Origin of the sequence: Epilithonimonas zeae, assembly GCF_900141765.1 — a bacterium.
In the GTDB taxonomy this organism is placed as follows: domain Bacteria; phylum Bacteroidota; class Bacteroidia; order Flavobacteriales; family Weeksellaceae; genus Epilithonimonas; species Epilithonimonas zeae.
Genome location: NZ_FSRK01000001.1, coordinates 57,672 through 115,342, shown reverse-complemented (window position 1 = coordinate 115,342; position 57,671 = coordinate 57,672). Strand labels below are relative to the sequence as shown.

61 protein-coding genes and 2 tRNA genes (2 of these 63 cut by a window edge) are annotated in these 57,671 nt (G+C 33.8%); 22 read left to right on the top strand and 41 right to left on the bottom strand.

Annotation, left to right across the window (positions count from 1 at the left end):
* A protein-coding gene (locus BUR19_RS00560) for a M13 family metallopeptidase (protein ID WP_074232993.1) crosses the window boundary here: on the bottom strand, positions 1-421 show its 5' end (the start). Its footprint begins 1,604 nt before the window's first position; 421 of the gene's 2,025 nt are visible here — the first part of the coding sequence; the start codon lies at positions 419-421; its stop codon lies beyond the left edge, outside the window.
* A 251-nt stretch (positions 422-672) separates the two neighbouring features.
* Between BUR19_RS00560 and BUR19_RS00555 the strand changes: the two genes are divergently transcribed.
* The gene (locus BUR19_RS00555; protein ID WP_074232992.1) at positions 673-2,280 is read left to right on the top strand and encodes a Na+/H+ antiporter; all 1,608 of its coding nucleotides are present in this window, start codon (positions 673-675) and stop codon (positions 2,278-2,280) included.
* Positions 2,281-2,323: 43 nt separating this feature from the next.
* Here BUR19_RS00555 and BUR19_RS00550 read toward each other — a convergent pair whose 3' ends face one another.
* The 3 genes from BUR19_RS00550 to BUR19_RS00540 form a co-directional block, all read right to left on the bottom strand.
* Positions 2,324-3,331 (bottom strand): bestrophin family protein, encoded by a 1,008-nt coding sequence (locus BUR19_RS00550; RefSeq protein WP_074232991.1) that lies wholly within the window; start codon positions 3,329-3,331, stop codon positions 2,324-2,326.
* A 149-nt stretch (positions 3,332-3,480) separates the two neighbouring features.
* Complete coding sequence (locus BUR19_RS00545; RefSeq protein ID WP_083600614.1) at positions 3,481-4,311, bottom strand: retropepsin-like aspartic protease; 831 nt, start codon at positions 4,309-4,311, stop codon at positions 3,481-3,483.
* A gap of 29 nt (positions 4,312-4,340) precedes the next feature.
* Complete coding sequence (locus tag BUR19_RS00540; RefSeq protein WP_074232989.1) at positions 4,341-4,982, bottom strand: GntR family transcriptional regulator; 642 nt, start codon at positions 4,980-4,982, stop codon at positions 4,341-4,343.
* Between the two features lie 200 nt (positions 4,983-5,182).
* Here BUR19_RS00540 and BUR19_RS00535 point away from each other — a divergent pair, with 200 nt between their 5' ends.
* The 5 genes from BUR19_RS00535 (at position 5,183) to BUR19_RS00515 (ending at position 9,175) form a co-directional block, all read left to right on the top strand.
* Positions 5,183-6,238: a serine hydrolase domain-containing protein gene (locus tag BUR19_RS00535; RefSeq protein ID WP_074232988.1), complete on the top strand. Its 1,056-nt coding sequence runs from the start codon at positions 5,183-5,185 to the stop codon at positions 6,236-6,238.
* A gap of 595 nt (positions 6,239-6,833) precedes the next feature.
* Complete coding sequence (locus BUR19_RS00530) at positions 6,834-7,625, top strand: SDR family oxidoreductase (protein ID WP_074232987.1); 792 nt, start codon at positions 6,834-6,836, stop codon at positions 7,623-7,625.
* A gap of 63 nt (positions 7,626-7,688) precedes the next feature.
* Positions 7,689-8,090: a GlcG/HbpS family heme-binding protein gene (locus BUR19_RS00525; protein ID WP_074232986.1), complete on the top strand. Its 402-nt coding sequence runs from the start codon at positions 7,689-7,691 to the stop codon at positions 8,088-8,090.
* A gap of 19 nt (positions 8,091-8,109) precedes the next feature.
* A complete protein-coding gene (locus tag BUR19_RS00520; protein WP_074232985.1) occupies positions 8,110-8,913 on the top strand; it encodes a helix-turn-helix domain-containing protein in 804 nt (267 codons plus the stop codon).
* A gap of 31 nt (positions 8,914-8,944) precedes the next feature.
* Positions 8,945-9,175, top strand: a complete 231-nt coding sequence (locus BUR19_RS00515; protein WP_074232984.1) for a hypothetical protein — start codon at positions 8,945-8,947, stop codon at positions 9,173-9,175.
* 67 nt (positions 9,176-9,242) lie between these two features.
* On the opposite strand, the gene BUR19_RS00510 is transcribed toward BUR19_RS00515, so the two are convergent.
* Both BUR19_RS00510 and BUR19_RS00505 read right to left on the bottom strand, forming a co-directional pair.
* Positions 9,243-10,253 carry an NAD-dependent epimerase/dehydratase family protein gene (locus tag BUR19_RS00510; protein WP_074232983.1) on the bottom strand — a complete coding sequence of 337 codons (1,011 nt, stop codon included), beginning with the start codon at positions 10,251-10,253 and terminating at the stop codon, positions 9,243-9,245.
* A gap of 64 nt (positions 10,254-10,317) precedes the next feature.
* Complete coding sequence (locus BUR19_RS00505) at positions 10,318-10,893, bottom strand: Crp/Fnr family transcriptional regulator (protein ID WP_074232982.1); 576 nt, start codon at positions 10,891-10,893, stop codon at positions 10,318-10,320.
* Positions 10,894-11,151: 258 nt separating this feature from the next.
* Here BUR19_RS00505 and BUR19_RS00500 point away from each other — a divergent pair, with 258 nt between their 5' ends.
* The gene (locus BUR19_RS00500; RefSeq protein WP_074232981.1) at positions 11,152-11,847 is read left to right on the top strand and encodes a VIT1/CCC1 transporter family protein; all 696 of its coding nucleotides are present in this window, start codon (positions 11,152-11,154) and stop codon (positions 11,845-11,847) included.
* 144 nt (positions 11,848-11,991) lie between these two features.
* Here BUR19_RS00500 and BUR19_RS00495 read toward each other — a convergent pair whose 3' ends face one another.
* From BUR19_RS00495 to BUR19_RS00400, 20 genes are all read right to left on the bottom strand, one after another.
* Positions 11,992-12,663: a WG repeat-containing protein gene (locus BUR19_RS00495; RefSeq protein WP_074232980.1), complete on the bottom strand. Its 672-nt coding sequence runs from the start codon at positions 12,661-12,663 to the stop codon at positions 11,992-11,994.
* Positions 12,664-13,532: 869 nt separating this feature from the next.
* Positions 13,533-13,606: transfer RNA gene (locus tag BUR19_RS00490), tRNA-Asp, on the bottom strand.
* Between the two features lie 32 nt (positions 13,607-13,638).
* Positions 13,639-13,712, bottom strand: a tRNA-Asp gene (locus BUR19_RS00485).
* Positions 13,713-13,848: 136 nt separating this feature from the next.
* Positions 13,849-14,166, bottom strand: a complete 318-nt coding sequence (trxA, locus tag BUR19_RS00480) for a thioredoxin (RefSeq protein ID WP_074232979.1) — start codon at positions 14,164-14,166, stop codon at positions 13,849-13,851.
* A 66-nt stretch (positions 14,167-14,232) separates the two neighbouring features.
* Positions 14,233-15,405 carry a cysteine desulfurase family protein gene (locus BUR19_RS00475; RefSeq protein ID WP_074232978.1) on the bottom strand — a complete coding sequence of 391 codons (1,173 nt, stop codon included), beginning with the start codon at positions 15,403-15,405 and terminating at the stop codon, positions 14,233-14,235.
* A 50-nt stretch (positions 15,406-15,455) separates the two neighbouring features.
* The gene (locus BUR19_RS00470) at positions 15,456-16,043 is read right to left on the bottom strand and encodes an HAD-IB family hydrolase (RefSeq protein WP_074232977.1); all 588 of its coding nucleotides are present in this window, start codon (positions 16,041-16,043) and stop codon (positions 15,456-15,458) included.
* Positions 16,044-16,116: 73 nt separating this feature from the next.
* The gene (locus BUR19_RS00465) at positions 16,117-16,842 is read right to left on the bottom strand and encodes an SDR family NAD(P)-dependent oxidoreductase (RefSeq protein WP_074232976.1); all 726 of its coding nucleotides are present in this window, start codon (positions 16,840-16,842) and stop codon (positions 16,117-16,119) included.
* 96 nt (positions 16,843-16,938) lie between these two features.
* On the bottom strand, positions 16,939-17,319 hold the full coding sequence (locus tag BUR19_RS00460; protein WP_074232975.1) for a GxxExxY protein: 381 nt from the start codon (positions 17,317-17,319) through the stop codon (positions 16,939-16,941).
* Between the two features lie 81 nt (positions 17,320-17,400).
* Positions 17,401-18,720, bottom strand: a complete 1,320-nt coding sequence (locus BUR19_RS00455) for an FAD-binding oxidoreductase (protein ID WP_074232974.1) — start codon at positions 18,718-18,720, stop codon at positions 17,401-17,403.
* Positions 18,721-18,780: 60 nt separating this feature from the next.
* Complete coding sequence (locus tag BUR19_RS00450; protein ID WP_074232973.1) at positions 18,781-19,668, bottom strand: decaprenyl-phosphate phosphoribosyltransferase; 888 nt, start codon at positions 19,666-19,668, stop codon at positions 18,781-18,783.
* An 84-nt stretch (positions 19,669-19,752) separates the two neighbouring features.
* Complete coding sequence (locus tag BUR19_RS00445; RefSeq protein ID WP_074232972.1) at positions 19,753-20,439, bottom strand: OmpA family protein; 687 nt, start codon at positions 20,437-20,439, stop codon at positions 19,753-19,755.
* Between the two features lie 15 nt (positions 20,440-20,454).
* A complete protein-coding gene (locus tag BUR19_RS00440) occupies positions 20,455-20,967 on the bottom strand; it encodes a lipocalin family protein (protein ID WP_074232971.1) in 513 nt (170 codons plus the stop codon).
* A 106-nt stretch (positions 20,968-21,073) separates the two neighbouring features.
* Complete coding sequence (locus tag BUR19_RS00435) at positions 21,074-22,762, bottom strand: S8 family serine peptidase (RefSeq protein ID WP_074232970.1); 1,689 nt, start codon at positions 22,760-22,762, stop codon at positions 21,074-21,076.
* Positions 22,763-22,880: 118 nt separating this feature from the next.
* A complete protein-coding gene (locus tag BUR19_RS00430; RefSeq protein ID WP_074232969.1) occupies positions 22,881-23,495 on the bottom strand; it encodes a WbqC family protein in 615 nt (204 codons plus the stop codon).
* Positions 23,496-23,798: 303 nt separating this feature from the next.
* Entirely contained in the window at positions 23,799-25,433 is a 1,635-nt protein-coding gene (gene lepB / locus BUR19_RS00425; protein ID WP_074232968.1) for a signal peptidase I, read from the bottom strand.
* An 89-nt stretch (positions 25,434-25,522) separates the two neighbouring features.
* A complete protein-coding gene (gene dapB / locus BUR19_RS00420) occupies positions 25,523-26,221 on the bottom strand; it encodes a 4-hydroxy-tetrahydrodipicolinate reductase (protein WP_074232967.1) in 699 nt (232 codons plus the stop codon).
* Between the two features lie 19 nt (positions 26,222-26,240).
* On the bottom strand, positions 26,241-26,870 hold the full coding sequence (locus BUR19_RS00415) for a DUF5683 domain-containing protein (protein ID WP_074232966.1): 630 nt from the start codon (positions 26,868-26,870) through the stop codon (positions 26,241-26,243).
* Positions 26,871-27,761 (bottom strand): ParB/RepB/Spo0J family partition protein, encoded by an 891-nt coding sequence (locus BUR19_RS00410; RefSeq protein ID WP_074232965.1) that lies wholly within the window; start codon positions 27,759-27,761, stop codon positions 26,871-26,873. It lies immediately after the preceding gene.
* A gap of 55 nt (positions 27,762-27,816) precedes the next feature.
* A complete protein-coding gene (locus BUR19_RS00405; RefSeq protein ID WP_074232964.1) occupies positions 27,817-28,590 on the bottom strand; it encodes a ParA family protein in 774 nt (257 codons plus the stop codon).
* Positions 28,591-28,778: 188 nt separating this feature from the next.
* A complete protein-coding gene (locus BUR19_RS00400) occupies positions 28,779-29,609 on the bottom strand; it encodes an energy transducer TonB (RefSeq protein ID WP_175565851.1) in 831 nt (276 codons plus the stop codon).
* Positions 29,610-29,790: 181 nt separating this feature from the next.
* Between BUR19_RS00400 and BUR19_RS00395 the strand changes: the two genes are divergently transcribed.
* Positions 29,791-31,122 (top strand): aspartyl protease family protein, encoded by a 1,332-nt coding sequence (locus tag BUR19_RS00395; protein ID WP_074232963.1) that lies wholly within the window; start codon positions 29,791-29,793, stop codon positions 31,120-31,122.
* Between the two features lie 33 nt (positions 31,123-31,155).
* Positions 31,156-31,677, top strand: coding sequence for a hypothetical protein (locus BUR19_RS00390; protein WP_074232962.1), 522 nt, complete (start codon positions 31,156-31,158; stop codon positions 31,675-31,677).
* On the opposite strand, the gene BUR19_RS00385 is transcribed toward BUR19_RS00390, so the two are convergent.
* From BUR19_RS00385 to BUR19_RS00375, 3 genes are read right to left on the bottom strand one after another with little or no spacing between them, the layout of a single operon-like run.
* On the bottom strand, positions 31,674-32,501 hold the full coding sequence (locus BUR19_RS00385; RefSeq protein WP_074232961.1) for a glycosyltransferase family 2 protein: 828 nt from the start codon (positions 32,499-32,501) through the stop codon (positions 31,674-31,676). The two genes, BUR19_RS00390 and BUR19_RS00385, sit on opposite strands and share 4 nt — an antisense overlap.
* Entirely contained in the window at positions 32,501-33,112 is a 612-nt protein-coding gene (gene recR / locus BUR19_RS00380) for a recombination mediator RecR (RefSeq protein ID WP_074232960.1), read from the bottom strand. Before recR ends, BUR19_RS00385 begins: the two co-directional genes overlap by 1 nt.
* 42 nt (positions 33,113-33,154) lie before the next feature.
* Positions 33,155-33,649, bottom strand: coding sequence for a dihydrofolate reductase (locus tag BUR19_RS00375; protein WP_074232959.1), 495 nt, complete (start codon positions 33,647-33,649; stop codon positions 33,155-33,157).
* A 173-nt stretch (positions 33,650-33,822) separates the two neighbouring features.
* Between BUR19_RS00375 and BUR19_RS00370 the strand changes: the two genes are divergently transcribed.
* The gene (locus BUR19_RS00370; protein ID WP_074232958.1) at positions 33,823-34,845 is read left to right on the top strand and encodes a glutaminyl-peptide cyclotransferase; all 1,023 of its coding nucleotides are present in this window, start codon (positions 33,823-33,825) and stop codon (positions 34,843-34,845) included.
* Between the two features lie 54 nt (positions 34,846-34,899).
* Here BUR19_RS00370 and BUR19_RS00365 read toward each other — a convergent pair whose 3' ends face one another.
* From BUR19_RS00365 to tsf, 5 genes are all read right to left on the bottom strand, one after another.
* Positions 34,900-35,373 carry a DUF6759 domain-containing protein gene (locus BUR19_RS00365; protein WP_074232957.1) on the bottom strand — a complete coding sequence of 158 codons (474 nt, stop codon included), beginning with the start codon at positions 35,371-35,373 and terminating at the stop codon, positions 34,900-34,902.
* Positions 35,366-36,046: a tRNA (guanosine(46)-N7)-methyltransferase TrmB gene (gene trmB, locus BUR19_RS00360; protein ID WP_074232956.1), complete on the bottom strand. Its 681-nt coding sequence runs from the start codon at positions 36,044-36,046 to the stop codon at positions 35,366-35,368. Before trmB ends, BUR19_RS00365 begins: the two co-directional genes overlap by 8 nt.
* Positions 36,047-36,149: 103 nt before the next feature.
* Positions 36,150-36,953: a hypothetical protein gene (locus tag BUR19_RS00355; RefSeq protein ID WP_074232955.1), complete on the bottom strand. Its 804-nt coding sequence runs from the start codon at positions 36,951-36,953 to the stop codon at positions 36,150-36,152.
* Positions 36,954-37,102: 149 nt separating this feature from the next.
* The gene (locus BUR19_RS00350) at positions 37,103-39,448 is read right to left on the bottom strand and encodes a choice-of-anchor L domain-containing protein (RefSeq protein WP_074232954.1); all 2,346 of its coding nucleotides are present in this window, start codon (positions 39,446-39,448) and stop codon (positions 37,103-37,105) included.
* Between the two features lie 161 nt (positions 39,449-39,609).
* On the bottom strand, positions 39,610-40,437 hold the full coding sequence (tsf, locus tag BUR19_RS00345; RefSeq protein ID WP_074232953.1) for a translation elongation factor Ts: 828 nt from the start codon (positions 40,435-40,437) through the stop codon (positions 39,610-39,612).
* 240 nt (positions 40,438-40,677) lie between these two features.
* Between tsf and BUR19_RS00340 the strand changes: the two genes are divergently transcribed.
* The 10 genes from BUR19_RS00340 to BUR19_RS00295 all read left to right on the top strand — a co-directional run bounded on the left by BUR19_RS00340 (position 40,678) and on the right by BUR19_RS00295 (position 48,274).
* Positions 40,678-41,235 (top strand): DUF6759 domain-containing protein, encoded by a 558-nt coding sequence (locus BUR19_RS00340; RefSeq protein ID WP_074232952.1) that lies wholly within the window; start codon positions 40,678-40,680, stop codon positions 41,233-41,235.
* Between the two features lie 16 nt (positions 41,236-41,251).
* Positions 41,252-42,016, top strand: a complete 765-nt coding sequence (locus tag BUR19_RS00335) for a hypothetical protein (RefSeq protein ID WP_074232951.1) — start codon at positions 41,252-41,254, stop codon at positions 42,014-42,016.
* An 83-nt stretch (positions 42,017-42,099) separates the two neighbouring features.
* Positions 42,100-42,714, top strand: coding sequence for a deoxynucleoside kinase (locus tag BUR19_RS00330; RefSeq protein WP_074232950.1), 615 nt, complete (start codon positions 42,100-42,102; stop codon positions 42,712-42,714).
* A 69-nt stretch (positions 42,715-42,783) separates the two neighbouring features.
* Complete coding sequence (locus BUR19_RS00325; RefSeq protein WP_074232949.1) at positions 42,784-43,134, top strand: arsenate reductase family protein; 351 nt, start codon at positions 42,784-42,786, stop codon at positions 43,132-43,134.
* A 154-nt stretch (positions 43,135-43,288) separates the two neighbouring features.
* A complete protein-coding gene (rpmB, locus tag BUR19_RS00320) occupies positions 43,289-43,537 on the top strand; it encodes a 50S ribosomal protein L28 (RefSeq protein WP_074232948.1) in 249 nt (82 codons plus the stop codon).
* Positions 43,537-43,719 carry a 50S ribosomal protein L33 gene (gene rpmG, locus BUR19_RS00315; RefSeq protein ID WP_027384735.1) on the top strand — a complete coding sequence of 61 codons (183 nt, stop codon included), beginning with the start codon at positions 43,537-43,539 and terminating at the stop codon, positions 43,717-43,719. The genes rpmB and rpmG overlap by 1 nt, the downstream gene beginning before the upstream one ends.
* Positions 43,720-43,738: 19 nt before the next feature.
* On the top strand, positions 43,739-43,894 hold the full coding sequence (locus tag BUR19_RS00310; protein ID WP_074232947.1) for a DUF4295 family protein: 156 nt from the start codon (positions 43,739-43,741) through the stop codon (positions 43,892-43,894).
* A gap of 107 nt (positions 43,895-44,001) precedes the next feature.
* Positions 44,002-44,955 carry a signal recognition particle-docking protein FtsY gene (ftsY, locus tag BUR19_RS00305; RefSeq protein ID WP_074232946.1) on the top strand — a complete coding sequence of 318 codons (954 nt, stop codon included), beginning with the start codon at positions 44,002-44,004 and terminating at the stop codon, positions 44,953-44,955.
* A gap of 37 nt (positions 44,956-44,992) precedes the next feature.
* A complete protein-coding gene (locus BUR19_RS00300; RefSeq protein WP_074232945.1) occupies positions 44,993-45,250 on the top strand; it encodes a GlsB/YeaQ/YmgE family stress response membrane protein in 258 nt (85 codons plus the stop codon).
* Positions 45,251-45,373: 123 nt separating this feature from the next.
* On the top strand, positions 45,374-48,274 hold the full coding sequence (locus tag BUR19_RS00295; RefSeq protein WP_074232944.1) for a reprolysin-like metallopeptidase: 2,901 nt from the start codon (positions 45,374-45,376) through the stop codon (positions 48,272-48,274).
* A gap of 68 nt (positions 48,275-48,342) precedes the next feature.
* On the opposite strand, the gene coaE is transcribed toward BUR19_RS00295, so the two are convergent.
* The 6 genes from coaE to BUR19_RS00265 all read right to left on the bottom strand — a co-directional run bounded on the left by coaE (position 48,343) and on the right by BUR19_RS00265 (position 53,854).
* On the bottom strand, positions 48,343-48,924 hold the full coding sequence (gene coaE / locus BUR19_RS00290; RefSeq protein WP_074235493.1) for a dephospho-CoA kinase: 582 nt from the start codon (positions 48,922-48,924) through the stop codon (positions 48,343-48,345).
* 52 nt (positions 48,925-48,976) lie between these two features.
* The gene (locus BUR19_RS00285; protein WP_074232943.1) at positions 48,977-49,843 is read right to left on the bottom strand and encodes an MBL fold metallo-hydrolase; all 867 of its coding nucleotides are present in this window, start codon (positions 49,841-49,843) and stop codon (positions 48,977-48,979) included.
* 27 nt (positions 49,844-49,870) lie between these two features.
* Entirely contained in the window at positions 49,871-50,488 is a 618-nt protein-coding gene (locus tag BUR19_RS00280) for an FMN-binding negative transcriptional regulator (RefSeq protein ID WP_074232942.1), read from the bottom strand.
* Positions 50,489-50,513: 25 nt separating this feature from the next.
* Complete coding sequence (gene ruvB, locus BUR19_RS00275; protein WP_074232941.1) at positions 50,514-51,536, bottom strand: Holliday junction branch migration DNA helicase RuvB; 1,023 nt, start codon at positions 51,534-51,536, stop codon at positions 50,514-50,516.
* Between the two features lie 79 nt (positions 51,537-51,615).
* On the bottom strand, positions 51,616-53,244 hold the full coding sequence (locus BUR19_RS00270; protein ID WP_074232940.1) for an LIC_10190 family membrane protein: 1,629 nt from the start codon (positions 53,242-53,244) through the stop codon (positions 51,616-51,618).
* Between the two features lie 61 nt (positions 53,245-53,305).
* The gene (locus BUR19_RS00265; protein ID WP_074232939.1) at positions 53,306-53,854 is read right to left on the bottom strand and encodes a YMGG-like glycine zipper-containing protein; all 549 of its coding nucleotides are present in this window, start codon (positions 53,852-53,854) and stop codon (positions 53,306-53,308) included.
* Between the two features lie 213 nt (positions 53,855-54,067).
* Between BUR19_RS00265 and BUR19_RS00260 the strand changes: the two genes are divergently transcribed.
* A complete protein-coding gene (locus BUR19_RS00260; protein ID WP_074232938.1) occupies positions 54,068-54,997 on the top strand; it encodes a helix-turn-helix transcriptional regulator in 930 nt (309 codons plus the stop codon).
* Positions 54,998-55,287: 290 nt separating this feature from the next.
* Here the strand turns inward: BUR19_RS00260 and BUR19_RS00255 are convergent, their stop codons facing one another.
* The gene (locus BUR19_RS00255) at positions 55,288-56,574 is read right to left on the bottom strand and encodes an adenylosuccinate synthase (protein ID WP_074232937.1); all 1,287 of its coding nucleotides are present in this window, start codon (positions 56,572-56,574) and stop codon (positions 55,288-55,290) included.
* Positions 56,575-57,082: 508 nt separating this feature from the next.
* Here BUR19_RS00255 and asnB point away from each other — a divergent pair.
* On the top strand, positions 57,083-57,671 hold the 5' end (the start) of the coding sequence (gene asnB / locus BUR19_RS00250; protein ID WP_074232936.1) for an asparagine synthase B. The gene runs 1,073 nt beyond the window's last position; the window shows 589 of its 1,662 coding nt (coding positions 1-589); it begins with the start codon at positions 57,083-57,085; the stop codon falls past the right edge of the window.

Sequence of the window (57,671 nt, the reverse complement as noted above, 5' to 3'; positions counted from 1 at the left end):
CGGCAAGATATTTTTGTAAATCATTCAGATTCTTAATCGCATCAATTTTCGCTAAATCAGCTTTAATAGGATTAAGTCCATCAGCATTACGCTTGTTCATATCCATATAGGTTTCATAAAGCGCCTGAATTTTCTGACCTTCTGAGCCAGCTGCGAATTTTTCTTTCAAAATGTTATCCAACAATCCCAAAGAATTATTATCAGTCGTTTCTCTAAGTTGAGTAAAAGAACCCCAACTTGGTTTGTCTGCAGGAATTTTTGCAGTTTTCATCCAAGTTCCATTCACATAATTGTAGAAATCGTCTTGAGGACGCACAGATGTGTCCATATAATTAAGCTCCAGAGCAGCTTGTTTGGTTTGTGCAAAAGCAACATTAAATAATGAAGCCAACATCAATGCACTAAGAGAGATCTTTTTCATTTTTGATTGTAATATTTAGTTTTGATGAGTAGTTCATTTTTGCCATTTGTTACAAAAATTCGTAATTATTTTTGACATTAAACATCGCTAAGAAAACAATTACTTTATTGTTTAAATATCAGACAATTAAATCTTTAAACAAATCTCAAAATTTATCACTTTTATTTTTTTATTTAATTATGGAAAACTATAGGATTTTAGTATGCAGAATTATATTTTTACAATAAAAACATAATTTAATTTCTTTTCAAATGCATCATAATTTATTATTGATCCTCGCATTACTTTTCTCTGTTTTTATGATGGTAATGGTAGCAAAAAAAATGAAAATCGCTTATCCTATCTTTTTAGTTTTAGCAGGTTTAATCATTAGTCTTTTACCTGGGATTCCCGAGATAGAATTAGACCCAGAACTGGTTTTCCTGATTTTCTTACCACCATTATTATACGAAGCCGCTTGGTACACTTCCTGGAACGACTTCTGGAAATGGAAAAGACCAATCGCTTTACTAGCTTTTGGATTAGTATTCGCAACATCGTTAATTATCGCTTATCTTTCTCAGGCATTGATTCCGGGATTCACTTTAGCATTAGGTTTTTTACTAGGCGGAATCGTTTCTCCACCGGATGCTGTTGCGGCAACAACTGTTTTGAAAGGATTACCAGTTCCAAAAAGAATTATCAGCATTTTGGAAGGCGAAAGTCTTGTGAATGATGCTTCGTCTTTGATTGTATTTCGTTTTGCTTTGGCAGCTATTCTTACAGGAAGTTTTTCTATGCACGAGGCTACTGGACAATTCTTTTTAGTTGCTGGTATGGGAATTGTAGTTGGATTGATTGGAGCCGGAATAATGTATGTCATTCATCGTTACTTACCAACAACTTCAGCAATTGATGCGGCTTTGACGATTATGACGCCTTACATTTTGTATCTGGGTGCAGAGCAATTTCATTTTTCAGGCGTAATGGCCGTTGTAACTGGCGGACTTTTCATCTCGTACAGATCACACGAAATTTTCAAAAACGGAAATACACGCCTCAATATGTTAGGCGTTTGGACAACCGTGATTTTCGTGATGAATGCTATGGTTTTCATCTTAATCGGATTATCTCTTCCTTCAATCATCCGAGGATTAGAAGAAGCATCTTTAATCCAAGGAATCAAGTACGGTGTTATCATAAGTGCTGTAGTCATTGCTATCAGATTTTTATGGATTTATCCTGCTGCGTTTGTTCCAAGGTGGCTTTTCAAATCAGTAAGAAAAGAACAATCTCCCGGATGGAAAGGTCCGCTGGTAATTGGCTGGGCCGGGATGCGTGGTGTAGTATCATTAGCAACCGCTCTTTCCATTCCTTTTGTGATGGATGACGGAAGTCCTTTTCCTCACAGGAATTTAATTTTATTGATTACATTCATTGTTATTTTTATAACCTTAGTTGTACAAGGATTGACATTGCCTTTCATTGTGAGAAAACTGAATATGCCATCCATGGATGTCGTTCTTCCACAAGAACAGCAGGAAGCCCAAATTCAAATAAGACTAAACAGATTAGCTCTTAATCACATCCATTCACAATACGGAGATATGATTGGTAAAAGTAATCTTCTAAAAAACTATCACGCCCAGATTTCTATCGAAACAGAAAACACCGAGAATCAATTAGACCTTTTGGAATGTAATAACTGTACAACTCAGGAGATTGATAAATTTGCTGAAATTTTAAAAGAAATCTACGCAAAACAAAGAATTGATATTTTCCAGATGAGACGCGAAAAGTATTATGATGATGAGGAAATCCGTAAAGCAGAATTACAACTCGATCTCAATGATTTGAAATTAAATCCAAACTTTCATTAATAAAAAGCTCTTCCAAATTGGGAGAGTTTTTTGTTTAATTGTCTTAAAGTACAATATTATTCTGAGGAAGAATCGGCGCTGGCAAATCTTTTTCGTCCAACATATCTCTCATATCAATTTCAATCGTTCGGCTTATTTGCGTAATGGGAATATCATTGGCACTTCCCTCAAAAGGATTCACAGAACTTTCTCCAACTGTGTCCAAGGTATGAAAAGCCCAATTTATCATTGCAGAAAAAGGAATATTAAACCAAATTGTAAAGCCTTCCAAAAAAGTTCCGTCGCCTAATTTATCCATTTCTTTCAAAAGTCCAAAAGGTGCGAGAACCACAAAAATAAAAAGTAAATATGTAGTAATTGAGGCAAAATTCCTTGGATAAGGAAAATTTTTAATTCGCTCTGCTTTTCCTTGATTATCCGTGAATTTTATAATCGATTGTTGTAAAAGCGTCCATTGGAAATCATTAATTTTTCCTTCCGATTTAAGTTTAGCAAAATCTTCAGACTGCAAAGCTGTCAATTGTGTTGCCTTGTTCTTTTTGGAAAGAATATATAGATGTTCTTCAGGCGACAAGAAAGATTTCAATTCATCAGAAAGATTAGAGTTAAGTTCAGGAATTTCGTATCTGCCTTTTCTGAAATTAGAATTACCATCATTATCGACATTTTCCCAAGATCTTGGTTCTCTTAATTGGAATCTCAAAGCTGTCAGCCAGGCAAAATGACGGTAAAAAATCTTTTTAACTACATCAGATTCTTTCCCTCCCAAAGCATCCCGAACAGAATAAGCAAAGCTTCTACTATCATTAATAATCGCTCCATAAATCTGTCTTGCTTCCCAAATACGGTTATAACTTGCATTATTCTTAAATCCTACAATAAAAGCCACCGCAGTAGCAATAATAGCAATAGGTTGCCAAGGTAATGCTAAAAATTTCCATCCGAAGTAATATAAAACCGTAGCAATAGATGAGATAATGAACAGACAAAAAGTAGCTTGCTTAGTCCATTTGAAGAACTCTATAGGCGAATATCGTTTTCCTGTATGCATTTGTATTTTTTGATAAAAATATTAATTTTTTCTGATGAATAAAAACACCTAGATATTGAAAAACAAAAATTAATACTCTCATTGAATAAGTTTATTATGATCTAGAAAAGAATATCATTTCATCTTTTATCATTTAAAATCTTCAGTTTTTATTCAATCCAGACTTCTTTATTTTTAAAGTCAATTGTAAAAATATATTTACTGATAGCATCAAAATTCAGAACGCCATCATAAATAATATCTCGTATAAAAGATTTTATTTTTAGATTTTTGCTGCCAATTGCAAACATTGATTCTGGATTATTTTCATAATTGTCTTTTTGATTTTCCTTTTTGATTTGCCAAACTTCAGCACTTTCATTTGATAGAAGAAATGGTCCACTATTGCCAGAATCGAAAAGAAACCAGTAGAGTTTGTTTTGTTTTGATATTCCTATAAATATATTTAATTCTGCACCCTCCAAACCGTTAGCAAATCTTGTGGGTAAAAGTGATTTTCTTTTTATCGCCTTCTTTGCAGACGTTTTATCTTCAATTATTAGAATATTCTTCGAAAGTTCAACGGTTAAGATTGTGTTGATAAAAGATTTGAGTGAGATTACGCCATCAACTTTCGGAAAGTCTTTAGGCAAAATACTCATCAAATCCCAAATCCCAACAGTCGGGTGGAAAATTTTTGTATTACCCATTGAAAGTGTAATATCATCAGCTTTTTGAGCTTTAATTATTTCTCCACTCATCCTAAATCCTGTTGTACTTCCATAGATTTCTTTCTTAATTGTTTTCGCAATTTCTGGAGAAATAATTGTTTCGGAACCTCCTGTGTCGAACAGAAAATTGTATTTTTTTCCTTCAATGAAAACATCGACTGTTTTCATATTTTCAATATAAGGCTTAAGCTTGATGGTATCCTGAGCAAATATCTGAATCACATTGCATAAAAATAGTAAACTGTATAGTACCTTATTTAATCTCATCATTTTTTTAGTTTTTGTAATTTATTTTCAGATTAGTTATTGTCAGATTTCAACCAATTTATAAGTGCATCCATTCCCACCAAATTATTTTCAGCCAATAACTCTGTGGCTTTTTGAAGTTGCCTGTTTTGTAATTGGAGAATAATATTTTCATGTTGATTGCCAGATTTTTCAACCGTTGTATTCATCGCCATATAAGCGTATTCATACCGTTGGGATTGGCGGTGTAAGGTTTTTATCATTTTTAGAAGTCTTTGATTTTTACAATTTGAAATGAGTAATAAATGCCAGCTTTCGTCTAATTCAACTATTTCTTTTGGAGATGTAGAATTGATAATTCTTCGATTAATTTCAGTTAGTTCCTCCAAAGCATTTTTATCCGGAACTCCTGATAATTCTAAGGCGAACGATTCTAATTTTGCTCTTAGAGGATAAATTTCATAAATATCAGCTTCTGAAAATTGAGCCAACCGATATCCTTTTCTAGGTTCAGAAACTACAATTCCTTCCCATTCCAATTGCTGAAGAGCCTCTCTTAGAGGTGTTCGACTAATGTTGAGTAATTCTGCCAATTGTATTTCCCGCATCGGTTCGTTAGGCAATATTTTGCCTTCAATGATTAATTGCCACAGTGCTTTTATGATTTGACTTTTCAGTGATTCTTGTGTTATCATATTTTAAATTGTATATTTGCATATTGTATACAATATACAAATATAATAAAATCTATGTAGAATAGTAACACAGTCATATGATTACTTTTATATGTCATTTGAAATATTCATAACAATAATCAGATTAATATTTAATATCACAATTGCAATGTATTTGACAACAAAATTTTTCTATTAATGATCAAAAAATAAAAATTATTATGAAAACCAAAATCGCATTATTATTTCTTGTACTTTCTAACTATCTTTTTTCTCAAACCATTAATTCTGAAAAATTAAACAACTACTTAAGTTATATTGAAAAAAATAATTTGGGAATCGGCAGTTTGTCCATCTTTAAAAATGGCAAAGAAGTATATGCAAAGAATTTTGGACAAAAAAACATACCTGATTTAATTTATAACAAGGAAACAAGATATCAGATTGGCTCTGTTACTAAGATGATTACTGCTACTTTGATTTTTAAACTAATTGAAGAAGGCAAGTTAAGTCTGAATGATAAACTTTCTGAATTTTATCCAGACATTCCTAATTCTGATAAGATAACAGTTAAAAATTTATTAGAACACACCAGCGGATTAGGCAGCTATGTTGTGAAAAATGGAGAAGTATGGGTGACTGAGAAAGTAGGTGACAAACAGATTATGGATCTGATTATCCAACAGGGAAAAAGTTTTGAGCCTGGTGAAAAAGTCGCTTATTCCAATTCTGCTTATTATCTATTGACAAAAATTCTTGAAGAAAAACATAAAAAACCCTTTCAAAGAATACTTAATAAAGAGATCATAAAACCTCTCAAATTAAAAAATTTAACTTCTTTTAAACCTGATCAAAAAAATGTATTTCTACCATATCGTTATGATAATCATTCTTGGAATATCTTAAAAAAAGACATCGATTTTCTAAATGTAATTGGTGTGGGTGATATCTCAGCAACTTCTTATGATTTAAATATTTTTATCAATAATTTATTCCACAATAATATTCTTAAAAAAGAATCTCTTGAACTAATGGAACCTGTTTTAGGAAAAGAAAATTGGGGAAGAGGAGTCGCAGTGTGGGATTTTGATGGCATTATATTTTACGGACACGGCGGTGACACTCTGGGTTCTCATGCGATTCTCATCTATAATAAGGAGGCAAATATATCCATCGCTTACAATACTAATGGTGAAAGAATCAAAAAGGAGGATTTTATAAAAAACATTGTTTATTTACTTTATAACAAAGAGTTTACACTTCCGGAAATTAAATAAATAATAAATCTCAATAGTCGTAAGAACCCAATAGAATATTTCCATACGTCAGATCTTTAAAAACCTGAATTATTAATTAAGCAGTTTCCTTGGTATAAACAATCGTTAAAAATACTGCACATATTTACTTAATACTATGTATAAAGATGAATATAAAGTTGGTTAAATATATTGAAAGTGATTTTGATCTTTTCAAGACAATTGTAAGTGACGATGAGACAATGAAATACATAGCTGGAAGTGGTTGGACAAAAATTCCACAAAGTAATCAATCAAGAAAATGGATTTATAGGAAATTGCTCACTACAACGCTACAAATATGATCATGAAATTCTTGAAATAGGAAATGTACTAAAAAGGGAATTTCGGAGAATTGGATATGGATCTGCAATATGTCAAGAAATACTCGTGCTTCGATTGAATTTTTATGCTAAAAACCCCTCCTTCGTTAAGTCTTAAGACGGTAGCTGTAACTGTACAAAGAACCGACAAAAACACAAACGAGCCTCCCACCAACCTAAAATTGAGCCTCTCACAAATCAGTTCCATCGCTAATTAGTTCAATTTTGCTATATAACTTTTAAATATAGAAAATATGAGCAAAAGAATTTTAATTACAGGAGCTGCAAGTGGATTTGGAAAAATGGTTGCTTTTGATTTAGCAAAAAAAGGGTACAAAGTAATTGCAACGGCACAAGTTTATCCGCAAATGAGTGACTTGATAAGAGAAGCCAAAGAACAAGGAATAGAATTGACCGTTGATAAATTGGATATAACGAATGCAACAGACATTGCTTACATCACCCAAAAATACGACATCGATATTTTAATCAGCAACGCAGGAATAATGGAAGGTGGCCCAATTGCGGAGCAACCTTTAGATTTAATCCGTTCGATGTTTGATGTAAATGTTTTTGGCGGATTGCAGTTAGCTCAAGGTTTTATAAAGAAATTTATTGAGGAAAAAAGACCAGGGAAAATCGTTTTCACAACTTCTATGGGCGAATTATGGACGGTTCCTTACGTTGCCGCTTATTGTGCTTCGAAACACGCAATAGGTTCAATTGCCGAAGGTTTGAAAACGGAATTAGCACCTTTCAATATCAAAATTGCAACTTGTAATCCGGGTATTTTTGGAACTGGTTTTAATGACCGTGGCGTTGATACCATCAACCGTTGGTACAATCCTGAAACCAATTTCACACCTTTATCCGCATTCGACGGTACTGCCGAAGCTTTGGCAAATCAATTAGACCCGCAATCTATGGCAGATTGTATAGTTGATGTGGCTTTGGATGAAAATTCAAATTTCAGAAATGTACATCCAAAAGAAACCGAAGATTTTGTAAAACAATTACAAGCAGATGCTTGGACGGCAAAAAGCTAAACAAATTCAGAAAGTGCAGTTCAAATAACTGTGCTTTTTTTATCATTAATTAAAATTAAAAAAATGAACATAAACTATAACGAAGCAACAAAAGCATTAAACGCTTCCATAGAAAAAGCAAAAGCGTTGAACATTCCCGTAAGTATTGCCGTGGTCGATACAGGCGGACATTTGGTTGCATTTGCAAGATTGGAGAGCGTTTTTGGCGTGATAGAATTTGCTGTAAAAAAAGCCAAAACTGCCGTAATGTTTGGCGTAGATAGTGATGTGATGGGAACAATAGTTTCTGGTGCAGACATTCACGGCTATGGAATGCTGAATTCAAACGACGGATTATTAACTATTGCAGGCGGTGTTGTCATCAAAAACAAAGAAGGCAAAATCATAGGGGCCATTGCATCATCGGGCGGTTCACCCGAACAGGATAAAGAAATTGCGAGTGCAGGAGCGGTTTTGCTCAATTAAAATTTAAGATATTTGTAGTATGGAAGCAAAGCGTGAAATCATTTTTGATAAGTTGGTCTATTCCTGTGTTTTTGAAAAACACAGAGGAAATGAAGAATTTATTCCTGAGCATTTTTTAGGATTTCAACTATCGGGTGAAACACACGCTTTTCACGCAGATGGAAGTACAATCATTCCGGAAAACACCATCGTATTGGTTCGCAAAAACCAATTAATAAGAACAATTAAATATCCTTCAAAATCAGGAAAATACCAGTTTTTATCGATTACATTGGACAAGGAAACCTTGCAGCAATATGCCTTAGAAAACAAAATCGCGATTGATAAAAAATATGCCGGCAAACAGAAATTGTTTTTTGAACCCGATGATTTTCTGCAAAATTATTTCAGTTCATTAGCTCCATACATTAATAAGACAAAAGAAGCATCGCCACGATTGGCAGATTTAAAAATCAGGGAAGCGATAGAATTATTACTACAAAGCAACCCTGATTTTAAACAAATATTATTCGATTTTTCCGAACCTCACAAAGTCGATTTGGAAGAGTTTATGAACCAAAATTATATGTTCAATGTTTCGGTATCCTCTTTCGCAAAGCTTACTGGGAGAAGTCTTGCAGGATTTAAACGTGATTTCACCAAAACATTTAATGCTCCTCCAAAACAATGGCTGCTTGCAAAACGCTTGGAAGAAGCCCATTATTTAATCAAGCACAAAAAACAAAAGCCAGCCGACTTTTATTTGGATTTAGGTTTTGAAAACATATCTCATTTCTATACTTCGTTCAAAGATAAATTTGGTTTAACCACTTCACAAATTTAAAAAAGTGGATTTTACGCAACATTTATAAACCTTGACAAAAGCAGATATCAACCAAGGAAAATGGATGATTGGCTTAGCCGTTTTCATTCTTTTACCTCTTTGTATTTTGCTGATTAAAACTAACAATTCGCTTCAAAAAGGAATGCTAATTCCACTCTGTTTATTATTCGTGATGAATATGGGTTACAGCAGTTATTTATTAATTTCTAAACCAAAATATGTTGCAGAAAGGACGGCACAATTTCAACTAAACATCAGCTAACATCGACTTGGTAAAATGCGGGATGAATAATTTAATCGGGAGATTTAATTAATGATTTTTAGCGTATTTACAGCAAATTCCTATTTTCCATAAGATAAGCTAAAGCTTCTTTTACAGTTTGTTCCGGACTTTTAGGGTTAAAACCCAATTCGTTTCTGGATTTTGAAATATCGAAGTTCTGCTGTAATCCTGAGAACATTGCAATGTCTTTTATCGTTAATACCGGAGGTTTTCCACTGATTTTAGCTGAAAGTTCCATAAGCCCTGCAATAGTATACAATACAAATTTTGGAACAGAACCAGGCACTTTAATCTTCAATTCCGGATAAAGTTTTTGAGCCAATTTGGTGGTATCGGTAATCGTCATACATTTTTCATTGGCTAAGATATAACGTTCTCCGGATCGCCCTTTTTCTGCTGCAAGACAGCAACCTTCCGCAACGTCTTTTACGTCTATCCAATTCAGCGTTATTTTGGTATCCATCGGTATTTGCTTGTTTAAGATTAACCTCAGTACACCGTAAGAGACATTTAAGGGAAGAAAAGCCTCACTCCCAATCATTGCTCCCGGCATTACAGACACCAGCTCAATCCCTAATTCTTTGGCAAGCTGAAAAGCCAGTTTTTCACCATCATTTTTAGAATTATAATACATATCTCTACGGTCTGGGTTGTATCCGTTACTCTCTTTAGTAGGGAGATTGGTGTAATCTAAAGCTGCAATGGAACTCACATACACAATTCTTTTTACCCCTGCTTCTGCCGCAGCTTCAATCGTGTTACGGGTTCCGTTCATATTTACGTCATAGATTTCCTTTTTAGGGTCTCTTGCCCACAATTTAAAAGAAGCCCCAACAGCATAAAATGTATGAACTCCCTGGAGAGCCTTTACAAATGAAGCCTTGTCGGTAATGTCTGCCTGAACTACTTCACAGTCCAAATCTTTGAAACAGTCTTTATTTTTGATGTTACGAACTGATGCCCGAACCTGAAATCCTTTTTTGATTAATAATCTTACCAGATTGTTACCCAAATGTCCATTTGCTCCGGACACCAATACTAAGTTTTCGCTTGTCATATTTTTTGATTTTAAATGATAATGCAAAGTTCAACCTTGCTCATTCAAAACCACTTCACAAATGTTACTTAAAAATCTGTTTGCGGATACGGCTTAAACTTTTAGGGTTCATCCCCAGAAAAGAAGCGATATACTGCATCGGGACATTATTCAACAGTTCCGGATGTTCGTCCATCAGTTTTAAATAACGCTGTTCTGCGGTAAGTGTTGCCAATTCTTTCGCTCGTTTTTCATTGTAGGATAAGGATTGCTGAAATACCAAAAAACTGAAATCTTTAAACGCAGAGCTTGCCTGAATAAGCAGATCAAGATCAGACTTTGTAATGCGTAAAAGTTCACATTCGGTAATGCATTCCAAATTTTCATCAGATTTACTCTGATTCGCAAAATTGGAATAAGAAGTAATAAAACCCGGAGGACAATTGATATGCGTGGTTACCTCGTCCCCTTTATCATTGTAATGAAACAGCCTGACAAAGCCTGAAATTACAAAATACAAATGTTGTGGAACTTTCCCTTCTTCTTCAATCACTCTGTTTTTGGGATACAGGGCAAGTTCAAAATACTGAATGCACAATTTTCTTTCCGAATCTGAAAGTTCTGCACTTTTTGAAATAAGTTGGATCAGTTGATTGTGCATAATAACATTAATGAAATTAGATGTCTTTTTTGTATTCTTTGAGGATATTAAGGCATCCTGAAAATTAATTCTTCTAATGTTTGAGAAGCTAATTTAATACTTTTTTGTTCTTTGCTAATTAAAGATTATCAAAGGAAAGATATATTGTTGGAAATCCAGTATGATCATTACACGAAATCTATCGGAATGAGGTCTGGCATTATTTCATTAAATTTAATGATTCAAATAAAATCAAAATTTTATTAAATCTAAAAAACTATGCATCATCAACTGGAAAAACATTATGTGAATAGGGTCGGATGGCTTCGTGCTGCAGTTTTGGGTGCGAACGACGGATTATTATCTACAACGAGTATTGTTATTGGTGTTGCTGCGGCCAATCCCGATAGAAATACCATTATTCTCGCTGCATTGGCAGGAATGATTGCAGGAGCGATGTCTATGGCTGCCGGAGAATATGTGTCGGTAAGTTCGCAGGAAGACACAGAAAAAGCTGATCTTTTAAGGGAAAAACGCGAACTTGAAGAAATACCCGAAGTAGAACTGAGAGAATTGGCCAAAATCTATGAGAGGCGCGGCGTAAGTAAAGAAACCGCTTTGAAGGTTGCAACCGAACTGACGAATCACGATGCTTTGGCAGCACACGCTCACGATGAATTAGGCATCAATGAGATAACTCAGGCAAAACCTTTACAAGCTGCATTTGCATCATTCGGTTCGTTTGCTTTGGGAGCAATATTGCCTTTTGCAGTATCACTTTTAGCTCCGATAAAGGAAATGGTTTATTTTCAGTATGGATTTTCAATTATTTTTCTAATGATCTTAGGAGCTATTTCAGCAAAAACAGGCGGTTCAAAAATTGGAATTGCCATTCTGAGAATCTGTTTCTGGGGAACAGTTGCAATGGGAATTACCGCCTTGATCGGGCATCTTTTCGGGGTTTCGGTAGCATAACGATTAATTAATAATAATAAATAAAAAGAAGACTGTAATCCAAACTACAGTTTTCTTTTTATTTAAATTTTAATGTGGCAATTTTTCTCTGAAATATCCATAGACCCAAGTTCCGAGAACAGCATTCGAAAATGTTCAATATTTTTAATTAACCGTTTTCACTCCTTCTGAAATATTTTCTTTTTTGATGATTTTACCATTTAAACTATAAACATATCGGTATTCATCTTTGTAGGCATTAATTTCATTTTCTTCCACATAAATTCTTTCAAATTCAAAAGGCAGAATTGGATTGAGTTTGTAATCAAGCACACCAAATTTTTCATCATTTGAAGCGACAATAACCGTTCTGTACAAATCCATCAAAGAATATTTTGTCAGAGGAACGATGATTTGATTGTCTTGATTGATGACGCCTGTCTTGTTTTTAATTTGAAAAATTGCTAAAAATCCTTTTCCATCAGAGATAGTTGAACCTATAAAATCATATTGGAAAGGAATGACAATTTTGTTTAAATGGTTAATGATTCCGTATTTTCCACCTTTTTCGGCTCGTATCCTATTTTTATTTTCGATTTCTAATATTTTAAATTCAATGGGAATTACAATTTCATTTTTGTCATTTACCGTTCCGTACAAATCATTTTTTATTACGTAAATCACACTGTCTTTTACACCAATTCCATCATAATCATTGTTGAAATCGATGATGAAGTGGCCTTTACTATCCAGCAATCCGAACTTTTCTGTACCCGGAATGTGATTTTCATCTCTTCTTCCATATTCGTCAAATTTATGTTCAGCTTTTGATACCATATAATAACCGTCTGTATTGTAAGAAGCCGAGCAAAATTGAGGTTTTACAACATCGGTTCCGTCTTTCAGATAATATCCTAGATAACCTGCCTATCATTTACGTGATATAACTCAGGAGCTATTTGTGCATTGATAGATAAATGAATTAATAAAGAGAAGAAAGGATTGGGTGACATTCGTCAAAGAATATTTAGAAAATTAAGCACGAAATAAAAAAACTGGCACTAATATATTTTGAGTTTTATCATATCCATTTTAATTTTGCAGCTACGGTGTATTCTTCCATCGTATTCTTTCTTAGGTGTTTAATTTTGCTAGTTTGTGATTATAATTTTTGGTAACAAGATATTTTAATACACAATTAAAATATCTTGCTTGCGTTTTTAAGTATTCAAATTTCACGTATTTAATTAATGGTTATTTTTTTGTCACTGATTGGAAACATTTCATTCAGATTCTCTTAAACAAATTAAGAAAATCACATTTTTTTGTACGGCTTAAAATCAGATTTTCTCCATCTCTCATAATGATGTCTTGCTGACATCAAGTAATCTGATAATACCGTTAATACCAACTCCTTCTTTTATCAGTTGTTGAATATTATGATTGGGCCCCTTATGATATGCATTAAAAAAATAGTTCCAATGAACTTCTTGTTGCATTTTTGCTTTGATAGCGCAGCTTTTTTTGTGATGTTATTCCTGTCTTGATACAGTAACTGTAATTAACTTGAACATATTGATTCCGGCGTTTATTCATAATAATTTAAAGTAAATTAACGCCTCCATATCTGAACCATTACCATAAAACAAAAAATGCTTTAAAACATATGTTTTAAAGCATTTTGTACTACTTTGATATCGTAGTTGCGATCCGGACGGGACTCGAACCCGCGACCTCCGCCGTGACAGGGCGGCATTCTAACCAGCTGAACTACCGGATCAATTTTTTGAAAAGTAATTGATAAACTTTTTGCGATCCGGACGGGACTCGAACCCGCGACCTCCGCCGTGACAGGGCGGCATTCTAACCAGCTGAACTACCGGATCTCTTGCCATAACTCAGGATTAGTACCCTTTGTTATTGTGGTTGCAAAAATACAACAATAATCTACATCTGCAAATTAATTTCAAAAAAAAATGCTTCTCAATTAGAAAAGCATTCATTTTCAATTATATTAATTTCTTACAAGAAAGCATTCAGCTTCTCAGCGATCACTTCTTTTGGTGCAACACCTACGATTTTATCTACAACTTCTCCGTTTTTGAAAATTAAAACGGTAGGAATATTTCTGATTCCATAATCCACAGAAATCTGCTGATTATTATCAACATCTACTTTACCTACCAACGCTTTGCCTTCAAAGTCAGTTGCTACTTCTTCGATGATTGGTCCAAGCATTCTACAAGGTCCGCACCAAGCTGCCCAAAAGTCAACTAAAACTGGTTTATCTGAATTCAATACTGTTTCCTGAAAGGATTGATCTGTAATTTCTACTGCCATGATTTCTTTTTCTTTATTGTTTTATTAAACAAAATTACAAAATTTTAAGTTTGTTTCTTCTGTTGGTTATCTATGTAAACTATCAGCTTTTTCTATAACAAATTGCTGCCCTATTTCCTCTAATGCATTTATAAAAGCATCAATTTCAGACTTTTTCGTAAAGTGACTGAATGAAACTCTTACCGGAGTCGAATTTTCTAAATCATCTTCTGATAAAACAGACATCAAGACCATTGATGGTTTTGCTGCGCCCGAACTACAAGCACTTCCTTGCGAAATGGCAATTCCTTTCATATCCAATTGTAGTCCAATCAAAGGATTTTTATAAGGAAGCAAAAGATTCAGAACTGTATATAAACTGCTTTCATCTGCACTTCTTCCATTGAATTTTACTCCTGCAATCCTTTCTTTTAATTGTTGGATTGTATAGTTCTTAATCTCTTGAATATGATTCTTGTAATCTTCCATTTTATCCTGGGAAATCTCCCAAGCTTTCCCCAAACCTGCAATTCCTGTCACGTTTTCAGTTCCAGCTCTCAAGCTTCTTTCCTGTGGTCCACCTGTGATAATCCCCTTCAAACCTGAAGATTTTCTTACGAAAGCAAATCCAGAGCCTTTTGGCCCGTGAAACTTGTGCGCACTGCAAGATGCAAAATCAACCGGAATTTTAGAAAAATCTAAATCCAAATGCGCCATTGTCTGAACCGTGTCCGAATGGAAAAGTGTATTATTTTCTTTACAAAGGTTTGCCACTTTCTCGATATCAAGAATATTCCCGATCTCGTTGTTGGCGTGCATCAATGTCACTAAAGTCTTTTTGTCTGAGGACTTTAGAACTTCTTCTAATTTCTTCAAATCGAAATCACCGTTGGAGTCCGGTCTTAGATAAACCAATTCTACACCTTTCAATTTCTTCATTTCAAGGCAAGTTTCAGCTACACATTTGTGTTCCAAAGCAGAAGTGATTATTCTTTCTACACCAAGATAATTAACCGCAGATTTGATAATCATATTGTTGGATTCGGTTCCACAAGATGTGAAAACGATTTCGCCCGGAGTTACTCTCAAAGAATCTGCAATCTTTCGCCTTACTTCCTCCAAAATGGTCTTGGCCTCCTGTCCCAAACTGTGCGTTGATGACGGATTGCCATAATTGAATTTTAAAACATTCACCATACAGTCTATCACCTCATCATCGAGAGGCGTAGTTGCTGCGTTATCCAGATAAATTCTTTCCATTTTTATACGATTAGAAGCCACAAAAAAGGCCGAAAAATTAAAGCACTAAATTAGTGAAAAAATCGGTAATGAGATTCATTTGCAAATTTGAACATCGCTTTGTCTCCAGAAGTATCTCCAAAAGCTATTATTTTATCGAATTTCTTATCGCCAATTTCAAGTTTAATTCGGTTGACTTTCTCTTCTTTATTACAGTTTTTACCAACGAATTTTCCTGTAAAAATATCTTCTTTGAATTCTGCTTGAGTAGAAAGTAATTTCATATTGAATTTGTCAGCAAATGGTTTTACCCAAATGTCCAAAGATGCTGAAACAATATAAGATTCTGTATGAGTGCTATCAATATTATTAATGAAATCCAAAGCGTTTTCTCTGAACAAACTCGGAAAATTTTCTTCGAAAAACTGTTGTGCTTTTTTTTCGATTTGATGTCTCGATTTACCTTTTAGAATTGATGCAATCAAACTTTTCTTCACAGATTCTGCATCCGCTAGCTTCAATTTTAACAAAATAAAAAGAGGAACGTGCTTCAAGAACTGAACCGAATATTTTGCAGGGTCATAAAACTTCAAAAACATAAACATCGTGTCTTTGTAAGTTAAAGTTCCGTCAAAGTCGAATAAGTATAATTTTTTCATTTGTTAGGTTTTCGGGTTTAGCTTTTAGGTCATAGCCAGATAAATATCTAAATCCTATTACCTTAAACCTAAATTAAAGCTCCAGTTTTTTAAAAATAAATTCAGGAATATTTCTGATGATCATCATAATGATTGCCCAAATTGGTAAAACGTAGGCAACATCTTTTTTATTTTTATAAGCTTTATAAATTCCTGCTGCTGCTTTTTTAGGCGTTGCTGTCAAAGCTGGATTAAGAGGTAAACCTTCTGTCATTTTGGTATCCATAAAACCTGGTTTAACCGTCAGAACATGAACTTTCTTGTCGAAAAGATAATTTCTTAGCCCACTAAGATAAGCTGTTAAAGCTGCTTTTGCACTTCCGTAAATAAAATTACTTTGTCTTCCTCTTTCGCCTGCAACCGAAGAAAGAACTATCATTGTTCCGCTTCTTTTGGATTCCATTTTTTTGGCGAAGAAATTGAGTACAGGAACTAATTTTGCGTAATTGACATCAATAATCTGCGCTGTATTTTCATCATCATAAAGTCCTTCTTCTGTTCCTAAACCAAGATAACCGGAGGCACAAAATAAAAAATCCGAATTGATGTTTTCCAAAGCCTTATAATCAATCTCATTCATCAGATCCAAAGGAATAATTTCGGAATTCTGAAGAAACTTAACCTGAAGATGACCAGCGAATTTCTCTGTCGTTTCAGGATTTGAACTTAACAGATAAATCTTGGGAAATTTTTCGCCTTTAGCTAAGCATTCTTCTACGAATGCCTGCGCAACTTCAGAATTGGAACCTAATACTATCATTTTATTAAACGCAAGTTGCGCTAAGTTTTAGTTTTTATTATGCTTTATGATTCGCAAAGACGCTTCGCTCATCAAAATAAAATATTGTTTCAGTTTTTACAAACCATTTACAATTCGTTTTACTCCATTTTTGAAATAAGGAAGATTAAAATTGATAATCATTCCTAATTTATATTTTCCTAACCTTAAATAATTCAACGTTTGTGCTTCAAATATATGTTGACCTGATTCTGTTGCTGATTTTAACTCGATGACGACTTTATTTTCAATCAACAAATCTACTCTAAAAGCATCTTGAATCAATAAATCTTCATATTGTATTGACAAGCTTTTTTGCCGTTCAACTTTTAATCCAGATTTCATTAATTCATAATAGAGACATTCTTCATAAACTCTTTCATAAAGCCCTGTTCCTAATTTTCTATGAATTTTCAGCCCCGAATCAAAAATAATTTTGGAAATTTCATTTTCAGTCATTTTGTGTTTTTATTTTGATGAGCGAAGCTTCTTTGCGAATCAATTATTTTCAATAAAAAATAATCTTTGCACAACTTGCGTTTAATTACCTCCGCTCAATATTCTTTTATGTTGGAGTGATACAAACTTGGACGAATTGACGTTTTGAAGATAATTGGTCAAAGAAGATCTGCTCATACTGTCTTTTGTTAAGTAAATTCTTCCTCCAAAATTTTCCACGATCGTATCCAGTTGGTCAACCAGTTTTTTAAGTCCTTTGTTGACTTTAAAATCTAAAGCCAACGTGTAACCCTCTTTTGGAAAGGAATTATAAGCTAATGGATTATCTTTCCCAAACAATTTCAAAACAGCTAAAAAAGAGCCGTTTCCACTTTTTGCAATAGCATCAAGGATTTGTCTCATTCCTTCTTTTCCGTTTTCTTTCGGGATTACCATTTGGTACTGGATAAATCCACTTTTTCCATAGATTTTGTTCCAATCATTAATGACATCCAGAGGATAGAAAAAAGTTTCGTAATCAATAAAATTATTGAGCTGTTTCTTTGTTTGCTTGTTATAATAAAGGAAATTGAAAATCTTAATCGTTAAAGCATTCAAAACAAATCCCGGAAAATAAAAAGGAACTGTCGGTTTGAATTTTTCTTTTAGTTTCAAAGACTTTTTTTGAAGATTGGATGGTAATTCAGCCTTCAAAGCGTGTTCTCCTCGCATCAAAATGGAACGTCCCAGATTTTTTCCTTTTTGGAAACAATCAATCCAGGCAACGTTGTAAGTCCAGTCCTCACTTTCATCAAACAATTTGAAAACTTCATCCAGATTTTCAGCTTTGATGCTTTCTTGTCTGATATAAGCCGATTCAATATTTTTCAGTTTAAATTTGGCCGACAGAATAATTCCCGTCAATCCCATTCCGCCAATTGTAGCCCAAAATTTATCTGAGTTTTCCTCACGAGAACAAGTAATCACTTCTGAGTTTTCATTCATCAATTTGAACTCCGTTACATATTCAGAAAAGCAACCTTCAGCGTGATGATTTTTCCCGTGAACATCCGAGGCGATTGCACCTCCAACGGAAACAAATTTGGTTCCTGGAGTTACGTAAAGGAAATAACCTTGCGGAACAGTAACCTCTAAAACTTCTGACAAAAGAACGCCAGATTCGCATTCTATGATTCCGTTAAGTCTGTCAAAAGAAATGAATTTATTCAATCTTTTTGTAGAGAAAATATGTTCTCCAAGAGAAGCATCGCCGTAGCAACGACCGTTTCCTCTTGCAATAACTTCATTATTATCTCTTACAAATTGTTTTATTTTCGAAACAGAATCATCCGATTTCATTTCCTTCTCTACAATTGGAAAATTTCCCCAGTTGGTGACTTTCTGTACAAAATTCGGCTTCATCTTTAGGTTTTTAATTATTTAAAATTGAACATTGTTAATTCAACTTTTAATATTTTGATTTTATTTCTTAAAATAGATTTGTAAAAGAAAAACGATAACCCAAAGGACAATTGTCACTTGTATATATCGGTCTTTATAAACGATTTTTGTTGGCGACTCGGTTTTATTATAAACCAAAGTTTGTTGCAGATATCTTAAGAATGCAAAAACTACAAAAATCACTGTGTAAAACACTCGCGGATGAAATCTCGCCTGAACCTCCGGAGACAATGTAAACATCAGATAACAAATAATCGCCAAAGTACAACTGATTGACAAAGCAATATCAGCAAACTGAACATTATAACCATCTAAAGCTTTTCTGGTTTTTCCTGAAATCTGAGCATTGATTAATTCTCCTCTTCTTTTGCCAATGGCCAGTACAAGTGCCAGTACAAAGGTTAACAAGATGGCCCAGTTGGTTACGATAACTCCTGTCACATAACCACCCGCTAAAACTCTGAGAACAAATCCAATGGCGATGATACAGATATCAACAATCGCCACTTGTTTTAGTTTGAATGTATAGAAAAGATTCATCACAAAATAAAATGCGATGATGACTCCGAACTTCCAAAAGTTAGCTTGAAAAATATAATTCCCAAGGAAAATAGAACCGACTGACAACAGAATCAATAATACAAATAAAATCCTTGCACTGGTCTTAGAAACAGCACCGCTTGCTAACGGACGATGTTTTTTTTCCGGATGTTTTTTATCTGATTCTATATCAAAATAATCATTGATGATATAAATAGAACTTGCTGTAAAAGAGAAAACCAAGAATGCAAAAATACTCTCGTAAAAAAGATGAGTATTGGTAATTTTACCTGAAAAAAATAAAGGAGCAAAAACAAATAAGTTCTTAACCCATTGTTCTACTCTTATTAATTTTAAATAATTCTTCATCCAATGTTTATAATTCTACAAAAATAGCATTAAAATAAAAAAACCGCAAATTGCGGTTTGTTATTTATCTTAAATGAATGATAATTAATTTGACTTAGCGTCGTTAATCATTTTTTCATTGGCTGTAATTGCAAATTCTACACGTCTGTTCTGTGCTCTACCTGCATCAGTATCGTTAGAGGCAATAGGACTAGATTTTCCTAAACCTTCTGTAAACAATCTCGTAGATGAGATACCATTAGCCACAAAATAATTTTTAACTGCAGCAGCTCTCTGTCCCGAGATTCTCAAGTTAACCGCATCTGTACCAACACTATCTGTGTGACCATAGATATTAATATTAGTATCAGGATTATTTTTAAGAACCGTTACCAATTTATCAAGATTAGTTTTTGCAAGAGTCGTTAAATTCGATGAATTGAAATCGAAGTTAACCGTATTTTCGTGAAGCGTCACTTTAATACCTTCCCCTACTCTTTCTACTTCAGCTCCAGGTAAAACTTCTTTAATTTCTTTAGCCTGTTTGTCCATTTTGTTACCAATAACACCACCAGCAACACCACCTACAACACCACCAAGAACAGCTCCAAGAGGCGCATTACCACCTTTTCCGATGTTATTTCCTAAAATCCCTCCAAGTACAGCTCCGGCAGCAGTTCCTATTGCAGCGCCTTTCTGAGTATTATTCGCATTTTGAACAGCCTCACAACTTGTTAATAAAAGTGAGCCTGAGATAAAAAATGCAGCTATGTTTAATTTAGTTAATTTCATTATATGTATTTTTAATTATTTAGCAGTTCTTACAAAATTATAACGCACGTCCATTGGGGAACCATCTGCATTAACAGACTGAACCAAAGTGAAGCTATTTTCAGTTGGATTTTCTAATCTTAACATATATCCAGCAGAAACATGTTTTGCTTTTTCTCCTTCACCAACTTTTTTGATGGATACGTTACTGTATTTATCAACACTGAAAGTAATAGCTTGTGTTCTCATTGGGCAATCTCCTCCACCATTTAAGGTATATGCTCCTGTATAATTATTTGGAACTAATTTCCAAGAACTACCTACGAAACAATTGATATCCGCACCTTCGTCGAAAGGTTTTATTTTAAATGATTTGTTATAGTCTACATCAGATATAGACCATTCTCCTTTTAGCTTCATAACTTCAGCACGTACTGTTTGTGCCTGACCTGCACTAACGCTTCCATCAGAAGATGAAGCATTTTTTGTAGATGAACAAGAGGTTGCAAAAAAAGCAATACCTAATATTCCTAAAATTAATTTTCTCATAGTTTTATATTTAATGCTAAGTTATGATAAAAAATTATGCCAAATCATAAAAAATAAAAAATCTGAGAAGTTCCCAGATTTTTATTTTTATATAACATTCTAATTATTAAAGCTTTGTCTTATCAATAGACTTATGCAATTTTTGTTTTTTTACAGGTTTATTGGTAGATTTTGTTGAAGCATCTGCTTTGTAAAAATTCTTATAAGCATATTCCGCCGCTTTAGCAACATCTATTACACCTGCCGATCTTGACAAATTATCAAAACCATTAGCTGTACTGGTATTGGTAGTTTTTACTAAAGATTCAATAATCTGTTCTGGTTTAAGATTTGGCATATAAGCTAACAACACAGCAGCTGAACCAGCAACTACAGGAGAAGCCATTGATGTTCCTTGTAGATATTCATATTTTCCATCCGGAACTGTGGAATAAATCTCTGAACCTGGCGCAAAAACATCTACCATCTTTTTATCATAATTGGAGAAACTAGACTTCAAAGCATTAGAATCATTAGTATTTGAACCTACTACAATCATATTGTTGATGAATGGTTTTTCATCTGATTGAGATTTGAAATTAGTCGGAAAATATTGATGTTCTGCGATATCTTCGTTTTCGTTTCCAGCCGCTTTTACCAAAAGAACGCCTTTGCTCTCTGCATATTTGAAAGCATCCCAAACTACATTCTTGCCTGGAGAAACTGGTTTCCCAAAACTCATATTAAGGATTTTAGCACCATTATCTACGGCATAACGAACTGCATTGGCAACATCTTTATCTCGTTCGTCACCATCCGGAACGGCTCTCACAGTCATAATCTTTGCCACTCTGGAAGCTACACCATATTGATTTTCTGAACCATTTGCTAAACCTGCAATGATTCCAGCTACGTGAGTTCCATGTTTTGCGTCCGGACCTTCATAATGGTTGTTACCATATTTTTTTTCAGAATAATCATCATAGTTATCTCCTACGATTTCTTTTCTTGGATCAAAATCTAGATTATAACCTTTTTCAGCTTGTGGTGTAAAATAATCCAAAGCTTCTTTCATTTGACCTTTCAAGTAAGTTTCTACTTCAGCAGCTGATTTTCCTGCAATCTGAGGATCGCCTGACATTTGAGATAGAACCTGCATCGCCATCGCTTCTTGCTGAGTAGTAGGTTTGATACTTGCTAAAGTTTCTTTAGTTAGATTTTTTCCATTCAACAGTTTTATCATATCAGGAATGGCATTGTTGATCATTGTATATAACTGTACGCTTTGTTTAGCTTCCTGACTTTTTTTAGTGAAAACATCTTTAGCTTTCATATACATTGCAAACTCTTCCGGCATTTTCGCTTGGTTTGCTTTGTTTTTTGAAGAATCATCACCTTCGAAAACAGATTGGTATTTTTTCACCACTCTGGTCACTTCCATATTATCTACATCGATGTCGCCATTTTTTCCTCCGATAAAGTTCCATCCGTAAACATCATCTACATATCCGTTCCCGTCATCATCGATTCCGTTGTTTGGGATTTCGTTTGGATTTTTCCACATATTTTTCACCAATCCCGGATGATCCACTTCTACTCCGCTGTCCAAAACACCTACAACAACCGTTTTTGGTTTAAGACCTTTTGATTCTAAGAATTTGTAAGCATTCTCCGTATTAACGCCGTAAACTTTGGTTGTAGCATAATCTTTGTGATACCAAGTTTTAAGATCTTTATCATTTTCAGGAGCAGCTGTTTGTGCTGTAACTGTTGCAAAACCGGCATAAAAAGCAGCCGCTATCAATAAATGTTTCATATGTAAATTTTATTGTTTTTATAAATCATATGCAATCGCAAAATATTTATAGGACTTGTTATCAAATATCCTAAATACGATTCATATTAGATAATTATTAAATTAAAAAAATTGGTATTTAGTTTTTATTGATATTTTTGATATAAGTCAAACTTTCCGGCCCGATGTTACAAATAAGATCAAGAATAGATAAATCTTTTATAAATCCGTTTTTGTCTGAAAAGCTTTGATAATACTCCGGCATTTCATATTCTGATTCCGATTTGGCTGAGAATTTTTCTCTAAAATCTTCGGCTTCCGGATTTTTGAAATATTCTGTTGTGAACTCATATTTTTTTTCGGTTTTCAGAATAGCAAGAATGATACCTAAAGCTTTGATGTTAAAGTCTTTTAACGATAAAATCTTTTCTGCAAAAATACTTTTGAGTTTATCTTCATAAAACTCGAAATATGGCGTGCTTTGATAAGCTGTTTTTATGGATTTCCAATGCAGTTTTTGCCAATCTTCAGCAAAAGAAATTTCGATGTCTTTGATTTCTCTTTTTCCTGTATGTTTGATCGGAATAATCAAAGGTAATTTTCCGTTGGCTCCGTAAATAGCTGCACGGTTTCTGTAAGTCTGCTTAGGAAAGTTTTCGAATTGTTCTAATGAAATTTCGTTTTCATTATCTAAGAAAACTGAAAACCACGATACAGGTGGCAAATAAAATATTGGTAAGAGAACTTTTTTCATATTGATTGTTGATAATCCTTTTTACTCATTCAAAATTTTAACACAAAGCGTACTAAGATTTTTGACAATAAAATGTCTTTAGATTCACAAAGACGCTTCGCATATATAAGTTTTGAATTATTAATTGTGGATATTAATTAAAAAAAACTTTGCCAAAGATAGTAACCTTTGACAAAGTGGTAAATATTGTTTGGATGACTAATGCCCTAGCCCCGATCGCAGCATTTGTTTGAGCTCATTTTCTTTTGCAAAAAGAAAATAGCGAGTGCGGAGAGCGGGAATTAGCTCCTAATTAATTTAAATTTATTCGTCTTCTTTTTTCTTTTTGAATAATTTGGCGAAATAATCCCAACCGAAGAACAATACCAAAATAATCACAGCTACCCACCAATAAGATGTTTTATTAGCTTCGCCTGTGTTGGTCGCTTTGAACATTCTGTCCCAACGGATTTTCTTGCCCGGCGCCTGATAAGTAGAACTTGCATCTGAGAACAGACCTTCTACACTCATCCAAGTGAACATCGGTCTTCCCACGATATTTTCCTCCGGAACTACACCAAAAAATCTCGCATCCAAAGACGCATCGCGGTTGTCTCCAATCATCATATAATAGTTCTGCTTGATTGTATATTGATTGGTTTCCTGACCGTTAACATAAATTTTTCCGTTTTTGTTTTCAAGCTTGTTGTGCTCGTACTCGGAAATAATCCATTGGTAAGTTGGCAATGTTTCCTGATCCAGTTTTACAACATCGCCTTTTTTCGGGATTCTAAGAGGTCCGTACCAGTCCTGATTCCAAGGTTTGTTGATTGGATAGATTGATTGTGTCGTGTCGACGCTCTTTGTATAAGCTGTTTTATCAGCATTCAGTTTAAATCTTACGGCACCTTCACCTTTTTTCTCGATCATTTCGTGCATCTCGATTACCTGCGGAAGCGCTTTGATTTCTTTAGCGGTCTGATCCGTCAAACCTTGAAAAGCATAAATAAATCCTTCGTTAGTTTGATTCTCCTGAACCGGAAGAAAACCATAAGTTTTGTATAATTGAGGAATGTCTAATTGCGATCCAGTTTTTACCAAATAACCGTGTTGCTGATACTCATCACCAAGAATTTTTTCGGGCGCATTGTTCACAAATAATCTTCCGTTTCTGAACTCGATCACATCGCCAGGAATACCAACGCATCTTTTCACGTAAGGATCTTTTCTGTCGATTGCGACGTGAACAGAATCCTGCGGATAATTGAAAACTACAATATCGTATCTCTTGATCTCATCATAGCCAGGAAGTCTTAAGTAGGGCAACTTTACTGCATCAACGTAAGATTTTGGATCGTCTTTAGGATTTCCCTTTTGGCCTGTATCGAAAATTGTTCCTTGTAAGAATGGTAAAGCTACCGGTCTCATTGGCATTCTGTAACCGTAAGCCCATTTATTCACAAATAGGAAATCTCCTACCAACAAAGTTCTTTCCATAGATCCTGTCGGAATCCCGAAAGGTTGTGTGATGAAAGCGTGGATAATGGTTGCAAAAACCACCGCAAAAGTTACAGATCCCAAGAAAGTTTCTTTCTTTTTATTTTCTTCTTCCTCTTCTTCGGTTTCTATCTGAGGATCTTTGCTATAATTAACAGTCGCCATAAAAATGAATGGCAAAACTACAGTCAGCAGACCGTTCAGAGCACCTCTTTTTCCAAATTTTTTCATCAGGAAAATATGGAAAACCGACATCATAATCGGTCCAACAATTGGAAGATAAGATAAAATCGCCCACCATTTTGAATGGTTAGTTTCCTTAAGAATAATAAAATAATTATAAAATGGAATAAAAGACAATAATGGATTGTAACCCATTTTCTTAAATAACTTCCAAGTTGTAAGTCCCATCAAAATACTTATGATAAGAACGTAAACTGTATAAGTAATAATGTAATTCATAAATTTAGCTTTTGGCTTTTGTATGGTAGCAATTGCTTTGGGTTGCTATTTTACAATTAGTTTTTAGTATGTCGTTTTTGTTACAGTTTTTATAGACCTAAAACATCTTTCATAGAAAAAATTCCTTTTTTATCTACAATCCATTCTGCCGCAATTACTGCTCCTAATGCAAATCCGTTTCTATTAAAAGCGGTGTGTTTGATTTCGATTTCATCTACTTCCGATCTGTAGAAAACGCTATGTGTACCCGGAACTTCATCTTCACGAATGGCAAAAATCCCTAATTCTTTATCTCTGGTTTCATCCAATTTCCAGGCTTCATACTTAGAATTTTCAATAATTCCTTCCGCAATGGAAATTGCTGTTCCACTAGGTGCATCTTTTTTATGAATATGATGAATTTCTTCTAACTGAACTGAATACTCATTGATATTTGACATCAATTTCGCTAAATTTTCATTTAAAGCAAAAAACAGATTAACCCCTAAGCTGAAATTAGAGCCGTATAAAAACGGCGTATTGTTTTCTAAAGCTAATCTTTCAATCTCAGGCTTTTTATCCAACCAACCTGTAGTTCCACAGATTACAGGAATCTTATTTTCCAGGCAAGTTTTTATATTTTCAAAAGCAACTTCGGGATTAGAAAATTCTATGGCTACATCTGCATTGTTAAGATTCTCGGTAGTCGGTGTTTCTTTTAATCTTGCAACTACTTCGTGACCACGGCTCTGAGAAATTTCATCAATGATTTTTCCCATTTTCCCGTAACCTATTATTGCTATTTTCATTTTTTAGAATTGAATTTTATTAGAATCTGAAACTTAAGCTTAAACCAGCTTTAGTCTGATAATTACTGAATTGGTCGTTAATAACCGCTGGCGTTAATGCCAAATCCGGATCGTTACGACCTTCAAAGAGATGCGCATCTACAACGGCATCCACTATATTAAGAATATAAATTAAACCCGCAATTCCTATGGCATAATCTCTTTGTCTTTTGAAACGGTCTTGTGCATTTCCCAAAACTGTTTTGTTGACTCCATTGATGCCATCAAACTCGTGGGGAAGACCATTTAGCTCTGCTATATAAGCATTTCTGTAGCGTTTATAGTTTTTATCATTCCAAAGAGCAATTCCAACTCCAGTTCCTACAGCTCCCCAAACAAGAGGAATTTTCCAGTATTTTTTATTGTAGAATTGTCCTAAACCTGGTAAAACTGCAGAATATAAACCTGCTTTTATAGGACTTAGTTTTGTGATTTTTGCCGGCGCATTTTTATCTGCAATATCTCCAAGAACCTGAGCTTCAGACAATGGTTTGGCGGCAGGAATGCTATCTTTCGGATGATTTTCTACACGTATTGTATCATTGCGATTGACTTGTGAAAAAATCAAACAAAAAGAAAAAAACAAAAAAATCGAAAGTACTTTCTTCATTTATCTGATGTGAGCAAGAATGCTTTCCAGCTCTTCTTCATTTTTAAAATCAAGGACAATTTTACCTTTCTTTCCATTTGCTGCAGTTTTGATCTCGACATTCACATTCAGAATATCAGACAAATTTTTCTGAGCTTTCTTCACGTGATTGGGAACCAAAGTTTGCTTGATCACTTTTTCTTTCTCCTGCGGATTTTTCATCTGACCTGCCAATTGCTCAGCTTGTCTCACATTCAATTGGAGTTCTATAATTTTATCAAATAACAATTTGCGTTTTTCATCAGAATCCAATCCCATAATCGCACGACCGTGACCAGCAGAAATCTGACCGCTTCTGATTCCGTTTTGGATATCCGGCGTCAACTTCAGTAAACGAACACTATTGGTAATTGTACTTCTTTCTTTTCCCACTCTTTGGCTAAGATTTTCCTGAGTCATCCCAACCTCATCCAAAAGTCTTTGATAAGTCAAAGCCACTTCTATCGGATCCAGATCTTCTCTTTGGATATTTTCTACCAAAGCCATCTCCAGCAAAACCTGATCATTCACCAAACGGATATAGGCAGGAATAGATGCTAAGCCAGCTATTTTAGAAGCGCGGTAACGTCTTTCTCCAGAAATAATTTCGAATTTTTCGCCATTTTTTCTAAGCGTAATTGGCTGGATAATGCCTAAACTTTTAATGGATTCAGCAAGGTCATTCAAAGCTTTTTCGTCGAAATAAGTTCTTGGCTGATTGGGATTCGGGTAAATATCTTCAATCGAAACTTCAACGATATTTCCAACCAAAGTTTTTGCACCTTCGTCCGAAGCAGAATTGATATTGGTTTTGCTTTCAGCATTCAGAATCGCGCCTAGACCACGACCCATTGCTCTTGTTTTGTCTCTCATTTTATAAATGATATAATTAATTAATGATAATTGATAGATTTTATCTCAAATCATTTTAATTTTTAACTAATTTTTCGTTTTTCAGAAGAACCTCTTCTGCTAACTGAATATATTGAATAGCACCCTTGCTTTCCGCATCATATTTCAAGATACTTTCTCCAAAACTTGGCGCTTCACTTAAACGTACATTTCGGCTGATAATTGTTTCAAAAACCATTTCCGGGAAATGGGAATTAACTTCTTCCACTACTTGATTGGATAATCTCAAACGGCTGTCATACATCGTTAACAACAATCCTTCGATGTCCAGATTCTGATTATGGATTTTTTGTACATTCTTTACGGTATTCAATAATTTACCAAGACCTTCCAAAGCAAAATACTCGCACTGGATCGGAATAATTACTGAATCTGCGGCAGTTAAAGCATTAATTGTAATCAAACCTAAACTTGGCGCGCAATCTATAATGATATAATCGTACTCATCTTTGATCGGCTTCAAAGCTTCACGCATCATATACTCTCGGTTGTCTTTATCAACCAATTCTATCTCGGCAGCAACCAAATCTATATGGGAAGGGATAATATCCACGTTTGGAGAACTTGTCGGCAAGATGCATTTTGAAACTTCCGCACTATGCTCCAACAAATTGTAGGTAGAAAAATTAACTTCTTCCACCCCAAGACCAGATGTCGCATTAGCCTGCGGATCTGCATCTATCAAAAGAACTCTCTTTTCCAAAACACCCAAAGCTGATGCCAGATTAACGGCTGTTGTTGTTTTTCCAACTCCGCCTTTCTGATTCGCAACGCCTATAATTTTTCCCATAAAAATGAATTTAATCCTCAAAAATACAATTTTTTAGGACTAAGAATGTTTTGAAAATCCGATCAACTCGTTAAAGTATTGTTAATTAACAACTTGACAAATAAAAAAATTATCCACATTTCGACTGGAAATGTGGATAATTATAAAACTCTAATTAAATCAATATCAATATCTCATTGATAATCAATCTATTCTATTCTCATAGAAATCGGCATTCTGAAAGATGACCTTACGGTTTTACCATTCAGTTGAGCTGGTGTCCATTTTGATTTTATAGATTTCACGGTTCTCTCTGCTTCTTTATTAAAATCGGAATTTTCTCCGTTGATTTTGATATTAGAAATGCTTCCGTCTTTTTCCACAACAAAGGTAATCACGCCAGAAACCATACCTGATTGATCAACAGATCCTGTATCGAAACCTTGAGCAACTTTTTGACGGAATGCATCTATCCCTCCCTTAAAATTAGCAGAAACATCTACTTTTTTACCATCAATAATTATGTTTGGATCTTCAACTGGAGCTGGAGGAACCGGAGCAGTGTGAGGCGCAACAGTTGGGGGACCAGGAATTACTGGAGGCGCTGTAACCATTGTAGTTTCTGGACCTGGAGAAGTCACATTGCTGATTGCAGCATTCTTTTTGTCATCGTCTGTTGGTTCTGGTTTATTCTTTTTCACAACTCTTACTGGTGTATATTCCGGAGATGCTACAGTTTTAACTTTTGGAGGAATGACAGCAGCGACAGCTGGTTTTTTGTCATCTGGTATTGTTACATCATCCAATTTAAAAACAGTTGGCGGCACAAATTCCTCTGTAACCTTATCAGCTTTGAGGGCTGATATCACTAAAGGAATAATAGACAGCGAACCAAAGAAAGCAACTCCTACAAGTAATGCTTTTGTTAACTGATTAGAATACTCATTTCTAAGAGCATAGGCGCCATAAGCTTTATTTCTATTAGCGAAAACAATTTCGTCCATACGATCTTTCCCAAATACTTGTAGTAAATTTTTCATAACGATAAAATAAAATTTGATTAAACTATTGATAACATTTTTTCTAATTGAATAAAAACATATCAAATAACATTCCATTTTTTAGATAAAAAATTAACTATTTTATGGAATACATAAATATTATTTAATTTTAATTGAAAAATTATTAAACTTGTAAAGAATTAATAAGTAATTTAATCTAATGAAAATCAAACTGTTTTTCTGCATTTTTTGGAGTTTCTGGATCTCAGCTCAGGATGGTTTCGTCTTGGAAAATGCAGATAAAGCGGTTATAAAATTCAAGTTGATTAACAACTTAATTTTCATTCCAATGACTGTAAATGGTGTTGAACTCAATTTTATGTTGGATTCTGGAATAGCAGAAACCTTGCTTTTCAGTTTGGAAAATAAAGAAGTTGATTTTAAAAACATTGAAAAAATCACCTTCAAAGGTTTAGGTGAAACAGTAAGTGTTGAAGCTTTGAAATCGATAAAAAATAATATCAAAATTGGAAATCATTTCATTGATAAATCTCACACCGTTTTTATAGTTCTAGATGAAGACTTCAATATTTCTCAAGATATCGGCGTTCCTGTAAATGGAATTATTGGTTATTATTTTTTCAAAAACCATCCAATAGAAATCAATTATTTAAAAAAAACAATTACGGTTTACAAAGACAGTTCTAAATTTCCGAAAAGAGTAAAAAGATTTGCCGAATTTCCAATGACAGTAGATCTCAACAAACCTTATATGTTGGCTGACGTGGAAATGAAACACGACAAACAAAGCTCTAAACTTCTTTTAGATTTGGGAAACACGGATTCGGTTTGGTTGTTTCCGGTTTTGATTAAAGATTTTGTCTACAATCGTCCGAATATTGATGATTTTCTGGGAAGAGGTTTCAGTGGTGATATTTTTGGAAAAAGAAGCAGAATCAATTCTCTATCAATTGGTAATTTCAGGCTTAACAAACCTATCGCTTCTATGCCGGATGAATTTTCTATCCAACATCTTAACCTTGTAAAAGATAGAAAAGGCTCTATTGGTTCAGAAATATTAAGACGTTTTTCTATTATTTTTGATTATCCTGGAAAGAAAATTTATTTCAAACCCAATCAACATTTGGACGACCCATTCCTGATTGACGGTAGCGGATTGGAGCTAAAACAAGACGGATTAATCTGGGAAAAAGAAGAAGTAAAAGTGGAAACAGCGAGAAAAAACTCGGCAGGCGGTGAGATTAATGTGATAGACAACAGCAATAATTTCCAGTACAAATTCTCATTAAAACCAGTTTTCATCGTATCCGGAACCAGAAAAGACTCACCCGCTCAGAAAGCCGGTATTCTTAAAAATGATCAACTCATAAGCATCGATAATAAAATTGCTAAGGATATGACATTGAGCAAAATACACGCTATCTTGAAAACCAATATCAGCAGAAAAATAAAACTCGAAATCAAAAGAAATGGTTTACCTATGAAAGTTGATTTCACACTGGAAGATCCAATCCCATATATTGAGGAATAATTATTGAATGTCCAATTAATTGAACCAAAAACTATGAGCGAAACCCTCAATCATATCAGAAACAGACCGAGATTCAAGCTTTACACGAATCTTTCTTTGGAAGAATACGAAGTTAACCTTAGAAAATATTTGAATGACAATAAGGACAAATTCTATGGCAACATCAATAAAGAAGTTGCAACAATCTATGTGAAAATGAAGGAAGACAATTATTGGAAACCCAATTTGGCTTTACGAATTGAAAAAGATGATGAAACCGAGACAACCGTTATCCGAGGCATTTTTGGACCGAGCTCAGCTGTATGGACTTTTTTTATGTTTCTTTATTTTCTTTTCACCATTGCGTGGATGACTTTTTTCACGCTTTACTATGTTGAAAAACAAATTAAGACCAACAATTACCCTTGGGCTCTACCTTGTTCTTTTGTAGTTTTAGTTTTCATCGGGCTGACTTATTTTGCTGCAAGGTTTGGACAGTTGAAGGCTAAAAATGAGATGATGGAATTAAGAAAATTTGCGGAAGAATCTACGCTACCGTTTGAAAAAGATATTTAAATTTTTGATTCCTCAAGGAAATATTTGAACTTCAGACCTGCTTTCATCAATAGATATTGAAACGGCTTTTGTTTTTTGTAATACTTATCGATAAAGATATTCATTGCGCCAAAAAAACGATTCAGATAAACTTTATCTTTTACTGTACTTTCACCTTTGTAATGAAGAATTGAATATCTACCGTAATAAAAATTTTTATAACCTTTTCTAAGAATCGTGTAGCAAAGGTCAATATCTTCTCCGTACATAAAATACCGCTCATCAAAACCGCCAACTTCCTGATAAACTGACTTTTTCATCAGAAGGTTAGCACCAGTCATTATCTCAACCTCAGCAATATCAAATTCACCAACATCATTCCTATAATAGGTTTTTGTATTGTTGCTAAACGAGGTGAATAATTTCTCGAAAGAATTAACCAGAGCTGGTATAGACCTTTTACTTTCCGGCAAAAAATCGCCTTCTAAATTATGCATCCTAAGCCCTAAAGATCCAAATTTTTCTTTAGAATCTGCAAAATCGAGGATTTCTTTAAAATAATTACCTTCTATTTCCGTATCCGGATTCAGGATGTAAACATATTCTCCTTTTGCAGAATTGACACCAATGTTATTGGCTTTTGAAAAACCAAAATTTTTGTCGAGGCTGATGAAATTAACTTCAGAAAATTCAGACATCAAAGTTTTCCAATCAGAGTTTGGAGAATTATTATCAACTACAATAATTTCATACTCAAAACCTTGAAAATATTTTTGAATAGAAAGGATACAATTTCTCAACAAATCCTTCACTTGATAATGAACAATGATGACACTTACTTTCATTAGCCGGCTTCGTTATAAGCAGTTCTGTTGGTTATAGACCTTCCCAAAGAAATCTCATCTGCATACTCTAACTCATCCCCTACCGCAATTCCTCTGGCAATACTTGAAAATATAACCTGCGAACTTTTGAATTTTTTATAAATATAGTAAGCCGTTGTATCGCCTTCCATTGTTGCACTAAGTGCAAAAATCAATTCTTTTACAACGCCTTCTCCTATTTTCTTTTCTATACTTCCGATCCTTAACTGGCTTGGACCAATCCCTTCCATTGGAGAAATTTTCCCACCAAGAACCAAATATTTTCCTTTGTACTTCCCTGTATTTTCAATCGCCATCACATCTCGAACATCTTCTACAATACAGAGCAGCTCATCATTCCTCTTCTCATCATTACAAATATCGCAAACTTCTGAGTCTGAGAAATTGTGACATTCTTTGCAATATTTGATATCTGTTACCAAATTTTGTATCGACGATCCCAAAGAAATACCTTGAGAAGCCGGCTGGCGCAAAAGATGCAACGCTAGACGAAGCGCAGATTTCCTGCCAATCCCTGGCAAACCTGCGATTTCTTCAACAGCTTTCGACAAAACTTTACTTGGATAATCCATTATTAAGAAACCAGATTCAAGAAATAAGAATCAGGAGAAATTTTAAACTTTATTAATTTTTTCAAATGTTTGGAAACAGAAATCATAGTCGTTTTTATCATCTTTAGAATGACATTCTTCGTCTGTTTTCTGCCAGATTTTTGGATCTATTTTTGGAAAAAAAGTATCTGCTTCAAAATCTCCGTTCACTTGCGTGATTTCTAATCTATCAGCAACATCCATTGTCTGCTTGTAAATTTCGCCACCACCAATTACAAAGAAATCTTCATTGATTTTTTTAGCGAATTTCAAAGCTTCTTTCAGTGTAGATACAATCAAGATACCTTCCTGAAACCAGTTTTCCTTTCTGCTGACTACAATATTGGTTCGATTCGGTAAAGGTTTACCAATACTTTCGAACGTTTTTCTTCCCATCACGACAGGATGATTTTCTGTAAGCGTTTTGAAATGTTTCAAATCTTTTGGAAGCTTCCAAAGCAGTTGGTTATCCTTTCCCAAAGCATTCTTGTTTCCAATAGCAGCAATTATCGTAATCATATTTACAAATCTACATGATTATGTTTAATTAAGAAAAATTTATGAGATTTTAGTTTTTATTATTTCGTATTTTTGGCAAAATGTTAATAATAGAACATTATCGATAATTACTAAGGTAAAATCGATTATAAAAAAATGAAACCGCAAAAGCGGAAAAATCAAGAATAATTCTAATGAAAAAAATTTTTATAGCATCAGCTTTTGCCCTATTAGTTCTGGCAAGTTGCAACAAAGACAAAGAAATCCTCAATACTTTGAATGACTATAACATTGGACAACAAAACAAAGGCTATCATTTTGGCGATAAACTGCAGTTGCCTCAGGATGTTTTGGATTATGCGGAAGCCATCACGATAAGTTATGGAGATAAAGAAAGCAGCAACTTGACAATTGATCCTAATTTTTTCTCTTTGGGTGAGAATGATGTGACTTTCAACATCAAAACTAAAGGTGGTGAAGTCCTGCAACAAGATGCAACCATCAATGTTTTTGCTAAAGCTAAAGCCAGAAAAATATCTTATGAAGTTGTGAATCAATATCCGCATGATGCGAAAAACTTTGTTCAAGGTTTCCAGATTGATGGCGATATTGTTTACGAATCTGATGGACAAAATGGGCAATCCAGACTCTTGACTTATAAACTAGGTTCTACTGAACCAATCATCAGCGTTTCTCAACCACAGGAGATTTTCTCTGAAGGAAGTACAATTGTAGGAGATAAAGTATATCAGCTAACTTGGCAAAATAAAAAAGGTTTTATCTACGATAAAAGTACTTTAAAGTTGTTGAGTGAATTTGCTTATCCAGAAGCTATCGGTGAAGGCTGGGGATTGACTTATGACGGGAAAGATTTAATTTTATCAGACGGAACAAAAACAATTTATTTCCTTGATCCGACAAATCCTTCAAAAATATTAAGAACAATAGCTGTAGCAAGTGACACTGAAGGTTATGACCAACTCAACGAATTAGAATACCATAATGGTTCTATCTACGCAAACGTTTGGCAAAAACCTATCGTTCTTCAAATTAATCCTGCCAATGGTGAAGTGATTGGAATTATTGATTTCACAAACATTGCAAAACAAAATACTACAGGAAATGATGATGTTCTGAACGGAATTGCTTTCAAAGGTGAAAATATGGTCATTACCGGAAAAAACTGGAGCAGAATATACGAAGTGGTTATAAAATAATCTCCAATATAAACTCATAAAAAAACGCTTCATAAATTTGAAGCGTTTTTTATTTTATTGTAATGATGCTACAGTATTTTTTGCGGCATTTGATGTATTTACGACCGTATATTTTATACTTAATTGTGTATTTTCAGAAAACGTTTTGTAAACCTTGTATTGGCTCTGGCAAACCTGAGACTTCATCTCATATTCTCCTCTTTCTACAACAATACTTTCGCTTTTCCTAGCTCCTACAGGCAGACTATAATGGTTATTGCCAGAAATATCCATTGTAAAATCACAATCTGATTCATTACTGATAACCAAAACCATACTCTTATTAGATTCATCACTATTAAATAGCTGGTTAAGCAATGTAACTGCTTTTTCTTCAGCGCCAAGTTTTTTTGGAGCTTGTTTCAATAAATCTGTTTCTAAAATAACATTAGTATTTTTCCCTACAAAAACTGGTGAAACCATTGTATTACCAGTAGCACAACTGGTAAAAAAACAACTACCTATAAATAGTAAAAATAATTTATTCATCCTTTAGTCTGAATTTGATGTAAGTAATTGTTTTGCCTTTAGATGAAAATAAATCTTCATAATAAGTTCTAATATCTTTTAATAATGGTGTGTCCGGTTGATATTCTGCAGCGCCATAAATATCGTGATGCGCCGTAAGAATATGATGTCCCAGACCTTGCAACAATCCTAAAGTATAACCGTGTAAATATTCTGAATCCGTTTTCAGATGAATAATTCCGTCTTTCTTAAGAATATGTTTGTATTTTTCCAAAAACTCTGGATTGGTCAACCTGTGCTTTGTTCTTCTGTATTTTATTTGTGGATCTGGAAAAGTAATCCAAATCTCAGAAACTTCATTCTCAGCAAATAGATTTTCTATCAATTCTATCTGAGTTCTGAGAAATGCGACATTTTTCAGATTGTCACGTATTGCTTCCTTAGCACCAAACCAAAACCTTGCTCCTTTTATATCAATCCCAATAAAATTTTTATCCGGAAACGCTTTTGCAAGTCCTACAGAATACTCTCCTTTTCCACATCCTAACTCCAAAACTATCGGTTTATCGTTACCAAAAAATTCATTCCATTTTCCTTTGTACTGAAAGTCATTAATCGCCTGTTCTCTTGTTGGCTGAATGACATTTGGTAATATTGTATTTTCTCTAAACCTCGCTGCTTTGTTTTTCCCCATTTTCTAAATTTTCTGTAAGCTTCTAAAAACGTGATAAAAATAAACATTTTTATCTAATTCCAATAAATAATTAATAATATTAAGCTTTTTTATAAAAATAAAATCATTCTTTTTTCAAATCTTCTGTAACCTGCATCAAATGAGAGTTTTGTAATCTTCTTAAATAAATAGGAAGATATTTTTCTATATAAACTTTGGTAGCCTCGTAATTATTTGATTCTAGAAATATAGAAATATTGTCTGAGCTGTAGATAAACTGAAGGAAATTCGGGATCAATTCTTTTGGAATTTTAAGTTTTGTAAAATAGTCATCACCAAAATAATCCTGAAGACTTTTGATTCCCTGACTCATTTTTTCATATTGATAATAGCGCTCTTTTTTCTTCTTCTCTCCGGAAATCAAATCAAAAATACTATCGATACTAAAACTAAGCCCTTGATTGAAAGATAAAACCGGAATCTCAGGAGAAGTTCCGTCGCCTTTTGGCTCTGGTAAACCAATCATTTTCTTAAGTTCAAATACTTTTTCAGAACCTTTCAGCATCGCAACATCTCTTCTAAGGTTACCTGTCGGTTTGAAAGAACTAAGAATAACTTCCTGAATTTCATAATACGCAATCTGAAGTTCTATGAAATTCTTTTTCCTTGACAGCATTTCCTTTGTAACCTCTATATCTTTTCTTTCTGTAGCAATGGATGTAAATCTCAGAACCTCGCCTTCTTTAACTGCAATTTTGAACTCACCATTATAATTCGCCAAAACACTTTTGTGCGCATTGATATTGGTTACATAGACTTGATTAAGATAAAGGCTGGACTTATCTCTAATAAAAATTTCACCTTCAAAATCTTGTCCGTAAACCACAGTAATACAGAACAATAGCGCAATTGTAAATATCTTCTTCATATAATTGGCAAATTTATAGAGAATAAGTGGAGTATTGCTATAAAAAAAAGCCGATAAGGTTAAAATTTTATTAAACTTTATCGGCTTTTTGTTAAGTAATTAGAATAACAATCTTTTTTAGAAAAGAAGTGTTAAAACAATGATATTTTTTAATCTGAGTTTCTGTTTTTCAGGAGGATCCAGCCGGTTTTTTGCACTCTGTTAGGGTTTCCAGATTCGTTCCATTGCAATATATACCAATAAGATGCGGTTGGTAAGGGCCTACCTTTGAATTTACCATCCCATTTATATTGATTTTCAGATGATCCTTTAAATACCAAAACTCCATTTCTATCATAAACTTCTAGTCGAGGTTCTATTTTGGTCATCAAATCAGAGTAATCTATAACATCGTTGTAACCGTCATCATTAGGTGTAATTAAATTTTTTTCATTAATGATATAAAAAGTTTGTAACACAGAACCACATTTATCCCTAACCTCAACTGTATGTGGTCCTTTGGAAACATTTTCAACAACATTCGAAGACTGTCTATTTCCATCTAAAAAATATTGATAAGAAGGAATACCATTAGAAACCTGAATCGTTATTTTATTACCTTCAATTAAAACATTATTAATGATTAAATCCTGAGGTTCTGATATTTTGACAGACTGTTTATAAATACAGTTATTAAACCCAAGTTCCACAATATAATCGCCTGCGGGTAGATTTCCTGATTTATGTTGATCGCTAATCATTATTGATGGATCGGATGCTTTGTACCATTTATAGGAACTGAAACCCATATCCATAGCTGGATCTGCATCCAGATTTATAAGTGAGTTTTTACAAATTACAGTATCTTGAATAGCTGTTGATTTTTTTGGTTGTTTAAAATTGAATTTAATTTCTGCAACATTATCACAAAACCCTAGTTGATGAAAACGAACAAAAAAAGATGGAGTTTTATTTTTATCATCCAAAGTGATAGTTGTATTGGACAAATATTCTTTTGAATCTTTATTATTAGCTCCTGTTCTAGATTTGTAGAAATCCAGTCTGCCATCAAAACCTGTAGGTATCAAAGAATTAATAAAATTGGGACTTGATATATCCACTTCTTTCTTTCCTTCTAATTTTTCGTCACAAATATCAAACGGCTTCAAACTTACACTATTATCAAACGAGCTTAATGTATTTTTTGTTAAAGTTATTTTAGTCAATGTAGGATTGCAACTTCCTGGTTTTAACCACATATAAACATCTTTTGATGCTGAGTTAAATTTTACATTAGTAATAGCTGCTTCAGTTGGATTATTAATATTAGCCGGAGGATATTCAAAATATTTAATATCAAATCCATAATCCTGCGAAAGATTGGAAACAACTTGCGAAGTATATGTGTTAAGAATTACATCTGCATTTCCATCAAGATCTTCATCGCAGATATTGTTGAAATTTGTAGCTCCAATAATTGGTAGAATTTGTGGCTCAATATTAATATGCCCCTTAAGTTTACAATTTGTATCAAGGTCTATTTCTACCTCATAATAACCATAATTAGTATTATCAACCAAAAATTTAGGAATCATTCCGTTTGCTACCAAGACTCCATTTCTATACCATTTGTAATTTGTTGCAACACCTTGCACTGGAGACGGTGTTGCATCGATTTCGTGGGTTCCCGTTGCACAAAGAGCTGTTCCTGCCTCTAAACTTAAATCTGAGCCAAGATCCTTAATACCAACAAAACTCCCCGCTTTTAAAAAGACAGCAGAATCGTGAGTCGGGTTGCTTTCATCACCAATTACTAATTTAATATGATATTTTTTTCCAATTTCCACATCAGCTGTTGCTATTAAAATTTTGGTTTGTCCGTTAAAATTAGTTGGAGAAAGAGAAGTAGAAGTTTGCGGATTAAAGCTTCCAAAGTAATCCTCATTCTTACTTGGACAATTACCTCCGCCTCCTCTTATATTAACAACAGATACCGGCTGATTAGTACCTGGAACTAAGGCAATATTTGTATAAGGACCAGCACTGCCAACTGGCTTTATAAGAAATGCAAATATATCAGAATACCCACAACCAGTTACAGATTTAAATTTATCATATTCTTCTGAAAGAAACATATACTCGAAGCTGACTTTGTCACTGATAGAAGAAATAAAATCAAACTCCAGATAAGTTGCATTGGTATTAAGAACCCCCAACAGGTCATATAAATCCGTATCTCCTCCCCAGCCACTTCCAATCTCGCTTTGCAAAGCATCATTTGGACCAGGTGCTTTCAAAACATTACCTGTAGATAAAATAATACCTTTATCGATATCAAAATTGCTTGTTCCTTTATCAAAATAACCGTAGCTAGCACCTCCCGATGTAATATTCCCACCTTTAACGGTGACATTTGAAACCGAGATACAAGTCGATACCTTTGCACCCAAAAATTCTTCCACCAATTGCTGAGGTGTATATGTCGTAACATCTACATTTATAAATTGTGCTTGCATAAGATTACTACCAAAGCTTAGCATAGCAATAAAAACAAGATAATATGAACAATCTAACCGCTTCATCTAAAATAATATGGATTGCAAATTTACTTCTAAATTTTATAACAAAAAATCCTGCTACAAAATATAGCAGGATTTAATATTTTTAAGCTTTAAGATTAAGCAAGAGCAACTCTTACAAAACCTGTTACTTTAAGATCTGCATTCACAGATTTTACATAATCAGCAACTGACATGCTAGAATCTTTGATGAAATCTTGGTGTACCAAAGTATTATCTTTGTAGAATCTCTGCATTTTACCTTTCAAGATATTATCGATAATGTTTGCAGGCTTACCTTCTTCTGTTAGTTTATGTCTTTCGATTTCCAATTCTTTATCGATAGTCTCCTGAGAAACCGCATTTTCGTCAAGAGCGATTGGGTTCATTGCAGCAACTTGCATAGAAACAGCTTTTGCAGCTTCGTCAGCACCTTCAGCCTTAGCAGAAAGAGAAGTGATTGCAGCAATTTTATTTCCAGCGTGGATATAAGCGCCCAAGAAAGGTCCTTCGATTCTTTCAAATGCTCCGATCTCGATTTTCTCACCGATAACACCTGTTTGCTCGATTAATTTATCAGCAACAGTCATTCCGTGGAAATCTGTCGCTAATAATTCTTCTTTAGTAGCAGCAAAAATTGCCATTTCAGCTAATTCATAAGCCAACTCGATGAACGCTTCGTTTTTAGCAACGAAATCAGTTTCACAGTTCAAAGAAATAACAACACCTAAAGTGTTATCCTCATTTACTCTTGCGATAACTGCACCTTCAGAAGAATCTCTGTCCGCTCTGTTAGCAGCAACTTTTTGTCCTTTTTTTCTAAGGATGTCGATTGCTTTTTCGAAATCTCCCTCAGCTTCTACTAAAGCTTTTTTGCAGTCCATCATTCCTGCACCTGTCGTGTTTCTTAGTTTTGCTACGTCTGCAGCTACTGGTGTGTAAGACATAATATTGATTATTTTTTTATTTTAATTTTATTTTACCTCCTTAATGTTTTTCAGCGTGCAAATATAGTGATTTTTATAAAAATATTTAGCACCAAAAAACAATCTTAATAAAATTAGAACATTGCGACGATTTTTTCAAATTCGGTAAAAAATCTAATTAATTTTTAATCTAATTTTCATACTATTTCACAAGATTTAATTTATTTTTACGTTTCAATTAAAATCAGAATCCTATTTATAATGAAGAAGATATTTTTACTTTTGTTTTTTTTAGTTTCTCTTTCCGTTTTCTCACAAAGCGTCTTCGAAGCCAAATCAACCACAGACAGAGCCGTTGTAGAAAATTTCATCCGTAACAATCCTAAGCACCCTGCCGTTCCAGAATTAAAACAAAGAGCCTTATCCTTAAAATATGGAGGAAGTTCCGCAGTAGCTAAACCAACGGTAACGGCAATGACTGAAAATAAAATCGAGAAAACATCCAAAGTTGGAACTACAGCTGCAAAAGGACAACCTTCTGAACAAGCAAAAAATACCGCTGCAGTTCTGACAAGTCTTTTCAATAACGACCCGAACAAAAAAGAAGTGATTGTACAGTTTGTCAATAAATCCAAATGTGTTCTTGTCATCAAAATCAGTGGTAAAAAATTCTACAACCTTTCAGTTCCCGCAAATGGACAAAATTATATTTTGGTAGATAAAGGAAGCTATAACGTTTCAACTATGATTTGTGATGCTACTTACAATCAGAACAAAGCGTTTACAAAAGATGTGATTATTACATTAAAAGGAAACTAAGCCTTAAAACATTCTATTGAGATTATTATCTTTCATATTAATATTAACTTCGATTCTAACTTTTTCTCAGAAAAAAATTGGATTCGATTCTTTACAATTGAGAGATATTCAAGAAGTTTTAGGAGATGACTACGGCAACATCTATATATATAAGAAGAAAGATTTCAGTCTTACCAAATATGATTCTGTGGGAACACAACTGGGAAAGTTGTTAATGACTTTTCCGTACAAAATCCAGAGTGTCACCAATCCTCTTAATATTGTCATGTTTTCAGAAAATGCCCAGGAAATAAAATTCCTCGATCAAAATCTGAATGAAATTCAGAAAATTAATCTAAGTTCAACTTTCGGTTTTATAAAAGCCGTTTATGCAGAAGATTTACAATTTGCGTGGCTGATAGATGATAGCAACAAAACACTTTTTCAATACAATTTCCGAAGCAATTCTGTAATCAATTCATTTCCATTCAATATTAATCTTCAGTCTCTGCAGGATTTTATAGTCTATAATAATAAGATATATATTCTTAAAGAAAATATTTTAGAAGTTTATAACACCAGAGCTACTCTGCTCTATTCTGCAACTATTATAAATGCTAGAAAACTCCGAAGGAACAACGATGATATTTTGATATTTGAAAACCAAAGTGTCAAAAAATTCGACGGCAAAAATCTGATCGAAATTTTCCAGAATCCCAATGCAAAAATTGTGGATAAAAATAATGCCGGATTTTTGGCACTCATAAAGGACAAACTTTATCTTTACAGACAAAATAAATGATAATTGATAAATCATAATTGATTTCGAAGTTTCAGCTTTCAACACTATCATTTATCAACCATAACTTATCAATTATTACGAAAATGCATATCGCTGTTACAGGAAATATTGGCGCCGGAAAAACAACTCTAACCACGATGTTGTCAAAACATTACAATTGGGAAGCGCAATTTGAAGATGTAGATCACAATCCTTATTTGGATGATTTTTATGGCGATATGTCCAAATGGAGTTTTGCATTACAGATTTATTTTCTAGGAAGCAGATTCCGTCAAGTGAAGGAAATCCGTGAAAGTGGGAAAAATGTCATCCAAGACAGAACCATCTATGAGGACGCGCATATTTTTGCTGAAAACTTAGCTGAAATGAACTTACTTTCCGAGCGTGATTTTAACAATTATTTATCAGTTTTTACATTGATGAAAGACTTTGTTTCGGCACCGGATTTGCTAATTTATCTTAGAGCAGATGTCCCTACTTTAGTGCGACAGATCTCCAAAAGAGGAAGAGAATACGAAGCTGGCATCAGTATAGATTACCTATCAAAACTGAATAACAAATACCAAAGCTGGATAGAAAATTACAAAGAAGGCAAACTTCTTGTTATAGATGTGGACAACCTAGATTTCGTAGAAAGACCTGAAGATTTTGGGTACATTCTGGAAAGAATAGATGCAGAACTGAACGGTTTGTTTTAAATTATTTTTTGGTGAAATAATTTTTGCAATCCGAAAATTACGTTAGCCAAAATTTAACTTTAAAGCATCATGATAAAAGTAATTCATAACAACAGCTGTCCAAAATCCAAAGCTATTCTGGAGTATCTGGACGAGAATGATATCAAATTTCAGATTATTGATATTAAGAAAGATCCGCTTAGTTTGTTTGAGCTCAGAACATTATTCAAAAAACTCAACAAACAACCGAGCAGAATCCTAAGACATTCTACAGAATTATTCAAAAAATATTTCTCTGAATCAGAAACTGTGAATGATGAACAAGCCCTTGAAGTCATCGCTCTCAATCCCGAATTAATACAATGTCCTATCCTTATCAAAGGAAAAATTGCAATGTCGGGAAACCCTTTGGAGAATGTCAAATTTTTCATTGAAAATTAATAGCCATCTCAAAATCAAATAATTAGCTTATTGCTTTGGCGTTTCAAATACAATATTAATTTTTAAGAATTATTTTTGAAATAATTTGCCTAACTGAAAAATAATCCTTTATTTTGCACTCTCAAATATTCATTAGTCAAAAGAACATCGAGATATGTCAAGAATTTGCCAAATAACAGGTAAGCGTGCAATGGTAGGAAACAATGTTTCCCACGCTAATAACAAAACGAAAAGACGTTTTGAAATTAACTTGCTAGAGAAGAAATTTTTCCTTCCTGAGCAAGAAAAGTCAGTAACCCTTAAGGTTTCTGCTCACGGATTGAGAATCATCAACAAGATTGGTATTGAAGAAGCTATCGAAAGAGCAGCTAGAAACGGATACATTAAAAACACGACTAAGTAATGGCTAAAAAAGGTAACAGAGTTCAGGTAATTCTAGAATGTACTGAGCATAAGGAAAGCGGTGTAGCGGGAATGTCAAGATACATTACTACAAAAAATAAAAAGAACACTACAGAAAGATTGGAGCTTAAAAAATTCAATCCGGTTCTTAAGAAATATACTGTTCACAAAGAAATTAAGTAATTTATAAAAATATTTTACAATGGCAAAGAAAGTAGTAGCAACACTTCAAGGTGGAGCTGGTTCAAAAAAAATGACAAAAGTAATCAAAATGGTTAAGTCTTCTAAATCAGATGCTTACGTTTTTGAAGAAAAAGTAATGAACGCTGACGAAGTTGAAGGATTTTTGAAAAAATAATCTCTCACACGAATACAATATAGAAACTACTCTTTTTAGGGTAGTTTTTTTGTTATCTTTGTTTTCGATAATCAGTTAAAGATTATCATTAATCATTTATATATCAAATGAGTTGGTTTAAAAAAATATTCAAAAAAGAAGATAAAGAAACTCTTGACAAAGGTTTGGAAAAATCCAGCCAAGGTTTTTTCGATAAAATTTCCAGAGCTGTAGTTGGAAAAAACACAGTAGATGATGAAGTTCTGGATGATTTGGAAGAAGTACTTATCGCATCTGATGTTGGTGCAGAAACTACAATCAAAATTATCAAAAGAATAGAAGAACGCGTTGCAAGAGACAAATACGTCAACGTAAGCGAATTAGACAATATTCTTCGTGAAGAAATCACAGGTCTTCTTTTAGACAATCCTCATTTGGATACAGACAATATCGACACAAGTAAGAAACCTTATGTTATTATGGTTGTTGGCGTGAATGGTGTTGGAAAAACTACAACTATCGGAAAATTGGCTCATCAATTCAAATCTCAAGGATTGAAAGTAGTTCTTGGCGCTGCCGATACTTTCCGTGCTGCCGCAGTTGACCAACTGGTAATCTGGAGTGAGAGAGTTGGCGTTCCGATTGTAAAACAGGAAATGGGATCTGATCCTGCTTCTGTTGCTTTTGATACCGTTCAATCCGCAGTTGCTCAAAATGCAGATGTTGTAATAATAGATACTGCAGGAAGATTACATAATAAAATCAATCTAATGAATGAGCTTTCTAAAATTAAGCGTGTGATGCAAAAGGTACTTCCTGATGCACCTCACGAAGTTTTATTGGTTTTAGATGGTTCTACAGGTCAGAATGCTTTTGAGCAGGCAAAACAGTTTACTGCAGCTACAGAAGTGACTGCTTTGGCGGTAACTAAACTAGATGGAACCGCTAAAGGTGGCGTTGTAATAGGTATATCAGATCAGTTTCAGATTCCAGTGAAATATATTGGCGTGGGGGAAAAAATCCAGGATCTTCAGATTTTTAATGGTATGGAATTTGTAAATTCGTTCTTCAAGAAAAGATAACAAATCACATTTATATTAACATTAAAAAATCAAAACTATGGGTATTTTAACTTGGATTATTTTCGGTCTTATTGCCGGAGCAATCGCAAAAGCTATTCATCCAGGAAATGATCCTGGTGGATGGGTTGTAACAATTATTATTGGGATTATAGGTTCATTCCTAGGTGGAGCTATTGGAACTTATGTTCTAGGCTGGGGAGATGTAGATTCTTTCTGGAGTCCTAAAAGTTGGCTATTAGCCATTGGAGGATCTGTTCTTTTACTATTTTTATATAGAATGGTTACCAAGAAATAGTGATATTGATATATTATTATCATCAATAACGAAAATAAAATTAAGCATCAATAATTTTGATGCTTTTTTGTTGCCATAAAGTCAAAAAAAACCCATACATTTGGTTTCATTAAATTTAAAAGTATGAAGAAAATCTTTACTACTCTTTTTTCATTAGGTTTGATTACAGGTGCTTATGCACAGTGGAATCCTGCATCTATGAAAGGAGAAAAGTTGCGCGACACAAAGGTAACTAACTATTATTCATTAGATCTTGATGCGATAAGATCTCAGTTGGTAAATGCTCAGGATACAGGGAAAAATAGCAAAGCAGTCATTATCAAATTACCAACATTAGACGGTAAGATTGAAAGATTTGCCGTTTACAGCTTACCTGTTGTTGACAAAGCAATGGCTGATCGTTATCAATTAGGTTCATATACTGGAGTTAAGGTAGATGATCCAACGGTTTATGTGAGATTCAGTATTTCTCCTTATGATTTCCAGGGGATGATGTTCAGAAATGGACAATATGAGTTCATCGAGCCACAAAATAAAGAAAAAACGGTTTATGGCGTTTTTCCAAAGACAGAAAAAAGGTCTGAAGGTAAAGCTTTTGAGTGTAAAACATCAGAATCTTTCCTTAGCAAAAAACAAATGGATGCTTTATCGAAATCAACAGATTTCACGCACAGTGTTACCGAGTTCAATAAAGCTAGTGATAAAAAATACAGAACTTACAGATTAGCCATTTCTGTAACGGGAGAATACACACAGTATTTCGGAGGAGTTCCTCAAGCTGCTGCAGCAATTAATGCTACAATGACTAGGGTAAACGGTGTTTTCGAAAAAGATTTTGCTATTCACTTGAATGTTCTTGATCTTCCTCAATTAATTTATACCGACCCAAACACAGATCCATATTCACCGGCTTCTTCAGGCGCATCCGGAGCCTGGAATCTTGAGATTCAGCAAACTTTAACTTCTGTTATCGGAAATGCTGCTTACGATATTGGTCACTTATTCGGAAGATCTGGTGGCGGTGGTAGCGCAGGAGATGTTGGTAATGTTTGTAGAAATCCATCGAGTAATTCTGATGAAGAAGCTAAAGGTTCGGCATTCACTTCTCCAGGAAGTGGCGGACCAGAAGGCGATAATTTCGATATTGATTATGTAGCACACGAAATGGGACACCAGTTTGGAGCAGATCATACTTTCTCACACGGAATTCACTCTGCACCAAATAATACTGCGCATATGGAGCCAGGTTCCGGATCTACAATTATGGGTTATGCAGGAATAACGAGCGCAGATGTTCAGCCACATTCTGATGCTTATTTCCACGTAAGAAGCATAGAGCAGGTTCAAACTTATGTGAATGGTCAAAACTGTGATGTAAGTACAGCCATCACAAACAATCCGCCAGTCGTTGCCACACTAATAAACAGAACAATTCCAAAAGGAACTGCTTTTGTTTTAACAGCTTCAGCAACAGATGCAGAAAACGACCCTATTACTTACACTTGGGAAGAATATGACAGATCAACATCTGCAGTTACATCCGTTACAGGAAACAACACTGCTGGACCAAAATTCAGATCTTTAACTGGTTCTGCATTACCTTATAGGTATTTCCCTAAATTAAGCAGTGTCTTGAACGGTACTTTATCCAGCGCATCAGATTGGGAAGCTGTTTCTAACGTAGCAAGAACTATGAATTTTAGAGTTCTTGTAAGAGACAATAATGCTGATGTAAAACAACAACAGACTCAGATCGGTTCACAGACGATTACTGTAGGTAATGACGGACCCTTCAAAGTTACTGCTACAAAAGTTTATAATAACTCCGCAGGGGCATTTACTTGGGATGTAGCCAACACAGCAGCTGCTCCTTACAGTGTTTCTAATGTTAAAATAGATTATACGACAGATAACGGTGCAAACTGGACTGTTCTATCTGCTTCTACGGCTAATGATGGAACAGAAAACATAAGCTTCGCTGGGATTCCTACAAACTCTGTAGTTACAGTAAGAGTTTCTGCTATTGATAACGTATTCTACGCGGTTGGTAAAGTAACGGTTTCAGCGATGGTAAACTGTGACGGAACAGCACCAGCAGGACTTGCAGCTAGCAGCATTACACAAACAGGTGCTAAGATTGATTGGGACGCAGTTGCTAATGCAACTTATATCTTGAGATACAAAAAAGCAGCTGATACCAATTGGACAGAGGTTAATAATCTTACAACTAATACTTACACTATTTCCGGATTAACACTTAACACAGCTTATAACGTAAGCGTTGCAACAATCTGCAGCGGAACAGTTGGAACTTATGCAACTGCAGACTTCAGTACAAAAGGAATAGAATATTGTACAGCTGGTGCGACTTCTACAAGTTTTGAGAAGTTATCTAATGTAACTTTTGCAGGCATCAACAACAGTTCGACTTCTACAGCAGGATATGAAGACTTTACTACTGTTACCGGAAATGTAAATGCGGGACAATCCTATACGTTCTCTTCATCATTTACTGGAACATCATACGCGGATGACCAAGTTTTGGTTTGGATTGATTTCAACCAAGATGGAGACTTTACAGATGCTGGTGAACAAGTTTTGGTAACAAGTAAAAAAACATCACCTTGGACAGGTAATATTACGATTCCTGCAACTGCCTTAGCTGGAAAAACAAGAATGAGAGTTCGTTTACAAGATTCTTCAATCTCACCAAATGCGACTCCTTGTGGTACATCTACTTACGGGCAAGTTGAAGATTATAGTTTGAATATTGTGCAATCATTGGCAGTTACTGATGTTAAGAAAAATAATATCAGCGTTTATCCAAACCCTGCGACAGACGTTATTAACATCTCTAATGTTTCTTCTAAAACTAAATTCGAGATCTACTCTGTAGGAGGACAATTGGTAAACCAAGGAACAACAGATGGAAAAGTAAATGTTTCTAAGTTAACAAAAGGTGTTTACATCTTAACTGTAGAATCTAACGGAGAGAAATCTCAAACTAAATTCATCAAGAATTAATCAGTAATTCTATCAATAAAAAACCCCGAATCTTGGATTCGGGGTTTTTGTTTTTATAAATTAAATTTTTATTTAAGTTCTTCAACAAAAGCTTCTGTCGCTACTCTTAAGCTTTCTAAATCAGAGTTGTTATAAATAATATAATCAGCCAGTTTACATTTGTCTTTTTCAGACATTTGCTTTTGCATCACAGCTTCGACTTCTCGATACGTTTTATCATCTCTATCCATCGTCCTTTTGATTCTGAGATTATCGTCTGCCGTGATTAACAGAGACTTATAACATTGTTGATTTAATTTCAGTTCGAAGAGAAGTGCAGTTTCTTTGAAAACGAATTCAGAGTTTTGGGAATTAATCCAATTTTCAAAATCGATTTTTACTGCCGGATGAATCAAATGATTTAATTGTTCTAAAAGTTCAGAATTATTAAAGACTTTTTCAGCAACATATCTCCTGTTATAAATTCCATTAACATAAGCCTCTTTACCCAAAAGCTCAATAATTTTTTCTTTTAAAGCCAAATCTTTGTTGACAATATTTTTCGCTTCGTCATCCGAATAATAAACAGGAAAACCTTTTTCCTCTAATAATTTTGCGACTGATGTTTTTCCGGAACCAATTCCGCCTGTTAATCCAATAATCTTGGGTATGGGAACATCTTCCTCTTGATTTTGATTTATATCTTGTATTTCCATAATTTATTTAATATCCAAAAACTTCATTAAAACTAAAAGTCTGATCTAATTTAACACCTCTTTCTGTCATTTTCAAACTTGCTAATTCGTTATGAGCATCGTGTTCCAAAAACAAAAGATAATCATTATCAACACATTGCTTTAAAAATTTCCCTTTTTCTTCCATTGTTAACAATGGCCTTGTATCATAGCCCATCACATAAACCTGCGGAATATGCCCTGTTGTTGGAATCAAATCTGCTGCAAAAACAATTGTTTTTTCCTGATACTGCAGAACCGGAAGCATTTGTTTTTCCGTATGTCCATCTACAAAAATCACATCCATTTTCAAATCGGGAGCAAATCCATAATTTCCGGTTGTCGGTAATGGCAAGAAATTGAGTTGTCCACTTTCTTCCAAAGGAAAAATATTTTCTTTTAGAAAACTTGCTTTCTCTCTAGGATTAGGTTCTGTTGCCCATTTCCAATGATTTTCGTTCGTCCAGAAATGTGCATTTTTGAAAGCAGGTCTGTAACCAGATTTGTCATCATTCCATTCTACTGCACCACCGCAATGGTCAAAATGAAGATGCGTCAAAAAAACATCCGTAATATCTTCTCTCACAAATCCATATCTCTTAAGGTTTTTATCCAAAGAATCATCTCCCCAAAGTGAATAATGACCGAAGAATTTCTCATCTTGTTTATCTCCAAGGCCACAATCGATTAGTATTAATTTTTTGCCGTCTTCTACCAAAAGCGAGCGAGTTCCTAATTCGATAAGATTTCTTTCGTCAGCTGGATTTGTTTTTTCCCAAAGCGTTTTCGGAACAACGCCAAACATTGCGCCACCATCAAGTTTAAATTTTCCACATTGGATTGGATAGAGTTTCATAAATATTTTGTTTTTTTTAGAGAATTGTTAAATCAAACCTCGATTTTCCCCCATCAACTCTGCAATTTTTTTATCATTTGCAGAATCTGATTGCCCTAAATTAAGAATAATATTTTCAAAATCACCATCGTTTCTATTTTGACTTAATTTATTTGCTATAAAGATTTCCGTCGGATAAATATTGATTCCAAAAGTACCTTTCATTTCTTTTTTCACAAATTCATCGCCCATATTTTCAACAAACATTGGACATCTCTGAATTTTTTCATATTTGAACGTAAGCTTTTCCAGATGTCGATAAAGCTCTTCATCCGTCATCACTTTTACTTTTCCACGGATTTGAACTGCTTCATAATTCCACGTTGAAACATTGGTTTTCTCATACCAAGATGAAGAAATGTAAGAATGAGCACCTAAGAAATCGCATAAAACCTCATCGCCATCCTTCAAAGTTCTTGCTTGAAAATTGGCTTTGGAAATATGAGTTTCAAGAAAAAAATCTTTTCCATTATCATTCGACAAAAACATAGAATGTGTTGCCGATAGTTTTTCTTTATCAGAAATTAAAAGTGCAAAAGCATTTTCACTGATAATTTTCTTCATCAATTCTTGGTCATCGCTTTTGTAAATTTTGGGTATGAACATTATAACAAAATGATTAATTAAATTATTAAAACAATTCTCCCAAATTTTTCGGCCTGGAAATATTCAAATGTTTGTAGGCTTTATAAGTCACTTCCCTACCTCTAGGTGTTCTGATAATAAAACCTTCCTGAATCAAAAAAGGTTCATAAACTTCTTCCAAAGTTTCTGGATTCTCTCCAATAGAAGTAGCCAATGCAGAAATCCCCACTGGTTTGCCTCGGAAATTTTCAATCATCACACGCATAATTTTGTTATCCATATCATCTAAGCCAAACTCATCAACGTTTAGAGAATTCAATGCGAATTTTGTGATTTCGATTTCGATTTCTCCATTGCCTTTGATTTCGGCGAAGTCACGAACTCTTCGCAAAAGCGCATTGGCAATTCTTGGAGTTCCTCGGCTTCTTCTGGCAATTTCGAGTGCTGCATCTTCATATATTTTCACACCCAAAACTCGTGCACTCCTTTCGATAATCATTCCGAGAAGTTCGATGGTATAATATTCTAATCTGCTTTGGATTCCGAATCTTGCAAGCATTGGCTTGGTAAGCATTCCGCTTCTTGTGGTTGCACCAATTAATGTAAAAGGATTTAAGCCAATTTGCACAGAACGTGCATTGGGACCGGTTTCCAGCATAATATCAATCTTATAATCCTCCATCGCAGAATACAAATATTCTTCTACAATTGGAGACAGACGATGGATTTCATCGATGAAAAGAACATCATTTTCTTCGAGATTGGTCAGTAACCCAGCCAAACTTCCTGGTTTATCTAAAACTGGACCAGAAGTGATTTTACAATTAACGCCTAACTCATTGGCAATAATATGTGAAAGAGTTGTTTTTCCCAATCCCGGTGGACCGTGCAAAAGAACATGGTCCAAAGCACTTCCACGATTTTTAGCTGCTGCCACGAAAACTTCCAGGTTATCAAGCGTTTTTCTTTGCCCCGCAAAATCTCTGAAACTCTGCGGTCGGATTTTTTCTTCCTGAATCAAATCGTCATCAGAATAATTGTATTTATCGGGATGTAAAAAATCGGGCATTGCTTTGAATTAATAATTAAAATGAAAAATTAAACCAGAAATTGAATTCGGTTTAATGGTATTCAAAGATAAAGAAATTTTAAGGGACTTTTGGATTGTACTTCTCGGTTTCGGAAATGATTTCCTTTAATTGGATTTTTTCTTCTTTTGTCAATTTTCTTTGCAAGAATCCATTCCTCACATCTTTACCAAGATATTGTGGAAAAATCCCGTAATAATCATAAAGCTTCAAATCATAAATATTAAGCCAAGGAAAAAACTCTTTCTGAAAAGGGTATTTAGGAACATAAAAGTTTAAATTCCCAATCTTATATTCTGAATTGATATTAATCAAATTATTCTCTTTTGGTTTATAAAGCTGATACCAATTAAAACCCGACATCTTTTTCCCTACATTGAATTTTTGAATAAATCCCGGGAATATAAAAATCACTGATACAAAAACTGAAGTAATGACAGTTGTAAAAATAGATTTCTGTTCTGAAATATTTTTAAAAATCAGAAACAACACAACTAAATAAATATCAATAAAAAATCGATATTGTGCTGAGAAGACAATTATAAAAATAAACTTCAATAAAACACAAATGAAAATGAAAAGTAAAAAGTAAAATTTATCTTTTCTTCTAAATGCTAAAAATCCTAAGATTATTACACTCAAAACAATTCCGAAATTTAAAATTGATTTCAATCCAATTGTAAACCAATGATAAATTCTTTCCCAAAGATTAAATCCCAGAATCTGCTGATAAGAATAATGCATATCATAAGATTTCATCAATCCGATTTGTGAAGAGTAAGTCAAAATCTCCTCACTCGGCTTCCAAGACAAATTAAAATCAAAAGCTGAAACAGGAAAAACAGGAAATCCGAAAAGCCAGATATTTTTGAAAACAAATAAACTTCCAAAAGCCAAAATTGGAATCAACATTTGAAATTTGAAATTTCTTTGGTAAATACTTTCTAAAACAATCAGCAATGGTAACCAAAACATTGTTGGCTTTATACAAAATACAAATATTGAAATGTATAAAAGTACTTTTCTGTCCGAGTTAATTAATAATTCATTCAGAACAATTAAAGAAATTATAAAGGTTGGTAAATCCGGGCTTGGCTGCTGAATAAAAATTAAGAAAAATGGAATAAACAGAAACAGAACCCACTGCCTTCTTTCATAAATATAAATCAAAAATAAGAGTAGTAAATAAACATTAATTCTTAAAAACTCATCAGTTAAATTTGAAAATCCAGCTTGATAAACGTGCCAAAACGATGATTGACCCAATAATAAATCTATATTTGAAATTCCTTTTACAAAGCCAACTTCTTTGAGAAACGTAACAGTTGGAACATAATAACTGTAATGATCATATAAATAAGGCGAAAAGGATGCAACAAAAAGAATTAATATTATAAAAAAATAAAACCAAAAGTCGATATTCTTCCTAAACTCAAACTGGGTAAAATCTTTCTCTTTTAAAAATAATATCATTCCAAAAACTCCAGAAATTAAAAATGTAATTTCTATATAAAAATTCAATGGCAAGAAAAAAGCCAGAATTGTTTGTAAAAAGGTAACGCTTAGAATCCCTAAAAGAGAAATGATTGTAAAACTCTCATTTTTGATTTTTAGAAGTTTACCCACAATAATTCCATTACCAAAATTGATAAAGAGAAATATGAGAACAGTTTTGAGAATTATAAGCATAAAAAAGATTGCTTACCAAAAATAAGCAATCTTTCCGTGTTAAAATATATATGAAGAAAATTTACTTCTGTACTCGCCCGGTTTTTCTATCATTGGCTCTACCAATTGTATAACCAGTTGCACCACCTGCTACACCACCAATTACGGCTCCCAAACCAGGATTTTTCTTAGAAATAATGGCTCCAGCTGCCGCTCCACCAACCGTACCAATAACCGTACCTTTCGCCGCACTACTCCAGCCTTTTTTCTGAGTCGCTGTAGTTCCAGCTGAACTTGAGGAACCTGAGGAGCCTGAAGACGAAGAATTAGAAGCCACGCTTCCTGATGAAGATGAAGAGCTACTCCTTCTGGAACTTTTTCTGGCAACACGATTAGCTTCAGCTTTTCTCTCTGCTTCTTTCTCCTCTTCCACTTTATTGAGGCTATCTTTTTGTCTTTCGAAATTGATTTTTTCTTTCTCTATGGCCAACTTTTGTTTTTCAATATCAATCTGTCTAGCTTGATAATCCAACTTTTGTTGCTCCAAAGAAGCAGCTTGTACTTTTTCATCTTTATTACAAGATGATAACAATAAAATTATACTCGCTCCTGTTAAAAATAAATTTTTCATAACTTTTTATTTTTTCACAAATTGTGAATTACAATTAAACCAATTTCAATTATGATTCCAAAATAGATTATAAATTGTTAAAAATTGTTAATTATATTTATTATCAGGAGTTTAAATGTTATAAATTTTCTGCATAAATTTGATTCCAACTTTAATATCACACTGAATTTTATATTAAAAGTCTATTTAAAATCATAAAGCCTACAAAGAATTATGAACTATATAGCTTCTATATTAGCTAAAAAAAGAGACCTTGCAAAAAATGAAATGGAATACGAAAAAAGTATCCTGTTCGATGTTTATACATTTGTTTTGGTTTTCCTTTTATTGTGCAATGTGGTTATTAACATCCTTCTTTTTCGTCCTGTGAATTGTATAATTTTTGGAAGCTTTACTATTTTTATGTTAGGCACATTGTTTTGGCCGGACAGAATCAGGTTCAATCCAAAACTTCTGATGTTACTTTTCTTTTTCTTAGGAATAATGATTTTTTATTTCGACACCATTTCAGGAGAAGGCTGTATGAACTATTTATCGTATGTTTCTTTAACCATTGCAGTAGCCTTTTTCTTCGATTATATCAGAGACCGATGGATTATATTCTTTTTGATTTTATCCTATCTACTTTGGTTTTTAATTAATGTTACTACTGATTATTATCTAAGTAGATTCTACGATCAGAATCTTTCTCCTATAGAAGAATGGTATGTTAGAATCTATAAAATCATAGAAATTTCTTTTTGCACCTTCGTCGGGATGTATTTCATCTACAGAAAAGAACGATTCCTTGTAAAATATTATATAGAAAAGGAAAAACTGAATGCTATGATTCAGAAAACAGATAAAATTAATTTTTCCGGAGAATTGTATGAATTGGCGATGAGTAAGAATTCATTATTCATTACTTATTTCAAATCTCAGTTTCCAGATTTTTTTGATAATATTTTAGGTGCTACACCAAACCTTATTTCATCCGAATTGGAAATATGTGCATTACTAAAGTTGAATCTTAGCACCAAAGAGATTGCTATCGCAACCAACTCTACAGTAAAAGCAATCGAAAATAAGAAGTATCGCATCCGTAGAAAGCTGGATTTGAGTACAGAAACAGACATTAATCTTTATATTATAAACAATTTCTAAAATTTTATTTACAAATAAAGATATCTGATTATTAAACAATTAACCAAATTATTAATAATTATAAATACCATGAGTATATGTGGGCGAACAATTATTGGTCAAATATTTTCCACTGAATTATAGAAGCTATATTATTGCACTATAAAACACAGAAAAAAAACACAAATGTTTGAAAATAACTACGATTTTCAGACTTGATTAGAAGTATTAATATTTCTTTTCTAAACACAAATGATAAAAAACCGGAATAATTACTATTCCGGTTTTGTGTTTATATTGAAGAAATATATTTAAAATAATTCTTTTCTAATAATATTCTGAGAACGTTCTGGCCCTACCGAAACCAAATAAACATTAATTCCCAAATGTTCCTCTATAAACTCGATGTATTTTTTTGCATTTGCAGGAAGCTCATCGTATGTTCTAGCATTGGTAATATCTTCGTCCCAACCTTCCAATTCTTCATAGATTGGTTCGTAATCATATAATTTAGTTGTAGAAGAAGTAAAGTAATCGATAATTTTCCCGTCTTCTGTTTTATATTTCGTAGCGATTTTCAAAGGATGAATTCCTGTAAGAACGTCCAACTTGGTAATTACCAAATTATTAATTCCGTTAATCATACAAGCGTGCTTAAGAGAAACCAGATCCAACCAACCTGTTCTTCTTGGTCTTCCTGTTGTAGCGCCAAACTCAAAACCAATTTGTCTGATTTTCTCTCCTAATTCATTATCTAATTCTGATGGGAAAGGTCCATTGCCAACTCTTGTTGTGTAAGCTTTAGCCACTCCAATTAGATTTTGCAATGCTGTTGGAGGAACACCTGCGCCTGTACAAACACCACCTGTAGAAGGTGAAGATGAAGTTACGAATGGATAAGTTCCGAAATCGATATCCAACATCAAAGCTTGAGCACCTTCAAACAAAATATTTTTACCGTCCTGGATCGCTTCATTGATTTCTAATTCCGTATCAACAATTCTATCTTTCAGTCTTTCTCCCAAAGCTAGAAACTCCTGATAAATTTCTTCAACATCCAAACCTGGCTTTTCGAAATATTTTTCAAAAAGGGAATTCTTTACTTTTAAATTTTTCTCGATTTTTTCTCTTAGAACTTCGGGATTCAAAAGATCAATCATTCTGATCCCAACTCTTGCGATTTTATCTTCATAACAAGGACCAATTCCTTTTTTGGTAGTCCCAATTTGGGTTCCGCCTTGTTCTTCTTCTCTATAAGTATCTAGTAAAATGTGATAAGGCATTATCACGTGTGCTCTTCTACTGATGAAAACGTGATTCGTTTTCAAGCCTTTGCTCTCTATCTGCTCGATTTCTTTAATGAAAGCTTTTGGGTTTACAACCACACCGTTAGCAATGATACACTTTCCTTTACACTGCAAAACGCCTGAAGGCAAAAGATGCAGGACAAATTTTTCTTCTCCAACATAGACGGTATGGCCAGCATTATCACCACCCTGGAAACGGACTACATAGTCTGATTTGGCTGATAAAACATCCGTTATTTTTCCTTTCCCTTCATCTCCATACTGGAGACCTACAACTACGTAAGTTGACATATTTTTTACTTTTTTTAGATTATTTACAAAGTTATACTATATATATGGCTTAGCAAAATCAAAGAAAATAAAAAACCCTCTTACTATGAATAAGAGGGCAAAAACACAAATGATGAAAAAAATTATAAATGCATCGCTGCATCTACAATACAATTTTCGGTACAAAAATCGTACAATTTTTACAATTTCCAATAAAAAAAGAAAACTTTATTTCAGAAAATTAATTATATTTTAATATTAAATTAAATTAAATAAAAATATAAACTTACTTATACATATTATATATTTTTATCAACTCAAATCTGTCAATTCGAAATAACAGTAATGTATTAAATAAAAAATCAATCAGAACTCTAAGATTATTTAAAAAAAAGCGAAAAAACATCCTAAAAACAAAAATAAATGAGAAATATTTAAACCTAAATAAAAAAATAGTTTTAATTTTAAATCAGCAAATATACTTTTGCAATATAATTTTAATTAAAAACCGAAATAAATATTATAAAAGATGTGCGGAATTGTATGTGTATTTGATACAAAACAAAAGAATGAAGTTATAAGACCTCAAATATTAGAAATGTCTAAAAAAATTAGACACCGTGGTCCGGATTGGTCAGGAATCTACCAGCACGACAATGTGATTTTCTCCCATGAGAGACTGGCAATTGTAGATCCTACTTCTGGCAAACAACCATTATTTACAAAAGATAAAAAAGTTGCATTAGCAGTTAACGGCGAGATATATAATCATCAGGAATTGAGATCAGAATTTCCAGATTACGAATTTTTGACTCAGTCTGATTGTGAAGTTATTTTGGCTTTATACAGAAGAGACGGAAAAAAGTTCTTAGAAAAACTGAACGGAATTTTCGCTTTCGCCCTATATGATGAAGAAAATGACGCTTACCTAATAGGAAGAGACCATATGGGAATTGTTCCTTTATATATGGGTTGGGACAAAAACGGAAGTTTCTACGTCGCTTCAGAATTGAAGTCCTTAGAAGGTGTTTGTAATAAAATAGAAGAATTCCTGCCAGGTCATTTTCTTTATAGCAAAGATGGGCAGGAATTACAGCAATGGTACAAAAGAGACTGGG

Coding starts and splice junctions, on each gene's coding strand:
- BUR19_RS00555 (WP_074232992.1), top strand. CDS start 673: ATGCATCATAATTTATTATTGATCCTCGCATTACTTTTCTCTGTTTTT.
- BUR19_RS00550 (WP_074232991.1), bottom strand. CDS start 3,331: ATGCATACAGGAAAACGATATTCGCCTATAGAGTTCTTCAAATGGACT.
- BUR19_RS00545 (WP_083600614.1), bottom strand. CDS start 4,311: ATGATGAGATTAAATAAGGTACTATACAGTTTACTATTTTTATGCAAT.
- BUR19_RS00540 (WP_074232989.1), bottom strand. CDS start 4,982: ATGATAACACAAGAATCACTGAAAAGTCAAATCATAAAAGCACTGTGG.
- BUR19_RS00535 (WP_074232988.1), top strand. CDS start 5,183: ATGAAAACCAAAATCGCATTATTATTTCTTGTACTTTCTAACTATCTT.
- BUR19_RS00530 (WP_074232987.1), top strand. CDS start 6,834: ATGAGCAAAAGAATTTTAATTACAGGAGCTGCAAGTGGATTTGGAAAA.
- BUR19_RS00525 (WP_074232986.1), top strand. CDS start 7,689: ATGAACATAAACTATAACGAAGCAACAAAAGCATTAAACGCTTCCATA.
- BUR19_RS00520 (WP_074232985.1), top strand. CDS start 8,110: ATGGAAGCAAAGCGTGAAATCATTTTTGATAAGTTGGTCTATTCCTGT.
- BUR19_RS00510 (WP_074232983.1), bottom strand. CDS start 10,253: ATGACAAGCGAAAACTTAGTATTGGTGTCCGGAGCAAATGGACATTTG.
- BUR19_RS00505 (WP_074232982.1), bottom strand. CDS start 10,893: ATGCACAATCAACTGATCCAACTTATTTCAAAAAGTGCAGAACTTTCA.
- BUR19_RS00500 (WP_074232981.1), top strand. CDS start 11,152: ATGCATCATCAACTGGAAAAACATTATGTGAATAGGGTCGGATGGCTT.
- BUR19_RS00495 (WP_074232980.1), bottom strand. CDS start 12,663: ATGGTATCAAAAGCTGAACATAAATTTGACGAATATGGAAGAAGAGAT.
- trxA (WP_074232979.1), bottom strand. CDS start 14,166: ATGGCAGTAGAAATTACAGATCAATCCTTTCAGGAAACAGTATTGAAT.
- BUR19_RS00475 (WP_074232978.1), bottom strand. CDS start 15,405: ATGGAAAGAATTTATCTGGATAACGCAGCAACTACGCCTCTCGATGAT.
- BUR19_RS00470 (WP_074232977.1), bottom strand. CDS start 16,043: ATGAAAAAATTATACTTATTCGACTTTGACGGAACTTTAACTTACAAA.
- BUR19_RS00465 (WP_074232976.1), bottom strand. CDS start 16,842: ATGATAGTATTAGGTTCCAATTCTGAAGTTGCGCAGGCATTCGTAGAA.
- BUR19_RS00460 (WP_074232975.1), bottom strand. CDS start 17,319: ATGACTGAAAATGAAATTTCCAAAATTATTTTTGATTCGGGGCTGAAA.
- BUR19_RS00455 (WP_074232974.1), bottom strand. CDS start 18,720: ATGAAGCCGAATTTTGTACAGAAAGTCACCAACTGGGGAAATTTTCCA.
- BUR19_RS00450 (WP_074232973.1), bottom strand. CDS start 19,668: ATGAAGAATTATTTAAAATTAATAAGAGTAGAACAATGGGTTAAGAAC.
- BUR19_RS00445 (WP_074232972.1), bottom strand. CDS start 20,439: ATGAAATTAACTAAATTAAACATAGCTGCATTTTTTATCTCAGGCTCA.
- BUR19_RS00440 (WP_074232971.1), bottom strand. CDS start 20,967: ATGAGAAAATTAATTTTAGGAATATTAGGTATTGCTTTTTTTGCAACC.
- BUR19_RS00435 (WP_074232970.1), bottom strand. CDS start 22,762: ATGAAACATTTATTGATAGCGGCTGCTTTTTATGCCGGTTTTGCAACA.
- BUR19_RS00430 (WP_074232969.1), bottom strand. CDS start 23,495: ATGAAAAAAGTTCTCTTACCAATATTTTATTTGCCACCTGTATCGTGG.
- lepB (WP_074232968.1), bottom strand. CDS start 25,433: ATGAATTACATTATTACTTATACAGTTTACGTTCTTATCATAAGTATT.
- dapB (WP_074232967.1), bottom strand. CDS start 26,221: ATGAAAATAGCAATAATAGGTTACGGGAAAATGGGAAAAATCATTGAT.
- BUR19_RS00415 (WP_074232966.1), bottom strand. CDS start 26,870: ATGAAGAAAGTACTTTCGATTTTTTTGTTTTTTTCTTTTTGTTTGATT.
- BUR19_RS00410 (WP_074232965.1), bottom strand. CDS start 27,761: ATGAGAGACAAAACAAGAGCAATGGGTCGTGGTCTAGGCGCGATTCTG.
- BUR19_RS00405 (WP_074232964.1), bottom strand. CDS start 28,590: ATGGGAAAAATTATAGGCGTTGCGAATCAGAAAGGCGGAGTTGGAAAA.
- BUR19_RS00400 (WP_175565851.1), bottom strand. CDS start 29,609: ATGAAAAATTTACTACAAGTATTTGGGAAAGATCGTATGGACGAAATT.
- BUR19_RS00395 (WP_074232963.1), top strand. CDS start 29,791: ATGAAAATCAAACTGTTTTTCTGCATTTTTTGGAGTTTCTGGATCTCA.
- BUR19_RS00390 (WP_074232962.1), top strand. CDS start 31,156: ATGAGCGAAACCCTCAATCATATCAGAAACAGACCGAGATTCAAGCTT.
- BUR19_RS00385 (WP_074232961.1), bottom strand. CDS start 32,501: ATGAAAGTAAGTGTCATCATTGTTCATTATCAAGTGAAGGATTTGTTG.
- recR (WP_074232960.1), bottom strand. CDS start 33,112: ATGGATTATCCAAGTAAAGTTTTGTCGAAAGCTGTTGAAGAAATCGCA.
- BUR19_RS00375 (WP_074232959.1), bottom strand. CDS start 33,649: ATGATTACGATAATTGCTGCTATTGGAAACAAGAATGCTTTGGGAAAG.
- BUR19_RS00370 (WP_074232958.1), top strand. CDS start 33,823: ATGAAAAAAATTTTTATAGCATCAGCTTTTGCCCTATTAGTTCTGGCA.
- BUR19_RS00365 (WP_074232957.1), bottom strand. CDS start 35,373: ATGAATAAATTATTTTTACTATTTATAGGTAGTTGTTTTTTTACCAGT.
- trmB (WP_074232956.1), bottom strand. CDS start 36,046: ATGGGGAAAAACAAAGCAGCGAGGTTTAGAGAAAATACAATATTACCA.
- BUR19_RS00355 (WP_074232955.1), bottom strand. CDS start 36,953: ATGAAGAAGATATTTACAATTGCGCTATTGTTCTGTATTACTGTGGTT.
- BUR19_RS00350 (WP_074232954.1), bottom strand. CDS start 39,448: ATGCAAGCACAATTTATAAATGTAGATGTTACGACATATACACCTCAG.
- tsf (WP_074232953.1), bottom strand. CDS start 40,437: ATGTCTTACACACCAGTAGCTGCAGACGTAGCAAAACTAAGAAACACG.
- BUR19_RS00340 (WP_074232952.1), top strand. CDS start 40,678: ATGAAGAAGATATTTTTACTTTTGTTTTTTTTAGTTTCTCTTTCCGTT.
- BUR19_RS00330 (WP_074232950.1), top strand. CDS start 42,100: ATGCATATCGCTGTTACAGGAAATATTGGCGCCGGAAAAACAACTCTA.
- BUR19_RS00325 (WP_074232949.1), top strand. CDS start 42,784: ATGATAAAAGTAATTCATAACAACAGCTGTCCAAAATCCAAAGCTATT.
- rpmB (WP_074232948.1), top strand. CDS start 43,289: ATGTCAAGAATTTGCCAAATAACAGGTAAGCGTGCAATGGTAGGAAAC.
- rpmG (WP_027384735.1), top strand. CDS start 43,537: ATGGCTAAAAAAGGTAACAGAGTTCAGGTAATTCTAGAATGTACTGAG.
- BUR19_RS00310 (WP_074232947.1), top strand. CDS start 43,739: ATGGCAAAGAAAGTAGTAGCAACACTTCAAGGTGGAGCTGGTTCAAAA.
- ftsY (WP_074232946.1), top strand. CDS start 44,002: ATGAGTTGGTTTAAAAAAATATTCAAAAAAGAAGATAAAGAAACTCTT.
- BUR19_RS00300 (WP_074232945.1), top strand. CDS start 44,993: ATGGGTATTTTAACTTGGATTATTTTCGGTCTTATTGCCGGAGCAATC.
- BUR19_RS00295 (WP_074232944.1), top strand. CDS start 45,374: ATGAAGAAAATCTTTACTACTCTTTTTTCATTAGGTTTGATTACAGGT.
- BUR19_RS00285 (WP_074232943.1), bottom strand. CDS start 49,843: ATGAAACTCTATCCAATCCAATGTGGAAAATTTAAACTTGATGGTGGC.
- BUR19_RS00280 (WP_074232942.1), bottom strand. CDS start 50,488: ATGTTCATACCCAAAATTTACAAAAGCGATGACCAAGAATTGATGAAG.
- ruvB (WP_074232941.1), bottom strand. CDS start 51,536: ATGCCCGATTTTTTACATCCCGATAAATACAATTATTCTGATGACGAT.
- BUR19_RS00270 (WP_074232940.1), bottom strand. CDS start 53,244: ATGCTTATAATTCTCAAAACTGTTCTCATATTTCTCTTTATCAATTTT.
- BUR19_RS00265 (WP_074232939.1), bottom strand. CDS start 53,854: ATGAAAAATTTATTTTTAACAGGAGCGAGTATAATTTTATTGTTATCA.
- BUR19_RS00260 (WP_074232938.1), top strand. CDS start 54,068: ATGAACTATATAGCTTCTATATTAGCTAAAAAAAGAGACCTTGCAAAA.
- BUR19_RS00255 (WP_074232937.1), bottom strand. CDS start 56,574: ATGTCAACTTACGTAGTTGTAGGTCTCCAGTATGGAGATGAAGGGAAA.